The sequence below is a fragment of the Roseicyclus marinus genome, assembly GCF_036322625.1.
GTDB classification, from domain to species: Bacteria; Pseudomonadota; Alphaproteobacteria; order Rhodobacterales; family Rhodobacteraceae; genus Roseicyclus; species Roseicyclus marinus_A.
The window spans coordinates 122,672-178,513 of record NZ_AP027266.1 but is presented as its reverse complement, the minus strand read 5'-3'; the positions used below and the strand labels follow the sequence as shown (position 1 = coordinate 178,513).

53 protein-coding genes, 2 tRNA genes and 1 riboswitch (2 of these 56 only partly in view) are annotated in these 55,842 nt (G+C 67.6%); of the genes, 25 read left to right on the top strand and 30 right to left on the bottom strand.

Annotation, left to right across the window (positions count from 1 at the left end):
* Window positions 1-312 carry the 5' end (the start) of a sulfite exporter TauE/SafE family protein gene (locus AABA51_RS00870; protein WP_338273465.1) on the bottom strand. The gene continues 528 nt to the left of window position 1, outside the view, so 312 of the gene's 840 nt are visible here — the first part of the coding sequence; the start codon lies at window positions 310-312; its stop codon lies beyond the left edge, outside the window.
* A gap of 202 nt (window positions 313-514) precedes the next feature.
* Between AABA51_RS00870 and AABA51_RS00865 the strand changes: the two genes are divergently transcribed.
* A complete protein-coding gene (locus AABA51_RS00865; protein ID WP_338273463.1) occupies window positions 515-2,902 on the top strand; it encodes a DEAD/DEAH box helicase in 2,388 nt (795 codons plus the stop codon).
* A 102-nt stretch (window positions 2,903-3,004) separates the two neighbouring features.
* The gene (locus tag AABA51_RS00860; protein ID WP_338273461.1) at window positions 3,005-4,594 is read left to right on the top strand and encodes an FMN-binding glutamate synthase family protein; all 1,590 of its coding nucleotides are present in this window, start codon (window positions 3,005-3,007) and stop codon (window positions 4,592-4,594) included.
* 18 nt (window positions 4,595-4,612) lie between these two features.
* Here AABA51_RS00860 and AABA51_RS00855 read toward each other — a convergent pair whose 3' ends face one another.
* Genes AABA51_RS00855 through AABA51_RS00835 form a run of 5 tightly spaced genes read right to left on the bottom strand, consistent with a single transcriptional unit; the run spans window position 4,613 to window position 8,891 of the window.
* Window positions 4,613-5,002, bottom strand: coding sequence for a carboxymuconolactone decarboxylase family protein (locus tag AABA51_RS00855; protein ID WP_338276370.1), 390 nt, complete (start codon window positions 5,000-5,002; stop codon window positions 4,613-4,615).
* 20 nt (window positions 5,003-5,022) lie between these two features.
* Window positions 5,023-5,925 (bottom strand): LysR substrate-binding domain-containing protein, encoded by a 903-nt coding sequence (locus AABA51_RS00850; protein ID WP_338273459.1) that lies wholly within the window; start codon window positions 5,923-5,925, stop codon window positions 5,023-5,025.
* Window positions 5,926-5,934: 9 nt separating this feature from the next.
* Window positions 5,935-7,452 carry a tripartite tricarboxylate transporter permease gene (locus AABA51_RS00845; protein ID WP_338273457.1) on the bottom strand — a complete coding sequence of 506 codons (1,518 nt, stop codon included), beginning with the start codon at window positions 7,450-7,452 and terminating at the stop codon, window positions 5,935-5,937.
* Between the two features lie 27 nt (window positions 7,453-7,479).
* Window positions 7,480-7,911 carry a tripartite tricarboxylate transporter TctB family protein gene (locus AABA51_RS00840; protein ID WP_338273456.1) on the bottom strand — a complete coding sequence of 144 codons (432 nt, stop codon included), beginning with the start codon at window positions 7,909-7,911 and terminating at the stop codon, window positions 7,480-7,482.
* A 5-nt stretch (window positions 7,912-7,916) separates the two neighbouring features.
* A complete protein-coding gene (locus tag AABA51_RS00835; protein WP_338273455.1) occupies window positions 7,917-8,891 on the bottom strand; it encodes a Bug family tripartite tricarboxylate transporter substrate binding protein in 975 nt (324 codons plus the stop codon).
* A gap of 372 nt (window positions 8,892-9,263) precedes the next feature.
* On the opposite strand from AABA51_RS00835, the gene AABA51_RS00830 reads away from it, so the two are divergent.
* Together AABA51_RS00830 and AABA51_RS00825 are read left to right on the top strand one after the other, a co-directional pair.
* Window positions 9,264-10,226, top strand: coding sequence for a hydroxymethylglutaryl-CoA lyase (locus AABA51_RS00830; RefSeq protein WP_338273454.1), 963 nt, complete (start codon window positions 9,264-9,266; stop codon window positions 10,224-10,226).
* Window positions 10,223-11,410, top strand: coding sequence for a CaiB/BaiF CoA transferase family protein (locus AABA51_RS00825; RefSeq protein WP_338273453.1), 1,188 nt, complete (start codon window positions 10,223-10,225; stop codon window positions 11,408-11,410). Before AABA51_RS00830 ends, AABA51_RS00825 begins: the two co-directional genes overlap by 4 nt.
* 5 nt (window positions 11,411-11,415) lie before the next feature.
* On the opposite strand, the gene AABA51_RS00820 is transcribed toward AABA51_RS00825, so the two are convergent.
* Window positions 11,416-11,492 (bottom strand) — tRNA-Arg (locus AABA51_RS00820).
* A 159-nt stretch (window positions 11,493-11,651) separates the two neighbouring features.
* Here AABA51_RS00820 and AABA51_RS00815 point away from each other — a divergent pair.
* On the top strand, window positions 11,652-12,632 hold the full coding sequence (locus AABA51_RS00815) for a LacI family DNA-binding transcriptional regulator (protein ID WP_338273452.1): 981 nt from the start codon (window positions 11,652-11,654) through the stop codon (window positions 12,630-12,632).
* A 186-nt stretch (window positions 12,633-12,818) separates the two neighbouring features.
* Here AABA51_RS00815 and AABA51_RS00810 read toward each other — a convergent pair whose 3' ends face one another.
* Window positions 12,819-14,234, bottom strand: a complete 1,416-nt coding sequence (locus tag AABA51_RS00810; RefSeq protein ID WP_338276368.1) for an L-serine ammonia-lyase — start codon at window positions 14,232-14,234, stop codon at window positions 12,819-12,821.
* A gap of 100 nt (window positions 14,235-14,334) precedes the next feature.
* A tRNA-Lys gene (locus AABA51_RS00805) sits at window positions 14,335-14,410 on the bottom strand.
* 98 nt (window positions 14,411-14,508) lie between these two features.
* Here AABA51_RS00805 and dapF point away from each other — a divergent pair.
* The 9 genes from dapF to AABA51_RS00760 all read left to right on the top strand — a co-directional run bounded on the left by dapF (window position 14,509) and on the right by AABA51_RS00760 (window position 21,641).
* Complete coding sequence (dapF, locus tag AABA51_RS00800) at window positions 14,509-15,348, top strand: diaminopimelate epimerase (protein WP_338273451.1); 840 nt, start codon at window positions 14,509-14,511, stop codon at window positions 15,346-15,348.
* Window positions 15,345-16,601 (top strand): tRNA (N(6)-L-threonylcarbamoyladenosine(37)-C(2))-methylthiotransferase MtaB, encoded by a 1,257-nt coding sequence (mtaB, locus tag AABA51_RS00795; protein WP_338273450.1) that lies wholly within the window; start codon window positions 15,345-15,347, stop codon window positions 16,599-16,601. The genes dapF and mtaB overlap by 4 nt, the downstream gene beginning before the upstream one ends.
* A gap of 15 nt (window positions 16,602-16,616) precedes the next feature.
* A complete protein-coding gene (locus tag AABA51_RS00790) occupies window positions 16,617-17,270 on the top strand; it encodes an FMN-binding negative transcriptional regulator (protein ID WP_338273449.1) in 654 nt (217 codons plus the stop codon).
* 32 nt (window positions 17,271-17,302) lie between these two features.
* Window positions 17,303-17,584 carry a hypothetical protein gene (locus AABA51_RS00785; protein ID WP_338273448.1) on the top strand — a complete coding sequence of 94 codons (282 nt, stop codon included), beginning with the start codon at window positions 17,303-17,305 and terminating at the stop codon, window positions 17,582-17,584.
* Window positions 17,581-18,186, top strand: coding sequence for a glutathione S-transferase (locus AABA51_RS00780; RefSeq protein ID WP_338273447.1), 606 nt, complete (start codon window positions 17,581-17,583; stop codon window positions 18,184-18,186). Before AABA51_RS00785 ends, AABA51_RS00780 begins: the two co-directional genes overlap by 4 nt.
* Window positions 18,183-18,611 (top strand): GNAT family N-acetyltransferase, encoded by a 429-nt coding sequence (locus tag AABA51_RS00775; protein WP_338273446.1) that lies wholly within the window; start codon window positions 18,183-18,185, stop codon window positions 18,609-18,611. Before AABA51_RS00780 ends, AABA51_RS00775 begins: the two co-directional genes overlap by 4 nt.
* A 247-nt stretch (window positions 18,612-18,858) precedes the next feature.
* Window positions 18,859-19,434 carry a ubiquinol-cytochrome c reductase iron-sulfur subunit gene (gene petA / locus AABA51_RS00770; protein ID WP_338273445.1) on the top strand — a complete coding sequence of 192 codons (576 nt, stop codon included), beginning with the start codon at window positions 18,859-18,861 and terminating at the stop codon, window positions 19,432-19,434.
* 18 nt (window positions 19,435-19,452) lie between these two features.
* Window positions 19,453-20,808, top strand: a complete 1,356-nt coding sequence (locus tag AABA51_RS00765; protein WP_338273444.1) for a cytochrome b — start codon at window positions 19,453-19,455, stop codon at window positions 20,806-20,808.
* 17 nt (window positions 20,809-20,825) lie between these two features.
* On the top strand, window positions 20,826-21,641 hold the full coding sequence (locus AABA51_RS00760; RefSeq protein ID WP_338273443.1) for a cytochrome c1: 816 nt from the start codon (window positions 20,826-20,828) through the stop codon (window positions 21,639-21,641).
* A gap of 232 nt (window positions 21,642-21,873) precedes the next feature.
* On the opposite strand, the gene AABA51_RS00755 is transcribed toward AABA51_RS00760, so the two are convergent.
* From AABA51_RS00755 to thiB, 3 genes are read right to left on the bottom strand one after another with little or no spacing between them, the layout of a single operon-like run.
* Entirely contained in the window at window positions 21,874-22,563 is a 690-nt protein-coding gene (locus AABA51_RS00755; RefSeq protein ID WP_338273442.1) for an ATP-binding cassette domain-containing protein, read from the bottom strand.
* Window positions 22,547-24,115 carry a thiamine/thiamine pyrophosphate ABC transporter permease ThiP gene (locus tag AABA51_RS00750; protein ID WP_338273441.1) on the bottom strand — a complete coding sequence of 523 codons (1,569 nt, stop codon included), beginning with the start codon at window positions 24,113-24,115 and terminating at the stop codon, window positions 22,547-22,549. The genes AABA51_RS00755 and AABA51_RS00750 overlap by 17 nt, the downstream gene beginning before the upstream one ends.
* Complete coding sequence (gene thiB / locus AABA51_RS00745; RefSeq protein WP_338273440.1) at window positions 24,091-25,077, bottom strand: thiamine ABC transporter substrate binding subunit; 987 nt, start codon at window positions 25,075-25,077, stop codon at window positions 24,091-24,093. Before thiB ends, AABA51_RS00750 begins: the two co-directional genes overlap by 25 nt.
* Before the next feature lie 46 nt (window positions 25,078-25,123).
* Window positions 25,124-25,233: riboswitch (TPP riboswitch) on the bottom strand.
* A gap of 93 nt (window positions 25,234-25,326) precedes the next feature.
* Between thiB and aroC the strand changes: the two genes are divergently transcribed.
* On the top strand, window positions 25,327-26,427 hold the full coding sequence (gene aroC / locus AABA51_RS00740; RefSeq protein WP_338273439.1) for a chorismate synthase: 1,101 nt from the start codon (window positions 25,327-25,329) through the stop codon (window positions 26,425-26,427).
* A gap of 163 nt (window positions 26,428-26,590) precedes the next feature.
* Window positions 26,591-27,304: a hypothetical protein gene (locus tag AABA51_RS00735; protein WP_338273438.1), complete on the top strand. Its 714-nt coding sequence runs from the start codon at window positions 26,591-26,593 to the stop codon at window positions 27,302-27,304.
* A 23-nt stretch (window positions 27,305-27,327) separates the two neighbouring features.
* Here AABA51_RS00735 and AABA51_RS00730 read toward each other — a convergent pair whose 3' ends face one another.
* The 7 genes from AABA51_RS00730 to AABA51_RS00700 form a co-directional block, all read right to left on the bottom strand.
* Window positions 27,328-27,729 carry a thioredoxin family protein gene (locus AABA51_RS00730; protein ID WP_338273437.1) on the bottom strand — a complete coding sequence of 134 codons (402 nt, stop codon included), beginning with the start codon at window positions 27,727-27,729 and terminating at the stop codon, window positions 27,328-27,330.
* 23 nt (window positions 27,730-27,752) lie between these two features.
* Window positions 27,753-28,466: a cytochrome c biogenesis CcdA family protein gene (locus tag AABA51_RS00725; RefSeq protein ID WP_338273436.1), complete on the bottom strand. Its 714-nt coding sequence runs from the start codon at window positions 28,464-28,466 to the stop codon at window positions 27,753-27,755.
* 67 nt (window positions 28,467-28,533) lie between these two features.
* A complete protein-coding gene (locus AABA51_RS00720; RefSeq protein ID WP_338273435.1) occupies window positions 28,534-29,406 on the bottom strand; it encodes a DMT family transporter in 873 nt (290 codons plus the stop codon).
* Window positions 29,407-29,565: 159 nt separating this feature from the next.
* Entirely contained in the window at window positions 29,566-29,856 is a 291-nt protein-coding gene (locus tag AABA51_RS00715) for an HU family DNA-binding protein (RefSeq protein WP_338273434.1), read from the bottom strand.
* Window positions 29,857-29,989: 133 nt separating this feature from the next.
* A complete protein-coding gene (locus AABA51_RS00710; RefSeq protein WP_338273433.1) occupies window positions 29,990-31,474 on the bottom strand; it encodes an AMP nucleosidase in 1,485 nt (494 codons plus the stop codon).
* Window positions 31,475-31,501: 27 nt separating this feature from the next.
* The gene (locus AABA51_RS00705) at window positions 31,502-33,316 is read right to left on the bottom strand and encodes an adenine deaminase (RefSeq protein WP_338273432.1); all 1,815 of its coding nucleotides are present in this window, start codon (window positions 33,314-33,316) and stop codon (window positions 31,502-31,504) included.
* Between the two features lie 56 nt (window positions 33,317-33,372).
* Complete coding sequence (locus AABA51_RS00700; RefSeq protein ID WP_338273431.1) at window positions 33,373-34,080, bottom strand: HAD family hydrolase; 708 nt, start codon at window positions 34,078-34,080, stop codon at window positions 33,373-33,375.
* A 143-nt stretch (window positions 34,081-34,223) separates the two neighbouring features.
* Between AABA51_RS00700 and msrA the strand changes: the two genes are divergently transcribed.
* Window positions 34,224-34,904, top strand: coding sequence for a peptide-methionine (S)-S-oxide reductase MsrA (gene msrA / locus AABA51_RS00695; RefSeq protein WP_338273430.1), 681 nt, complete (start codon window positions 34,224-34,226; stop codon window positions 34,902-34,904).
* Between the two features lie 52 nt (window positions 34,905-34,956).
* Here the strand turns inward: msrA and AABA51_RS00690 are convergent, their stop codons facing one another.
* Window positions 34,957-35,148: a YgaP family membrane protein gene (locus AABA51_RS00690; RefSeq protein ID WP_338273429.1), complete on the bottom strand. Its 192-nt coding sequence runs from the start codon at window positions 35,146-35,148 to the stop codon at window positions 34,957-34,959.
* Between the two features lie 68 nt (window positions 35,149-35,216).
* Entirely contained in the window at window positions 35,217-35,807 is a 591-nt protein-coding gene (locus tag AABA51_RS00685) for a Crp/Fnr family transcriptional regulator (protein ID WP_338273428.1), read from the bottom strand.
* A 102-nt stretch (window positions 35,808-35,909) separates the two neighbouring features.
* Here AABA51_RS00685 and AABA51_RS00680 point away from each other — a divergent pair, with 102 nt between their 5' ends.
* Window positions 35,910-36,242, top strand: a complete 333-nt coding sequence (locus AABA51_RS00680) for a hypothetical protein (RefSeq protein WP_338273427.1) — start codon at window positions 35,910-35,912, stop codon at window positions 36,240-36,242.
* A 21-nt stretch (window positions 36,243-36,263) separates the two neighbouring features.
* On the opposite strand, the gene AABA51_RS00675 is transcribed toward AABA51_RS00680, so the two are convergent.
* Entirely contained in the window at window positions 36,264-37,349 is a 1,086-nt protein-coding gene (locus tag AABA51_RS00675; RefSeq protein ID WP_338273426.1) for a Hint domain-containing protein, read from the bottom strand.
* Window positions 37,346-38,932: a Hint domain-containing protein gene (locus AABA51_RS00670; protein WP_338273425.1), complete on the bottom strand. Its 1,587-nt coding sequence runs from the start codon at window positions 38,930-38,932 to the stop codon at window positions 37,346-37,348. Before AABA51_RS00670 ends, AABA51_RS00675 begins: the two co-directional genes overlap by 4 nt.
* Window positions 38,933-39,221: 289 nt before the next feature.
* On the opposite strand from AABA51_RS00670, the gene dapE reads away from it, so the two are divergent.
* The 3 genes from dapE (at window position 39,222) to AABA51_RS00655 (ending at window position 44,301) form a co-directional block, all read left to right on the top strand.
* The gene (gene dapE, locus AABA51_RS00665) at window positions 39,222-40,373 is read left to right on the top strand and encodes a succinyl-diaminopimelate desuccinylase (protein ID WP_338273424.1); all 1,152 of its coding nucleotides are present in this window, start codon (window positions 39,222-39,224) and stop codon (window positions 40,371-40,373) included.
* Window positions 40,374-40,541: 168 nt separating this feature from the next.
* Window positions 40,542-42,803: a ribonuclease R gene (gene rnr, locus AABA51_RS00660; protein WP_338273423.1), complete on the top strand. Its 2,262-nt coding sequence runs from the start codon at window positions 40,542-40,544 to the stop codon at window positions 42,801-42,803.
* 127 nt (window positions 42,804-42,930) lie between these two features.
* A complete protein-coding gene (locus AABA51_RS00655; RefSeq protein WP_338273422.1) occupies window positions 42,931-44,301 on the top strand; it encodes a lytic murein transglycosylase in 1,371 nt (456 codons plus the stop codon).
* Between the two features lie 159 nt (window positions 44,302-44,460).
* Here the strand turns inward: AABA51_RS00655 and dapD are convergent, their stop codons facing one another.
* Entirely contained in the window at window positions 44,461-45,288 is an 828-nt protein-coding gene (dapD, locus tag AABA51_RS00650; RefSeq protein ID WP_338273421.1) for a 2,3,4,5-tetrahydropyridine-2,6-dicarboxylate N-succinyltransferase, read from the bottom strand.
* Between the two features lie 128 nt (window positions 45,289-45,416).
* Here dapD and AABA51_RS00645 point away from each other — a divergent pair, with 128 nt between their 5' ends.
* Complete coding sequence (locus tag AABA51_RS00645) at window positions 45,417-46,262, top strand: TIGR00730 family Rossman fold protein (protein WP_338276366.1); 846 nt, start codon at window positions 45,417-45,419, stop codon at window positions 46,260-46,262.
* On the opposite strand, the gene mepA is transcribed toward AABA51_RS00645, so the two are convergent.
* From mepA to AABA51_RS00630, 3 genes are read right to left on the bottom strand one after another with little or no spacing between them, the layout of a single operon-like run.
* A complete protein-coding gene (mepA, locus tag AABA51_RS00640; RefSeq protein WP_338273420.1) occupies window positions 46,259-47,155 on the bottom strand; it encodes a penicillin-insensitive murein endopeptidase in 897 nt (298 codons plus the stop codon). The genes AABA51_RS00645 and mepA overlap by 4 nt on opposite strands.
* Complete coding sequence (locus AABA51_RS00635; RefSeq protein ID WP_338273419.1) at window positions 47,152-48,555, bottom strand: MFS transporter; 1,404 nt, start codon at window positions 48,553-48,555, stop codon at window positions 47,152-47,154. The genes mepA and AABA51_RS00635 overlap by 4 nt, the downstream gene beginning before the upstream one ends.
* Window positions 48,556-48,589: 34 nt before the next feature.
* On the bottom strand, window positions 48,590-49,138 hold the full coding sequence (locus tag AABA51_RS00630; RefSeq protein ID WP_338273418.1) for an acyl-CoA thioesterase: 549 nt from the start codon (window positions 49,136-49,138) through the stop codon (window positions 48,590-48,592).
* Window positions 49,139-49,431: 293 nt separating this feature from the next.
* Between AABA51_RS00630 and AABA51_RS00625 the strand changes: the two genes are divergently transcribed.
* From AABA51_RS00625 to AABA51_RS00615, 3 genes are all read left to right on the top strand, one after another.
* The gene (locus AABA51_RS00625; protein ID WP_338273417.1) at window positions 49,432-49,719 is read left to right on the top strand and encodes a YggT family protein; all 288 of its coding nucleotides are present in this window, start codon (window positions 49,432-49,434) and stop codon (window positions 49,717-49,719) included.
* A 78-nt stretch (window positions 49,720-49,797) separates the two neighbouring features.
* The gene (locus AABA51_RS00620; RefSeq protein WP_338273416.1) at window positions 49,798-51,489 is read left to right on the top strand and encodes a DUF6504 family protein; all 1,692 of its coding nucleotides are present in this window, start codon (window positions 49,798-49,800) and stop codon (window positions 51,487-51,489) included.
* A gap of 258 nt (window positions 51,490-51,747) precedes the next feature.
* Window positions 51,748-53,223 carry a calcium-binding protein gene (locus AABA51_RS00615; protein WP_338273415.1) on the top strand — a complete coding sequence of 492 codons (1,476 nt, stop codon included), beginning with the start codon at window positions 51,748-51,750 and terminating at the stop codon, window positions 53,221-53,223.
* 31 nt (window positions 53,224-53,254) lie between these two features.
* Here the strand turns inward: AABA51_RS00615 and AABA51_RS00610 are convergent, their stop codons facing one another.
* The 3 genes from AABA51_RS00610 to dgcN form a co-directional block, all read right to left on the bottom strand.
* A complete protein-coding gene (locus tag AABA51_RS00610; RefSeq protein WP_338273414.1) occupies window positions 53,255-54,109 on the bottom strand; it encodes a D-amino-acid transaminase in 855 nt (284 codons plus the stop codon).
* A 7-nt stretch (window positions 54,110-54,116) separates the two neighbouring features.
* Complete coding sequence (gene dgcA, locus AABA51_RS00605) at window positions 54,117-55,079, bottom strand: N-acetyl-D-Glu racemase DgcA (protein ID WP_338273413.1); 963 nt, start codon at window positions 55,077-55,079, stop codon at window positions 54,117-54,119.
* Window positions 55,080-55,150: 71 nt separating this feature from the next.
* Window positions 55,151-55,842, bottom strand: the 3' portion of a protein-coding gene (gene dgcN, locus AABA51_RS00600) for an N-acetyltransferase DgcN (protein WP_338273412.1). Its footprint extends 310 nt past the window's final position; only the last 692 of its 1,002 coding nucleotides appear in the window; its start codon lies beyond the right edge, outside the window; it ends in the stop codon at window positions 55,151-55,153.

Here is a 55,842-nt window from a genome sequence, read left to right as displayed (position 1 = left end):
AAGGATCACCCCCAACAGCACCGGCACCGCCCAGATGCGCAACATCTCCATGTCGAGCGTGCCATGCTTGCGATGGCCCAGCGCGGAATTGACCGAGACCGGGATGATGACCGCCAGCGACGTGCCCACCGCCAGCGGCATGGCGATCTCGGGCGGATACTCCAGCGCCCGGAAGATCTCGAAGAAGACCGGCACGGAAATCGCGCCGCCCCCCACGCCGAAAAGCCCGGCCAGAAACCCGATGGCGGCCCCCGCGAACACAAGAGCCGCAACGAGCGCCCAAAGAAGCGCCGGATCGTCGAATATTGTCATGGTCAGATCGTCCCGTTCGGGGGCTTGCGCCCGCCCAAGCGCTCCTCTGCCCAAGATCGCGGCCAAGTTCCAGACTCCGCATCGAAGGATAGCACGCCCCATCCCGCCCCAAGCCTGCGCTGGACATGCGGCACGTGATACCCTAGCAGCGCAGACTTTGTCGCGTCACACTGACCCCGACACCCCACGGATACGCCCTGACATGATCCCCACCATCGCCAAAGCCCTTGCCGAACGCGGCTACGACACCCTGACCGAGGTGCAGGAGGCCGTGACAAACCCCGACCTGGCCGAGGCAGATCTGCTGGTCTCCGCCCAGACCGGATCGGGCAAGACCGTGGGCTTTGGCCTCGCGATTGCCAAGACCCTGCTGGGCGATGCCGAGCGGCTGGGGCCGCCGGCAGCTCCGCTGGCGCTCGTGATCGCGCCCACCCGCGAACTGGCGCTCCAGGTGCAGCGCGAACTGGCGTGGCTTTATGCCGAGGCCGGCGCCCGCGTCGTCTCCTGCATCGGCGGCATGGACACGCGCGAGGAACGCCGCGCGCTGGATCGCGGCGCGCATATCGTCGTCGGCACGCCGGGGCGCCTGCGCGACCACATCACGCGAAACAACCTCGACCTGACCGATATCCGCGCCATCGTGCTGGACGAGGCCGACGAGATGCTCGACCTCGGCTTCCGCGAAGACCTCGAATTCATGCTGGGCGAGGCACCGGCCACCCGCCGCACGCTGATGTTCTCGGCCACCGTGCCGCCCGCCATCGCGGAACTGGCCAAGCAATACCAGCGCGACGCGGTGCGCGTGACGACCGTGGTGCGCGGCAGCCAGCATGCCGATATCGCCTACCAGGTGGTGCAGGTCGCAGCCCATGACGTGGAACATGCGATCATCAACCTGCTGCGCTACCACGATGCGCCCACCGCGATCGTTTTCGCCAATACCCGCGCCACGGTCGCGCGTCTGGCCGCACGGCTCGCCAACCGCAGCCTGCCTGTGGTGACGCTCTCGGGGGAACTCAGCCAGGATGAACGAAGCCACGCGCTGCAGGCGATGCGCGACGGGCGCGCGCGGGTCTGCGTTGCGACCGATGTGGCCGCACGCGGCATCGACCTGCCCAAGCTCGACCTGGTGATCCACGCCGACATGCCCACGAACACCGAGGCGCTCTTGCACCGCTCGGGCCGCACCGGCCGCGCCGGGCGCAAGGGGATTTCTGCCATGATCGTCCCCGACAAGGCGACGAACAAGGCGTCCCGCCTCCTGAAATGGGCCAAGATCGAGGCGGAATGGACCTTCGCCCCCACCGCCGAGGATATCCTTGCCCTCGATGAAACCCGCCTTCTGACCGATCCGCTCTGGGATGGGCCGATGACCGAGGGCGAGGCGAGCTTTGCCGCGCGCCTGATGGCCGAACGCTCGCCCGAAGCCATCGCCATGGCCTGCCTGCGCCTCTACCGCGCGGGCTTGTCCGCACCCGAGGAGATCAACGCACCGGGCACCGCCGCCGCCCCGCGCCCCGAACGCGCGCCCTTCGGCCCCTCGGTCTGGTTCGAACTGTCGACCGGCCACGACAAGCGGGCCGAGGCGCGCTGGCTTTTGCCCATGCTCTGCCGGGCGGGCAATCTCGACAAGGCGCATATCGGCAAGATCCGGGTGCAGGCGGCGACGACCTTGGTGGAACTGGCCGAACCGGCCGTTCCCGGTTTCGTCGCCAGCCTCGGGGCCGGCGGCGTGCTGGAGGAGGACGTGACCGCCCGCCAGCTTGATGCCGCCCCCGAATTCGCCAGCCAGCCGCGCGGCCCCCGGCCCGACCGGCCCGAGCGCGGCGAACGCCCGGCGCGCAAGCCCCGGTCCGATGCGCCCCGCGGCGATGGCCCGCGCCCGTCCCGTCCGGCACCGGTCAGGGACCCGGTCGCAGAGCCGGTCCAATCCGCGCCCGCAACCCCCACGCCGGAACCTGCCGCGCCCCGCCAAGCCGAGCGCGCGCCGGAACCCAAGTCGGAGCGTCCCGCCGCACCCGACCGCCCCGCGCGTCAGGATGCCAAACCGCCCTACAAGGGCGAGGGCAAACCGCCCTACAAGGGTGATGCAAAGCCCCCCTACAAGGGCGCGGCCAAACCCGCCTACAAGGGTGAGGGCAAGCCGCCCTACAAGGGCGAGGGGAAACCCGCCTACAAGGGCGAGGGCAAACCCCGCTCCGGTCCCGGCACCGGCCCAAGGGACACGCGCGGCAAGCCCGCGTGGCAGGGCAAGGATGGCGGGCGCGGCCCCGACCGTACGGGGCCGACCGACGGCCCGCGCAAACCGCACGCGACGGAGGGCAAGAAAGAGTGGACCAAGCCCAAGCATGACCATTCCAAACCCGCTGCCGCCGCCCCGACCGGCCCGCGCCCCGGTGCCGCCGACCCATCGCAGCGGATGGAACGCCCCGGGGCCAAGCCGCGCGGCGCATCGCCGGGCGGCAGACCCGGCAAGCCTGGCCCCGGCGGCAAACCCCGCACCGGCGGCCCTGGTGGCAAACCCTTCGGCACCAGCGGCGGCAAGCCCCCGCGCAAGGGCGGCAGCACCCCTCCCCGCCGCAAGGACTGACACGGGCATCGGGCGGGGTCGCTAAACACTTCCCCGCCGCAACCGTTCCCTTCAACGGATCGTGCGCAGCCTTGCCGCATCCGTCATGGGAGGTTGGTGAACATGCGTTTTCTTCCGCTGGTCTTGTGCCTGTGCCTGATCCCTGCGGGTCTGGCCCTGTCGGCCGTGCAACCCTTGTGGGGCGGGGCGATCGCGGCGATGGCCCTTCTGGCTTCGGGCATCGGTCTCCACGACCTGCTGCAACCCCGCCGCGCGGTGCTCAAGAACTACCCGATCTCGGCCCGCCTGCGCTTCGTCTTCGAACATTTCCGCCCCGAGATCCGGCAGTATTTCCTCGAAAGCGATCACGAGGAAACGCCCTTTTCCCGCGAACAGCGCGCGCTGGTCTATCGCCGCGCCAAGGGGATCGAGGGGCTGCGCCCCTTCGGCACGCTCCGCAACGTGAACGAGATCGGGCATGAATGGATCAACCATTCCATGCGCCCCACGCATCTGGACAGCGGCGATTTCCGCATCACCATCGGCGGCCCCGATTGCACGCGTCCCTATGCGTCGTCGGTCCTGAACATCTCGGGCATGTCCTATGGCGCGCTCTCGCCCAATGCGATCGAGGCGCTGAACAAGGGCGCGCGCCTTGGCGGCTTTGCCCATACGACCGGCGAAGGCGGCGTATCGCGCTTTCACCGCCTGCATGGCGGCGATCTGATCTGGCAGATCGGCAGCGGCTATTTCGGCTGCCGCACGCCCGAAGGCCGCTTCTGCCCCGATGCCTTCGCGGCCACCGCCGCCGAGGATCAGGTCAGGATGATCGAGATCAAGCTGTCCCAAGGCGCCAAGCCCGGCCATGGCGGCATCCTGCCCGGCGCCAAGGTCACCGAAGCCATCGCCGAGGCGCGCGGCGTCACCGTCGGCCAGGATTGCGTCAGCCCCGCCGCCCATTCCGAGTTTTCCACCCCGCTCGAGCTTTGCGCCTTCATCGGCCGCCTGCGCGCCCTGTCCGATGGCAAGCCCATCGGCATCAAGCTCTGCGTCGGCCACCCGTGGGAGGTGTTCGCCCTGATCAAGGCGATGCGCCAAACCGGCATCACCCCCGATTTCATCACCATCGACGGGGCCGAGGGCGGCACCGGGGCGGCCCCCGTCGAATTCGCCGACCATCGCGGCGCACCCCTGCGCGAGGGGCTGATGCTGGTCCATAACGTGCTGACGGGCATCGGCCTGCGCGACCGGGTCAAGCTGATCGTCTCGGGCAAGATCATCAGCGCCTTCGACATGTGCCGCCTCTTCGCGCTGGGGGCCGATGGCTGCAACATCGCGCGCGGCTTCATGTTCGCCATCGGCTGCATCCAGGCCCAAGTCTGCCATTCCGGCAAATGCCCCACCGGCGTCGCCTCGCAAGATCCCGGCCGCTACCGGGCGCTGGTCGTGGCCGACAAGTTCCAGCGCGTCGCCAATTACCACCGCAACACCCTGACAGCGCTCAAGGAGGCGGTGGAATCGGCGGGCCTTGCCGCCCCCGCCGACCTCTCGCCGCATCACCTGATGATCCGCGTCTCCAGCCGCGAGGTGCGCTCGGCGGCCAGCCAATACGACTGGCTCGAACCCCGCGCGCTGGTGGATGGCACGGCCACCCATCCCGCCTTCGCCAAGTATTGGGACAAGGCCGATCCGGCCCGCTTCGACATGGCCTGAGGGCGGCGCGCGCGGGCCTCAGATCAGCCCCCGCTCCTCCAGCACCTTGCGCGCGACGCGGAAACATTCATGCGCCTGCGGCACGCCGCAATAAATCGCCACCGCGTGACAGGCGGCGCGGATCTCCTCGACCGTGCAGCCATTGTTCAGCGCGCCCCGGCAATGCAATTCCCATTCATGCATCTTGCCGAGCGCGCCCAGCATCGACAGGTTCATCAGGCTGCGCGTCTTGGCGTCGATCGCATCATCGCCCCAGCCGAACCCCCAGCACCAGGCCGTCATCGCCTCCTGAAAGCCGCGCGTCAGATCATCCGCGCCATCCAGGCTTTTCTGGACATATTCGGCCCCCAGCGTCGCCTTGCGCCGCGCCAACCCCTTCTCGAACAGATCCTCGTCAAAGGTTCCCATCGGCTTTCCCTTCCTCTCGTTCATCCCGCCTGACCGCGCAATGTCGCGATCAGGGCCGCGGTCTGCGGACTGACCGCCGCCAAATCGCGCACTGCCAACAGCAGGTCCCGCGTGGCCCATGGCTCGTCCAGCGGCACCATCGCCAACCGCGTCGCATCCAGATAGGGCTCGACCGCGCCAAAGGGCAGAACCGCGATCCCCAGCCTTGCCTGAACCATGCGCCGCACCCCGTCGAAACTCTGCACCGCCACCTGTGTGCGGATGCGCGCGCCCAATTCCTCGGCCCAGCGTTCGATCCAGGTCTGGATCGAGCTTCCGGCCTGCAGCGCGACAAAAGGCTCGCCCACCACATCCTCCAGCCGCAGCACCCTGTTGCGCGCCAACGGGTGGTCGGCGGGCATGACGACGACCAGCGTGTCGCGCCGATAGGGCAGGATCGACAGGCCAGCGGCGTCGGTCAGCCCCGAGAATATGCCCAGATCGACCCTTCCCGCGCGGACCGCCTCGATCACCTCCACGCTCGTCATCTCGGCCAGGTTCACGGTCAGATCGGGATGCGCCGTCACGAATTCCGCCAGATCCTCGGGCAAAAACTGCGAGATGGCCGAGGAATTTGCCGCCACCCGGATCGCCCCGCGCCGACCCGTGGCATGGGCCCCCATCTCGGCCTCCATCCGGTCGACCGCATCGCGCAAGGCCTCCGCGTGGCGGAGCAGGTCACGCCCCGCCGGTGTCAGCTCCACCCCCCGGCGATGCCGGTTCAAGAGCGGCACACCCACCAGCGCCTCCAGATCCGCGATCCTTTTGCTCACGGCCGAGGGCACCAGCCCATGCAGGCTGGCCGCCTGCGCGATGCTGCCCCCGCTTGCCACGCTGCGAAACAGCGCCAGCGACACGAGATCGTAGCGCGTGCCCCCTGCCACGCCGCCGCCTCAGCCTTCGGTCAGGCGCTCGGCCTTGCTCTGCTTGTGGTCGCGCACCGCCAGCCAGACCGACAGCGCCAAGAAGCCCGCGGTCAGAACATAAAGCGTGATCGAAATCGGGCTCGCGATCAGGATGCCCCAATCCCCCGCCGAGATCGACATCGCCCGGCGCAGCGCCCGTTCCATGTCACCCCCCAGCAAAAGCCCCAGGACCAGCGGCACCAGGCTGATGTCGAGCTTGCGCATGATGTAGCCGATCACCCCGAAAAACACCATCAACTCAAGGTCGAAGATCGAATTCGAGATGCCGTAGACCCCGACAAAGGTGATCGCGGCCACCACCGGCATCAGCGCCCAGGTGGGCGTCATCATCAACCGGGTAAAGATGCCGATCATCGGCAGGTTCAGGATCAGAAGCGCGATATTGGCCAGGTAGAGCGACGCCACCAGACCCCAGACCAGATCGGGCTGACGCTCGAACAACAACGGACCCGGCTGGACGTTGAGCGAGATGAGCATCGCCAGCAGCACCGCCGTCGTCCCCGACCCCGGCACGCCCAAGGACAGCATCGGGATCAGCGCACCGCCCGCCGCCGCGTTGTTCCCCGCCTCCGGGGCGGCCACGCCGCGCGGATCACCCTTGCCGAACGTGCCCTTGGCATTCGATTTCTGCTTTTCGAAGACATAGGCCATGAACGAGCCCAGCGAGGCACCGGCCCCCGGCAACACGCCCGCGACGAAGCCCACGCCCGAGCCCCTCAGCATCGCCCAGCGCGTCGGCCAGATCGCCGACCATTGCGGCAACCAGCGGTCCACCTTGATCGCCTTGGGCCGTTCCTTGGCGGTCTTTTCCAAGAGCAGCAGGATCTCCGAGATCGCGAACAGACCCACCAGCGCGACGATGGGCTGGATCCCGTCATAAAGGTGGAAATTGTCCATCGTGTAGCGCGGCACGCCCGAAATCGGGTCGATGCCCACGGTAGCCAGCATCAACCCGATCAGGGCCGACAACAGCGTCTTGCGCGGATCGACCCCCGCGATGCCGCCGATGGTGGCAAAGGCAAGGATATAGAGCGCGAAATAATCCGCCGGTCCGAAATGGATCGCCGCGCGCGCCAGCACGGGCGCAAACAGCGACAGGCCGATCACCGCGATGGTCGCCCCCACGAACGACGCGACGCCCGAAATCGCCAGCGCATTGGCCGCCTGCCCCTGCACCGCCATCGGATAGCCGTCGAGCGTGGTCATGATCGCCGGCTCGTCGCCCGGAATGTTGAGCAGGATCGACGAAATCCGCCCCCCGTACATGCAGCCGAAATAGACCGCACACAGCAAGATCAGCGACGAGGTGGGATCGAAGCCAAAGGCGAATGTCAGCGGGATCAGCACCGCCACCCCGTTCACCGGCCCCAACCCCGGCAGCGCGCCCAAGAGCGTGCCGACGAAACAGCCCATCAGCAACAGGCCGATGTTGAGCGGCGTCAGCGCGACCAGAAAGCCGTTGCCGATCAGCGAGAGCACTTCCATGGATGGTCCCCCCACGCTGCTCCGGCCTCAGCCGAACAGCGTCCCCAGAAAATCAAGCGGCAATCCCAGCACCTTGTCGAACAGCGCCCACAGGCCGGGGCCGAATACCGCGCCCAGCGCGATGGCTCGCCAGGGCGCGCCCCCCATCACGATGCCGACGATGGCGATCAGCGCCGCCGTTGCGATGGGAAAGCCCAGCTCTTCCATCACCAGCGTGTAGCCGACGAAAGCCGCCAGCGCGACGGCCTGCCGCCACAGACGGTCCCGTCCCGGCCATTCCACCTGTCCGGTCGGAAAGATCACCAGCGAGGCCGACAGGATCATCATCGGAATGCCCACGATCAGCGGAAAGACCGACGGCCCCAGCACGTCGCCAAAGGTGATCTGATACGTCTGCGAGTGCAGCGTATAAAGTGCCGCGATCGCAAAGACCGCGGCACCAAAGAGCCTGACGCTCATTCCTGTCATTGAATGATGCCGATATCGCGCGAGATCTGCTCCATGATCCCCGCCTGATCCCGGACGAAGGCTTCGAATTCGGCACCGCCGCGCCAGATCGGCACCAGACCTGCCGAGGTCGCGGCCGTCTGCCAGTTGTCCGAATTGTAGAGCGTCTCGAGCCGCTCGACCCAGCCGTCATAGGCCGCGTCCGACACCTGGCCGCCGGTGTAAAGCCCGCGCCAGTTGTAGCCGGTCACGTCCACACCCTGCGAAATCGCGGTGGGGATATCCGGGAAAGCCGGGATCGGATCATCCGACAGCGCCGCCAGGACGCGGATATCGCCCGATTCCACGAAGCCCGCGATCTCGCCCATGTCGGTCGACACCACGTCGATCTGGCCGCCCATCATCTGCGTGACCGCATCGGTGCCGCCGTCGAACTGCACCCAGCGGATCGCGCTCAGATCCTCGGTGCCGGTCGCATCGGCCACCATCAACAGGCGGATATGGTCCCAGCCGCCAGCGCCCGACGAACCACCCGTCACGAGCGAGCCCGGATCGGCCGCGATGGCGGCGGTCAGCTCGGCCAGCGACTGGATCGGGCTGTCGTTGTCGACCGCGATCACGCCCACATCGGCACCCAGCATCGCCAGGTAGCGCATGGTTTCCAGCGGCGCGGGGTAACGGCCCTGCGCCATCTGCGTGACGCCGACGGTCGAGGTGGCGACGATCAGGTCCTCGTCATCCGGGCGCTCGGCTGCGACCATGGCAAAGGTCACGGCCCCGACGCCGCCGGGCATGTTGGTGACCTGGACGTTGCCCTCGACAAGACCCAGCTCGCCCAGCACGCGCCCGATCGTGCGGCAGGTGAAATCCCAGCCGCCGCCGGGGTTCGACGGCGCGATGCATTCGGTCGCCGATGCGGGCGCAGCCGTCACGGTCAATGCGGCCGCCAGCACGGCCCCCAGTTTCACGGAAGTCAGTGTACGTACGGTCATAAGGTCCTCTCCTCCCTTGTGCCAAACCGCTTGCAGGGGATTGCATCTGCAAATGTTTTGCAAGCGTGCATGACGGGTGCTCACGCCTGACATCACCATTTTTCATGCCTGAGCCCCGAGGATCGATGGCTAGCCGCAATGCGGCACAACCCTCAATAACCTCCACAAAACCACATGATATCAAGGGTTTGAAAATTCCCACGCGGTGCCCCGACCGCCCCACCCCCGCCTGCCCTTTCTGCAAAAGCAGCATAACAAGACGCCATGAGACCGGAACAGGCGCCGCGCCCCGCCCTTGCCGTGGCCTGCGACAGCGCGCCAATATGCGCCCGCAACCCCGCCCCGGCCCCTGCCGCGCGACAAGGACAGACCATGACCCACGCCGCCTCCCCCCCCGTCCCCGACGGTGCCCATATCACCATCTGCGAGGTCGGCCCCCGCGACGGGTTCCAGATCGAATCCACCTTCATCCCGACCGACAAGAAGATCGCGATCATCAACGCGCTCTTCGCCGCCGGATTGCGCGCGATGCAGGTGACCTCCTTCGTCAGCCCCCGCGCCGTGCCGCAACTCGCCGATGCCGAAGCCGTGCTTGCCGGCATCGACCGGCCAAAGGGGGCGCTGATCACCGCCCTCATCCCCAATCTCAAGGGGGCCGAACGCGCCGCCGCCTGCGGGGTGGATGCGGTCCATACCGTCGTCTCCGCGTCAGAGACCCACAACCGCAAGAACGTGAACCGCCCCATCGACGCCTCGCTCAAGGATTTCGAGGCCGTCTGCGACCTGATGCTGCAAAAGGGGATCATGGTCGAAGGCGGCATCGCCACGGCCTTCGGCTGCCCCTTCGAGGGCGTGGTGCCCCCCGAACAGGTGGCCCGCATCGCCAAACGCTACCAGGATCTCGGCGCGACCGCCGTGGGTCTGGGCGATACCACCGGCATGGCCACCCCCGCCACCGTCCGCGCCGCCGTCCAGGCGATCCGGGCCGAGGCGCCGGGGCTGGGCATCGGCCTCCATTTCCACAACACGCGCGGTGTGGGTCTGGCCTGTGTCATGGCGGGCCTGGCCGAAGGCGTGACCCATTACGACGCCTCCGTGGGCGGCCTGGGCGGCTGCCCCTTTGCTGCCGGGGCCACCGGCAACATCTGCACCGAGGATCTGGTCTATCTCCTGAACGAAAGCGGCTATGACACGGGTGTCGACCTCGACGCGATGATCACGGCCGCGAAACTCGCCCAGGACATCATCGGCCGCGAGCTTCCGGGGCAGGTCATCAAATCCGGCCCGCGCCTGCGCCGCTACGATCCCGGCCTGACCGCCACGGCCGCAGGATGAGCCAGCTTCCCCTGTCCGGCGTGCGGGTGGTCGACCTCACCCGCATCCTGTCCGGTCCCTTCTGCGCCATGATCCTTGGCGATCTCGGGGCCGATGTGATCAAGATCGAGGCCCCGGGCGGCGACCATGTGCGCGGCCAGGGCGAAAAGGTCGACGGCTTCTCCTGGTATTTCGCCAGCTTCAACCGCAACAAGCGGTCCGTCGTCCTCGACCTGCGCAACCCCGAGGGGCTCAAGGTGCTCGAGCGTCTGCTCGCCGATGCCGACATCCTGACCGAGAATTTCCGCCCCGGCGTCCTGTCCGAAATGGGCTTCACGCCCGAACGGCTGGCCGACATCAACCCCCGCCTGATCGTGGTCTCGGTCAATGGCTATGGCTCGACCGGCCCCTATGCCGACCGCCCGGCCTTCGATTTCATCGCGCAGGCCATGTCGGGCTACATGACCACCAATGGTCGCCCCGATACCGGCCCCTTGCGCACCGGCCCGCCGCTCACCGACCTGATCGCGGGGCTCTACGCGGCCCTTGGCGCGGTCGCGGCACTCGCCGGCCGCGACAGGGGCGGGCCCGCGCAACGGGTCGAAGCCTCCATGATGATGTCGATGATGTCGATGATGGCCTATCTATCGGCCAATGCGCTGGTGACGGGCCGCGATGCCGCCCCCACCGGCAATGACCATCCCATCGCATCACCCTATGGCCTGTTCCGCGCGCAGGACGGCGATATCGCCATCGCGCCCTCGACCCTGCCCATCGTCAAACGCCTTCTGGCCGAAATCGGCCTGCCCGATCTTTTGTCCGATCCCCGCTTCGCCACGAACGAGGCCCGGGTCCAGAACCGCGCGGCGCTGAACGCGCTGATCGACGCCGCCCTCGCCCATGACACGCAGGAAAACTGGATCACGCGGCTCAATGGCGCGGGCGTGCCCTGTGGCCGGGTCCAGACCCTGACCGAGGCGCTGGCCGATCCGCAGGTCGCGGCACAGGACATGGTGCTGTCCGTGCCCCATCCCGGCCATGGCACCGTGAAAATGGTGGGCTTCCCGGTGAAGTTCTCTCAAACGCCCTTGCAGGTCCGCCACCCCGCCCCCGATCTGGGCGCCCATACCGATGCCGTCCTGGCCGAGGCGGGCTATGACGCCGCCACCATCGCCAACTTGCGCGACAGGAATGTCATCGGCTGAAAATCTGGCGACCCCGACAGGATTCGAACCTGTAACCTGTCCCTTAGGAGGGGACTGCTCTATCCAGTTGAGCCACGGGGCCACGCCGCCCGCGTTTTCGGCCATTCGCGCCCGTCGGGCAAGGCGCAATTCGCACGCGGCTTGCGGTAGGGCGCGGGGCGACCTAACACTGGTCGCACGGCGACAGCCTCAAAGGACCGGATTTTTGCGCGGACGCAACCCTTTCGACGGAAAACCCCAGATGACGCTCCGCGACGTGGCCGAGGCTGCGGGCGTGTCGGAAATGACCGTCAGCCGCGTGTTGCGCAGCCGGGGCGATGTCTCGGCCCAGACGCGCGAACGCGTCTTCGCCGCCGCCCGCAAGCTCGGCTATGTCCCCAACAAGATCGCGGGCGCGCTGGCCTCCAACCGGGTGAACCTGGTGGGCGTGGTCATCCCGTCGCTCTCGAACATGGTCTTTCCCGACGTTCTGGCCGGCATCGGCGAGGTGCTGGACGAAACGCCGCTGCAACCCGTGATCGGCACCTCGAAATACGACGACGATCTCGAGGAAAAGGTGATCTACGAAATGCTCAGCTGGCGGCCCTCCGGGCTGATCGTGGCGGGGCTCGAACATTCCGATGCCGCCCGCGCGATGATGGCCAATGCGGGCATCCCCGTGGTCGAGGTGATGGATGTCGACGGCGACCCCGTCGCGGCTTGCGTCGGCATCAGCCATCTCGAGGCCGGGCGCCAGATGGCCCGCGAGATTGCCGCGCGCGGCTATCGCAAGATCGGCTATTGCGGCTCCTCCTCGATCAAGGACCACCGCGCGCAGAAACGGCGGCAGGGCTTCGAACAGGGTCTGGCCGAGGCGGGGCTGTCGCTCACCGATGCCTGTCTTTACGCGGGCACGTCCGGCTTCGGCACCGGGCGCGGCATGACCGCCGAGATATTGGGCCGCACGCCCGACCTCGATTTCCTCTACTACAACAGTGACATCAACGCGGCGGGCGGGCTGCTCTATTGCCTCGAAAAGGGCATGGATATTCCGGGCCGGATCGGGCTTGCCGGGTTCAATTCCTTCGAAGTGCTGGACGGCCTGCCGATGCGCATCGCCACGATGGACAGCCAGCGTCACGACATCGGCCGCCGCGCGGCCGAACTGATCGCGGCCAATGCCCTGACGAACGAGGTGGTGACGCTCGCCCCCGTCTTCCTCCCCGGCGACACCGTCCGGTAGGTTGGGCAATCTGCCCACCAGAACGCACCCGGCCAACAAATCCCTAACCGGTCAAGTCCACGGCAACCTTCCGTCAACATCCGCCCCCGGATCTTAACGAAGCCTCAAGGTTTCGCACAAACCATTAAACCCCGTGTAGGGTGCGCCTTCAGGCGCACCGCACGGCCCACAGAACCCACCGCACCCTCAACATTCCGGCAGGTTGACCGCCAATCCGCCAAGGCTCGTTTCCTTGTACTTCGTCGACATGTCGAGACCCGTCTGCCGCATCGCCTCGATGCAATTGTCGAGCGGCATGAAATGCGTGCCATCACCGCGCAACGCCAATGACGCCGCCGAAACCGCCTTGATCGCGCCCAGCCCGTTGCGCTCGATACAGGGCACCTGCACCAAGCCGCCCACCGGGTCGCAGGTCATGCCCAGATGATGCTCCAACGCGATTTCCGCCGCGTTTTCAACCTGTTCATTGGTCCCGCCCAAGGCCGCGCACAGCCCCGCCGCCGCCATGGCGCTGGCCGATCCGACCTCGCCCTGACAGCCCACCTCGGCGCCCGAGATGCTGGCATTGTGCTTGATCAACCCCCCGATGGCCGAGGCCGCCATCAGGAACCGCCGCCGCCCATCTTCCGTCGCACCGATGCAATGGTCACGGTAATAGCGCAGCACCGCAGGCACCACGCCGGCAGCCCCATTGGTGGGCGAGGTGACGACCCGCCCGCCCGCGGCGTTTTCCTCGTTCACGGCCATCGCATAGACCGACAACCAATCGTTCACCGTATGCGGCTGGGCCAGGTTCGAGCCGCGTTCGGCCAGCAATTGCTGGTGGATCGCCCGCGCGCGCCGCTTGACGCGCAACCCGCCGGGCAGCTCGCCCTCCATCCTCAGGCCCCGGTCGATGCAATCGTCCATCGCCTGCCAGACGGCATCGAGCCGCTCTTGCACCTCGCGCGCGGGGTGGCGGGCGGTTTCATTGGCCCATTTCATCTCGGCGATGCTCTTGCCCGACGCGCGCCCCATCGCCAGCATTTCTGCAGCAGACCCAAAGGGATAGGGATATCCCGCCGCCGCCTTTTCGTCATGGAGCGCGCCAGCACCCCCCGGCGTTCCCCCCGCCAATTCCCGCGCGGTCAGGACGAAACCGCCCCCGACGGAATAATAGGTCTCCTCCATGTAGAGGTTCCCGGCCCCGTCGAAGGCGCGCAGCACCATGCCATTGGCATGACCGGGCAGCGGCGGGCCGTAGTCGAAGACCAGGTCGCTTTCGGGATCGAAGCGCAGGGGCGGCAGGCCCGGCGGCGTGACGAGACCCGTCCGGCGCACCTCGGCCTCCAGCGCCTCGGCCCGGTCGGGATCGAGCGTTGCGGGCACGTGGCCCGAAAGGCCAAGGATCACGGCCCGGTCGGTCGCATGCCCCTTGCCGGTAAAGGCAAGCGAGCCATGCAGCGTGCAGCCAAGCGCCGCCAATTCCCCCGCGCCCGGCTCCTTTTCCCGACCCGATCGCAGGTCGGACAAGAATCGCGCCGCAGCCGTCATCGGCCCCATCGTGTGGGACGAGGACGGGCCGACGCCGATCTTGAAGATGTCGAAAACGCTCAGGAACATGGCCCCTTGATAGGCCATCGCACCGGAAACCCCATAGGGAAAACGACAGGCGGCGCATGGTTCGCGACCGGCATCATCATCTTGTTTCACAGGGGATAAATGGTGAGCCCGACAGGATTCGAACCTGTGACCAATTGATTAAAAGTCAACTGCTCTACCAACTGAGCTACGGGCCCACTCAGGGCCGCGTCTCTACGGCGGGGGTTTGGCGGCGTCAAGCCAAAAACCGGGCGGGGGATTTCCTTGCAAGCCGCAGAGGTGTATGTGCCCGCGCATGTCCCAGATGCCGCCCCCTTCCGGCCTGCCCTTTGTGAAAATGCACGGGCTTGGCAATGACTTCGTGGTGATCGACGCGCGCAACACCGATGCCGCCGTCACGCCCGCCTTGGCGCGTGCGCTGGCCGATCGTCACCGGGGCGTGGGCTTTGACCAACTGGCGCAGGTCGAAACGGGGGATGATTCCGATCTGCGGCTGACCTTCTGGAACGCCGATGGCAGCCTGTCCTCGACCTGCGGCAATGCCACGCGCTGCATCGCCGCGCGGGAAATGGCGCGGACTGGCAAGAGCACGCTGACGCTGCGGACCGAACGCGGTCTGTTGCAGGCGCGCGATGCGGGCGGCGGCCTGACCTCGGTCAACATGGGGCAGCCCGTGCTCGACTGGCAGGGCGTGCCGCTCGCCCGCGATGTGGACCTGCTGCACCTGCCGATTCCCGGCGATCCGGTGGCGACCGGCATGGGCAATCCGCATTGCAGCTTTTTCGTCGCCGATGCCGAGGCGGTGGACCTTGCCGCCCGGGGCGCGGAGATGGAACATCACCCGCTCTTTCCCGAACGCACCAACGTGCAGTTCGCCCATGTGATCGGTCCCGACCATCTGCGGATGCGGGTCTGGGAACGGGGCACGGGGATCACGCTGGCCTCCGGCTCGTCATCCTGTGCGGTCGGTGTCGCCGCCGCGCGGCGCGGGCTGACCGGGCGCAAGGTCCAGATCACGCTCGATGGCGGCGATATCTTCATCGACTGGCGTGACGATGGCGTCTGGATGACCGGCCCGACCGCGCTGGTGTTTGAGGGGTATCTGTCGCCCGACTGGCTGGCCGCCATCCCATGAGCGCCGCGCCCGTCTTTCACACGCTCGGCTGTCGGCTCAACGCCTATGAAACCGAAGCCATGCGCGAGATGACCGAGGCTGCGGGCCTTGGCCAGACGGTCGTGGTCAACACCTGCGCCGTGACCGCCGAGGCGGTGCGCAAGGCCCGTCAGGACATCCGCCGCCTGCGCCGCCAGCACCCCGAGGCGACCCTGATCGTCACCGGCTGCGCCGCACAGACGGAGCCCGAAACCTTCGCCCGGATGCCCGAGGTCGACCGCGTCATCGGCAATACCGAAAAGATGCAGCCCGAGACATGGGCCGCCATGGCCGTGGACCTGATCGGAGAAACCGAGCGGGTGCAGGTCGACGACATCATGTCCGTGACCGAAACGGCGGGTCACCTGATCGACGGGTTCGGCACGCGCAGCCGCGCCTATGTGCAGGTCCAGAATGGGTGCGATCATCGCTGCACCTTTTGCATCATCCCCTTTGGTCGCGGCAATTCGCGCAGCGTTCCGGCGGGTGTCGTGGTCGATCAGATCAAGCGGCTGGTCGATCGCGGCTATAACGAGGTGGTGCTGACCGGCGTCGATCTGACCTCCTGGGGCGCGGACCTGCCGGGGGCGCCGCGGCTGGGCGATCTGGTGATGCGCATCTTGCGGCTGGTGCCCGATTTGCCGCGCCTCAGGATCAGTTCGATCGATTCCATCGAAGCCGACGAGAACCTGATGCAGGCCATCGCGACCGAGCCGCGCCTGATGCCCCATCTGCACCTGTCGTTGCAGCATGGCGACGACCTGATCCTGAAACGGATGAAGCGCCGCCACCTGCGCGACGATGCGATCCGGTTCTGCGAGGAGGCGCGGCGGCTGCGCCCCGACATGGTCTTCGGCGCCGACATCATCGCCGGTTTCCCGACCGAGACGGAGGCCGCCTTCGACAATTCGCTGAAGCTGGTCGCGGACTGCGGGCTGACCTGGCTCCATGTCTTTCCCTATTCGCCCCGCCCCGGCACACCCGCCGCGCGGATGCCACAGGTCGCAGGGCCCGCGATCAAGGACCGCGCCGCGCGGCTGCGCGCAGCCGGTGCAGCACAGGTCGCGGCGCATCTGGCCGGACAGGTCGGGCGCGCGCACCTTATCCTGATGGAAAACCCCCGCATGGGCCGAACCGAGCAATTCACCGAAGTCTCCTTTGCCACCGACCACCCCGAAGGCCAGATCGTCACCGCCACGATCACGGGCATCGCGGGCGAACAGCTGACCGCTTGACCGACGGGGAGAGAGATGCACCCGAACCCGGCCTTTCGCTCTGAACCCGAGGCGCTGAACCTCGCCTTTGCCCGCGCGCGCGGTTTCGGCACCTTGTGCGTGAACGGCGATCAGGGGCCGATGCTGGCGCATGTGCCCTTTTGGCTGAACGCGGATGCGACGATGGGCGAGCTGCACCTTGTGCGCTCGAACCCCATCGCGCGGGCGGTGACAGGCCCCGTGCCTGCCGTCATCGCCGTGATGGGTCCCGATGGCTACATTTCGCCCGATTGGTATGGCGACCCGGCGCAGGTGCCGACATGGAATTACATCGCCGTGCATTTGCGCGGGCATCTGCACCCGGCCGATCCCGATGAGATGCGCCGCCACCTCGACCGCGTTTCGGCCCATTTCGAGGATCGCCTTGCCCCCAAGACACCCTGGACCGTCGACAAGATGCCAGAGGAGGCGCTGGCGCGGATGATGCGGGGCATCCTGCCCTTCCGGTTCACGCTGGACGCGGTCGACGGGACGTGGAAGCTCAACCAGAACAAGACCGAAGCGGCCCGGCTTGGCGCTGCCGATGCGGTCGCTTCCTCGCCCATCGGGCACGAGGTCGAGAGGCTGGCCCAGCTCATGCGCGACGGCCCGCCGCCGATGGACAGCGACACGCCCTTCCCCTATCTCTGAGCGCAAGTTCCAGCCGCAAGGGAGGTTGCGCCTTGGCCATTCCGTTCACCCCGATCGCTGCTGCGGCGCTGCGCTATGGCGCGGTCGCGGCGCTCAGCTATGCCGTGGCGCGCCGCGCGCGGCCCCACAGCCTGCACCCCGCCACCGAGGCCGAGATGGACCGGATGCCCGAGGGCGCGCATCTGGGCCATGCGCCGGGGCAGATGAACGCCACCGCCCGCCTTCGGCGCGCCATCCGCCTGGGCGCGACCGGTCCGGGCGTGGAAATCGACCTTGGCGCGCTGGCCCGCCTTCGCCTGCGGAGGCTCGCATGACGCAGGTTCTTCTGGGCTCGCCGCTCTCGCCCTTCGTGCGCAAGGCGCGCGTGGTGATCGCCGAACTGGGCATCACCGATATTCCCTTCGAACAGGTGGCAACCTCGCCCGTGCATGGCGAAGAGCGGATCAACGCCGCCAATCCGCTGGGCAAGATCCCGGCGCTGGTGCGCGACGAGGGGCCGACGCTCTATGACAGCCGGGTCATCACCCGCTACCTCGATGCGACGCGCGGCGGCACCCTCTATCCCGAGGCCCGCCTGTGGGAGGTTCTGACGCTCGAGGCCACCGCCGACGGCATCATGGATGCCGCCGTGGGCATGATCTACGAGGAACGCTATCGCCCCGAAGAGATGCGTTTCGCCCCCTGGGTCGAAGGGCAATGGGGCAAGGTCAGCCGTGGCCTCGACGCGATCGAGGCGCAATGGATGAGCCATCTGGCCGGACCGCTCGACATGGGCCAGATCGCGGTGGGCTGCGCGTTGGGGTATCTCGACCTGCGGCACGGGGCGCGCGACTGGCGCGCGGGGCGTCCGGCGCTGGCGGCATGGTATGCCGCTTTCGCCGCCCGCCCCTCGATGGCCGCCACCGCCCCCGCATGAGGATCGGCCCCGCCACGACGACAGCCGCCCGCGCGGCCTGTTTCGCCGTGCGCCGGGCCGTCTTCATCGAGGAACAGGGCATCCCCGAGGCCGAGGAATGGGACGCGGCGGATGAAACCTGCCTGCACATCCTGGCCGAGGATGATACCGGCCCTCTGGGCACCGCGCGCCTGATCGCGCGGGGTGCCGTGGCCAAGATCGGACGCGTCGCGGTCCTGCCACAGGCCCGTGGCACGGGGCTTGGCCGCAAGATCATGGACCATGCGCTGAACGCGGCGCGCACCGCCGGTTTCGCCGAAGCGATGCTGGAATCGCAGGTCAGCGTCATCGGCTTTTACGAAGGTCTGGGATTCGTCGCCGAGGGGCCGGAATATGACGACGGCTCGGGCATCTTGCACCGGGTGATGCGCCGCCCGCTGCCCTGAACACCGGCAATGCTCAATTCAGGCGAAAGCCCGAGGGCAGGCCGCTCACCCAAGGGCTGAAAACGCGCTCGAAATCGGCGGTTTGGATGCGACATTTCGGCCAAGATGCGCGCGTTTGTCCGCTGGACGCCTATAACGGCAATCCATAGACAGCGGACTATCCGGGTGAAGGGACGACTCCCTTCGCCCTCTCGGGTTTTCAAGGTCCGGCATTCCCCGGACCCAGAACAAGGGGAGACGCGAAACCGTGTCACACGCCGAAGACCATAGCGGTGATCGCCGCGATTTTCTGTACTACGCCACTGCCGGTGTCGGCGCCGTGGCCGTCGGGGCGGCAGTTTGGCCCCTCGTCAACCAGATGAACCCCTCCGCCGACGTGCAGGCGGCAAGCCAGATGCGCGTCGACGTGTCGGGCGTCGATGTCGGCACGCAGCTGACCGTGCTGTTCCTCGGAAAGCCCGTGTTCATCCGCCACCGCACCGAGGAAGAGATCGCCGAGGCGCGCGCCGTTTCGGTCGATGATCTTGTCGATCCCATCGCCCGCAATCGCAATCTCGGCGATGTGCCCGCGACCGACGAAAACCGCACGATGACCGATTTCAACGGCGAGAACACCGGCGAATGGCTGGTCCAGATCGGCGTTTGCACCCATCTGGGCTGCGTGCCGATCGGTGACGGTGCCGGCGATTTCGGCGGCTGGTTCTGCCCCTGCCACGGGTCGCATTACGATGGCGCCGGCCGCATCCGTCGCGGGCCCGCCCCCCAGAACCTTCCCATTCCCGTCGCAGAATTCGTGGATGAAACCACGATCCTGCTCGGCTGACCCGGAGGAAACGCGCTCATGTCCGGAATTCCCCACGATCATTACGAGCCGAAGAGCAACGCCGAAAAGTGGTTGCACCGCAGGCTCCCCATCGTGTCGCTGATGTATGACACGCTGATGATCCCGACCCCCAAGAACCTCAACTGGATGTGGATCTGGGGCATCGTGCTGGTCTTCACGCTGGTTCTCCAGATCGTGACCGGCATCATCCTCGTGATGCACTACACGCCGCATGTCGACCTGGCCTTTGCTTCGGTCGAGCACATCATGCGCAACGTGAACGGGGGATGGGCGATCCGCTACATCCACCAGAACGGCGCGTCGCTGTTCTTCATCGCCGTTTACCTCCACATCTTCCGCGGCCTCTACTACGGCTCCTACAAGGCCCCGCGCGAGGTGACGTGGATCATCGGCATGCTGATCTACCTGTTGATGATGGGCACCGCCTTCATGGGCTACGTTCTGCCCTGGGGTCAGATGTCCTTCTGGGGCGCGACCGTGATCACCGGCCTTTTCGGCGCCATCCCCTTCGTGGGCGAGGCGATCCAGACCTGGCTTCTGGGCGGACCGGCGGTGGACAATGCCACGCTGAACCGCTTCCTGTCGCTGCACTACCTGTTGCCCTTCGTCATCCTGGGCCTCGTGATCGTGCATGTCTGGGCCTTCCACACGACTGGCAACAACAACCCCACGGGTGTTGAAGTTCGCCGCACGTCGAAAAAGGAAGCCGAGGCCGACACCCTGCCCTTCTGGCCCTATTTCGTGATCAAGGACCTGTTCGCGCTTGCCGTGATCCTCGTCGCCTTCTTCGCGATCGTGGGCTTCATGCCCAACTACCTCGGCCACCCCGACAACTACATCGAGGCCAACCCGCTGGTGACGCCCGCGCATATCGTGCCCGAATGGTACTTCCTGCCGTTCTACGCGATCCTGCGCGCCTTCGACGGCGAAGTCTGGCTGGTGATGCTGGTCGACTTCCTGACCGCGGGCATCGTCGACGCCAAGTTCTTCGGCGTGGTGGCGATGTTCGGCGCGATCATCGTGATGGCGCTGGTGCCGTGGCTCGACACCTCTTCGGTGCGTTCGGGCCGCTACCGGCCGATGTTCAAGTGGTGGTTCTGGCTCTTTGTCGTCAACTTCTTCGTCCTGATGTGGGCGGGGGCGATGCCGGCCGAAGGGATCTACCCCTATATCGCGCTGATCGGCTCGGCCTATTGGTTCGCCTATTTCCTCGTGATCCTGCCGCTTCTGGGCGTGATCGAAAAGCCGACGACCCCACCGGCCACGATCGAGGAAGACTTCAAAGCCCACTACGGCAAAGACCACGACGGCCATGGCGGCGTGACCGCCACCGCGCCGACGCCGGCCGAGTGAAAGAAAGGACACTGAGTATGCTCAGGAAACTTGCCCTCAGCTCGGCCACCGCCGCCACGCTCGCCCTCTCTTCGGGGGCGGCGCTGGCAGCCGGTGCGGCGGGCCATGTCGAAGATTACGCCTTCTCCTTCGAAGGCCCCTTCGGCACCTTCGACCAAATCCAGCTCCAGCGCGGGCTGCAGGTCTACACGCAGGTCTGCGCGGCCTGCCACGGCCTGCGCTACGTGCCGATCCGCACCCTCTCGGACGAGGGCGGCCCCGGCTTCACCGAAGAAGAGGTCCGCGCCTACATCGAGCAGAACTTCATCGAGGTCTACGACCCCGAGCTGCAGGATTGGCGCGCCGCCACCCCGAATGACAACTTCCCGGCCAATGATGCGGCCGGGGCCCCCGACCTCAGCCTGATGACCAAGGCGCGCGCGGGTTTCAGCGGCCCCTACGGGCTTGGCCTGAACCCGCTGTTCCGCGGCATGGGCGGTCCCGAATATGTCGCCTCGCTCCTGACCCATTACACCGGGTCCGAGCGCGAGGAATTCGGCTCGGTTCTCTACGGCAACGAAACCTTCCCCGGCGGCTACATCTCGATGGCCCCGCCGCTTTGGGAAGGTGCCGTGGAATACGGTGACGGGACCGAAGCGACCGAGGAACAGATGGCGCTCGACGTGGCGGCCTTCCTGACCTGGGCGGCGGAACCCAAGCTGATGGCGCGCAAGCAGATGGGCTTTACCGCCGTGCTGCTTCTGGGCGTGCTGTCGGTCCTGCTCTACCTGACGAACAAGCGCCTCTGGGCTCCGGTCAAGGCTCGCGCCAAGGGCGCACAGCCCGCCGAGTGATCCTCGTGGCTAGCCAAACAGGAAAACGCGCCCCCCGGGGCGCGTTTTTCGTTTGGCGGGTCGCCCCACCGGTCATGGTGCGCCTAAAGGCGCACCCTACAGCGCACAATCCGTCCCAGTGGGTAGGGTGCGCCTTCAGGCGCACCTTGCGGCCCATCGGTAGGATGCGCCTTCAGGCGCACCGCAACACCCGCCACGTCACCGGCGCCGAACAAACCCCTCACCACGCCCCTCACATCCAGGCGCGCAAGGCCTCTGGCGGCTCCTTCCCCAAATCCGCCATGGCTAAATCCAACACCTTCGCCCCATCCTCCAAGAGCCAGAGCCGGTCGCACAACCGTTCCGCATCGCGCAGGTCGTGGCAGGCCATGATCAGCGTCAGGCCCCGGTCCACGCACAGCTCTCGCACCAGCGCCAGCATCTCGGTCTTCAACCCGGGATCGAGCGCGGCAAAAGGTTCGTCGAGCAGCGCCAGCGGCCGATCCCTCAGCAGCATCCGCGCCAGGGCCACCCGCGCCTGTTGCCCCCCCGACAGGGCCGCAGGTTTGCGCCCACCAAGGCCCGCCAGCCCGACCCGCGCCAAGGCATCCTCCACCCGCGCCCTGTCCGCCTCCGACAGGCGCAGATCGGGCCTAAGCCCCAGCGCGACATTGTCCACGACCGTCAGATGCGGAAACAGGTTCCCATCCTGAAACAGGATCGACACCGGCCGCCCGGCGACCGGGGCGCGGGTGATCTCCTGCCCGTCCCACAGGATACGGCCCCGGTCGGGCCAATCGAACCCCGCGATCAGGGACAGGAGCGTGCTTTTCCCGCTCCCCGATGCGCCCAGAAGCGCCACACGTTCCCCCGCCGCGACATCGCCCGACAGGGCCAGCGTAAAACCATCTTGCGTCAGCCGCAGATCATCGAGCGATAGCATCAAGCCGTCCTCCCCGGTCGAACAGCCAAAACAGCGCCAATGTCAGCGCCATGAGCAGCACCGCCGCACCCTGGGCGTCATCGGTGCGATAGGCCCCCATCAACCGATACATCTCGAGCGGCAGGGTCCCCTGTCCGGGGCTCGAGAACAAGGTGATCACGCCCAGATCGCCCATGGAAAATGCCGCCGCCAGCCCCGCACCAAACCCAAGCGGGCGAGCAAGGCGTGGCAGGATGGCATGGCGCAACCGGGCCATCCCGCTCATTCCCAGGGCTTCGGCCAGACGCCCCTGCCCACCCTCCGCCGCCAGCGCGGCGGGCACAAGCGCGCGCAACAGGAAGGGCAGCGCCACCAGCGCATTCACCAGCCCCGTCACGGGCAGCGCCAGCGCCACCGGGTCGCCCCATGGACGGATCAGCACGAACATCCCCGTCCCGATCACCAGCGATGACACCGCGATGGTCAGGAATGCCAGCCCCTCGACCATCCCGGGCCGGCGGAGCCGCGCCACGAAAAGCGCGATGGGCAAGGCCAGCGCCACCGCCAAACCGGCGGAGGCCAGCGCCAGAACCACGGACCGCAGCGCCGCCTGCCAGACCGACAGGGGCATACCCGCAAGCGCCGGCAGACCCTTCAGCGCCACGGCAAGCAGGGGCAATAGCAGGAACAGGGCGGCCAGCGTGATCGCCAGCGCATCCCGCGCGCGCGCGCCCTGCCCATCCCCCGGCCATGCCAGCGGCGGGCGGTCCAGCCCCGTGCCCAGCTCCCGCCCCCGGATCGCGCCAAAGGCCAGCGCCCCCGCCCCAAGACAGATCGCCACCTGCACCAACCCCAGCGCCGCCGCGCGCCCAAGATCGAAATCGAACCGGAACGCCTGGTAGATCGCCAGTTCCACGGTCGTGGCCCTCGGCCCCCCGCCCAGGATCAACGCCACCGCGAAACTCGTCGTGCAGATGAGAAAGATCAGCAGACCCGCACCGGGCAGAACCGCGCGCAGCAAGGGCCGCTCGAAATGGCGGTGCATGTCGGCCCCGGAAAATCCCAGCGCAATCGCCAGCCGCACCCGTTCCGACGGGATATCCTGCCAGCCCTGCAAGATCAGCCGCACCGCCAGCGGCAGGTTGAGAAAGACATGGGCCAGCACAACGCCCTGCAACCCGTAGACATCGATCCGCCCCAGCCCGATGCCCATGAGCGCCGCGTTGATCCAGCCCGCCCGGCCAAAGACCGCCAAAAGGCCCAGGACCGCCACGATCACCGGCAACAGGAACGGCGCGCCCATCAGCGTCACCAGCATCCGCCGCCCCGCGAAATCCCGCCGCGCCAGCGCGCGCGCTACGGGGATCGCCAGCACGACGCTCAACAGGGCCGACAGCGCCGCCTGCACCAGCGTGAACCGGATCGCCGCAAGATCCGCAGGACCCAGCGCCAGCGGCCAATCGGCCCGCGCCATCACGGCGGCCAAGGGCCCCAGAACGGCCAACGTGACGAGCGCGGCGAAAACCGCGCCCGTCTTGTGCAGCCCGCTCAGCGGCTGAGCGCGGCTTGCCATGTGGCCAATGCCTCGTCACGGACCGCCGCCGCCTCTTCGGGCGACAGAAGGATGGGCCGCGCAGGCGTCAAGAGCGTCTCGAAGCCTTCGGGCAGCGCCTCGGCGGGCAGGGCGGCGGGATACATCCAGTTCGTCGTCGGGATGACCGACTGGAACCCCTCGTCCAGCATGAAGCGCAGGAAATCCCGCGCCAGTTCGGGCTGATCGGTGCCCGCCAGCATCCCCGCCACCTCGACCTGCATGTAATGCCCTTCGTCGAAACCGGCTGCGGCAAAGCCTGCGTCCTCCTCGGCGATCAGGTGATAGGCGGGAGATGTCGTGTAGCTCAGCACCATGTCGGCCTCGCCCTCGAGGAACAGGCCATAGGCCTCGGACCAGCCGGGGGTCACGGTGACGATATTGTCGGCCAATCCTTCCCAGATCGCGGCCGCACCCTCGCCATGCGCGGCCGCTACCCACATCAACAGGCCCAGACCGGGGGTCGAGGACCTTGGGTCCTGGATAACGATGGAGATGTCGGAGGCCGCCAGCGCGGCAAAGGAATTCGGCACATCCTCCAGCCCCGCACGATGGACAAAGGCGAAATAGCCCCAGTCGAAGGGCAGGAATTCGGCGTCGTCCCACGCGACGGGCAGGGTCAGCCCCTCGGGCGTGAGGCCATGGGGCGCGAACAGCCCCGTGTCGCGCGCCGCCGCCGTCAGGTTGGTGTCGAGGCCAAGGACCACATCGGCCTCGGACCTTTCGCCTTCCAGCCTGACCCGCGCCAAAAGCGCCGCGCCATCGCCCGCGCCGACGAATTGCAGGTCGCAGCCGCATGTCGCCTCGAAGGCTTCCTCGATGGCCGGTCCCGGCCCCCATTCGGATACGAAGCTGTCATAGGTATAGACCGTCAGCACCGGGGCCTGCGCGAAAGCGGCCCCTGCGAAAACGCTCAACCCCGCAGCGATGATGGTGTGTTTCATGTCTCACTCCTCCATTGCGACGGGCGAAGTGAAGTGTGGGGTTCGTTCGTGACCCGCAAACCTTCCCTCCGCCGGTCCTAACCGGTTCAGGTTCAACGGGTTCGCGCATCAGCCCGCGCATCTCAGGTCGCATCACGACCACCCCGAGGTGGGCCAACAGCTAGCGCCGCGCCCGCCCGCGTGCAAGCGCCTTGGCATTTGGCGCTTGGGACGCTAGGCCGTGGTCTGAGCAAAAGGGATGCCCGCGCGATGAGCTTCAACAGTTTCGGCCACCTCTTCCGCGTCACCACATGGGGCGAAAGCCATGGACCCGCGCTTGGGGCCACGGTCGACGGCTGCCCGCCGGGCGTTGCCATCGACGCGGCGGCGATCCAGCATTGGCTCGACCGGCGCAAACCGGGGCAGAACAAGTACACGACCCAGCGCCGCGAACCCGACGAGGTGGAAATCCTCTCCGGCGTCTACGAGGGGCAATCGACCGGCACGCCGATCCAGCTGATGATCCGCAACACCGACCAGCGGTCCAAGGATTACGGCGACATCGCCGAGAAATTCCGCCCCGGCCACGCCGATATCACCTATTGGCAGAAATACGGCATCCGCGATCCGCGCGGCGGCGGGCGGTCCAGCGCGCGCGAAACGGCGGCGCGGGTGGCCGCAGGCGGCGTGGCGCGCGCGGCGCTGGCCGATCTGGTTCCGGGGCTTTCGATCACGGGCTACATGGTCCAGATGGGCCCGCACGGCATCGACCGCACCCGCTTTGACGCAGCCGAGATCGAGCGCAATCCCTTCTGGGTGCCCGATGCGACGGCGGCCGCCGAATGGGCCGAATACCTCGATGCCTTGCGCAAATCGGGCGACAGCGTCGGCGCCGTGATCGAGGTCGTGGCGCGCGGCGTGCCTGCGGGCCTTGGCGCACCGATCTATGGCAAACTCGACACCGATCTGGCCGCCGCGATGATGTCCATCAACGCGGTCAAGGGCGTGGAAATCGGCGATGGCATGGCGGCGGCCGCGCTGACCGGCAGCCAGAATGCCGATGAAATCTCCATGGGAGCCAACGGGCCGGTCTATGCCTCGAACCATGCGGGCGGCATCCTTGGCGGCATCTCGACCGGGCAGGACGTGGTGGTGCGCTTCGCGGTCAAGCCGACCTCGTCGATCCTGACCCCGCGCAAGACGATCACCAAATCGGGCGAACCGGTCGAGATCGTGACCAAGGGCCGCCACGACCCTTGCGTCGGCATCCGCGCCGTGCCGGTGGGCGAGGCGATGATGGCCTGCATCCTGCTTGACCACCTGCTGCTCCATCGCGGTCAGGTCGGCGACAGGGGTGGCCGTATCGGCTGAAGACGCGGCAGGATCGGCCCATCCCGAAACAATACCGACCGATGGGCGGGTGTGGTTTCCGGGCTGGAACCCCTGCACCGAAAGCACCCGATCCTTGCCCCGGAATTGCCACAATTCCACCTGACCCCGGACATGTTTGGGGCAAGTCACGGAATGTCTGCATATGGCTGCTGCGCTGCATCGCTACCTTGGCCACGGCTATCGGCGGGTCGATTGGGCCCTGATCCTTGTCGTGATCATGGCACTTGCCTTGTTCATGGCCAGCGTGATCCGCTCGGGCGCGCCTGACGGTGGCACCCAATTCGGCCTGCAGCTCGGCGGGTTGCGCGCATTGTCCGAGACCGAAACGCTGGTCACCTTCGAGCCGGACGGCCCGGTCGATCCCGGCGCATGGGCCGGCGGGCGGCCCAACGCCGATCATGCGGCCCTTGGGTCGGTCTGGCTGGCTGATCCGCCCGATCAACCCCTGACCCGCGTCATCACCCTGCCCGAAGGCAGCGCGCGCGCCCTCCTGTCCTTCGACCTTGTCGTCATGGGCGATTGGTCCGCGCGGGGGCTTGCCGTGTCGATCGATGGCGAAGACGTGCTGCGTCAACCCTTTGGCGCCGCCGATCAGGCCCCGCCGCCCCCCGAAACGATGCGCGGTGACGACCGCATCGCGCTGCGCAGCCGCATCACCGGCCCCCGCATGCTGTCGGGTCCACCGGACCTGTCCGTCCAGCGTCTGCACCTCGATATATCGGTCGTGACCCCCCAAGAGGCGATCACCCTGACCCTTGCGCCACTCGGCACCGACACGGGCGGCGCTGATCCTGCGCCGTCTTGGGCGGTCGACAATCTTGTCGTCGTGGCTGACGGCCCGCCCTACCCGCCCTAGATCGTCGTGGCCGAAGGCCCGCCCTAGGCCAGCCCCAGATCCAGCAGCGCCCGGATCTCCGCCTCCCGCGTGCCGGCGACGATCCGGCCCAGTTCCATATCGCCGCGCAGCAACACCAGCGTGGACCGGCGCGGGATGTTCAGACGCCGCGACAACTCCCCGTCGCCATGCTGATCCCAATCCACCCGGACAAAGCCCATCGCCGCATCATAGGCGGGGTTCGTGGCGCGCAATTCCTCGATCACGCGGGTCTGCGCGCGGCAGGTCGAACACCAGCTGGCCCAGAAATCCACCAGCAGCGTCTCGCCCGCCGCCAACCGTTCATCGACCAGACCGGGCGTATAGTCGACCATCGCCGCCGCCCCGCGCGCAAGGGGCGTCAGGGCCAGCGCGCCCGCCCCGATCAGAAAGCTTCTCTTGTGCATCCCCGACATCTCCCTGAACCAAGTCAAAGCGCGACCGACAGATCCACCAGCCAGACCGGCAATCGGTCCAGAAGCCAGATCTCGGCCATGTGATGCCAGCGCAGCAAGATCGCCACGCCGACGAAAACGAAAACCGCCCCCATCACCGGGCGCGAGGCCAGGGCGAAGCGGCGCAAGCTTTCCATGTGCCGCCGCATCAGCCCGCGCGCCCCATGGCCCAGCGCGATAACCACCGTCCCGATGCCCAGCGCAAAGCCCAGCATGATGCCGAAGGCGCGCAACAGATCCTCGCCCTGCGAGGCAAGCGAGATCGCGCCGCCCAGCGTCGGGCCGACACAGGGGCTCCAGACAGCGCCCAAAAGCAGCCCGCCCAGGAATTGCCCCCTCCAGCCCTCGCGCGGAATGTCCTGCATGCCCTGATCGGCGCGCGCGGCCATGCCCGCCGTGGCCAGCGCGAACCGTGCCTGCGCCTGCGGCAGCAACAGCACCAATCCGAACCCCACCATCAGCACCGCACCCGCGCGGGCCACCATCTCTTCGGTCAGGCCCACCAGATGGCCCGCCGCGATCACCCCGAACCCCAGCGTGACAAAGGCAAGCCCCATTCCGGCAGCCAGCGCCAGCGGACCGAACCGGCTGGCCTGCAAGGCACCGGCCAGCACGATCGGCAAGACCGGCAGGACGCAAGGATTGATCAGCGTCAGCAGGCCCGCACCATATGCGAGAACGAATTCCATGCGTCCTGATGCGCCGCCCGGCGCGCCCTGTCACCCAACATGCGCGTGATCGCTGCGTGAAAGCCGCTCAGGCCGGTTTGGCGCGTGACAGCTGCACCGCCAGGATGCCCGCCGCCACGATGGCCACGCCCAGCGCATCGACCCAGGACAGGCCCTCGCCCAAAAGCACGGCGGCGATGGCCACCCCGAAGACCGGGTTGAGGAAGTGAAAGGTCGCGGCCCGCGTCGCCCCGATCCGGCCCACAAGCCAGAACCAGATCAGCGTTGCCAGCAATCCCGGCATCAGCGTGGTATAGGCAAAGGCCACGACCAGGGGCACCGACCAATCCACCACGATCGTCTCGGTCAGCGCCGCAATCGGGGCCAGCACGGCCGATCCGACCAGCATCTGCAAGCCCACGATCATCAACAGGTTGCCGCCGCCCTGTGCGGCGACCCGCACCGCCAGCGTCGCCACCGTCAGGGCCACCGCCCCGATCAGGCACAGCACGATGCCCAGCGCATCCGCGCCGCCCGACAGGCGTTGCACCATGATCAGCCCGACGCCGAAAAACCCCGCCGCCAGCCCGGCCAGACCCAGCGCAGGCAACCGGTCGCGGAACAGACCCCAGGACGCCGCCGCCACTAACAGCGGCATGGTCGAGGCGATGATGGCGGCCAGCGACGCCTCGATCCATTGCATGGCGACGAAGTTGAGCCCCAGATACAGCGCGTTCTGGCAGATGCCGAAAATGACCACGGCGCGCCACTGCGCCGCCGACAGGCGCATGGATTGGCCCATGGCCAGCGCGATGCCGATGCCGATCCCGCCCGAGATCAGGAACCGCAGCGCCAGCGCGGTGAGGGGCGGGGCCGCCTCCACGATGATCCGGGCCGAGGCAAAGGCCGACGACCAGATCAGGGCAAACAACAGCCCCCCAAGCAGCGCGCGAATGTCCATGAACCGCCTTCCCGTCCCTGCGCGCAGCAAACGCGCAACGCGCGGCGGGGGCAAGCGGATTTGCGGCCTGTCCGGCCCCTGCAAACCCGCCATGCAGAAATGAAAAGGCCGCGGCCCGATCCGGGCGCGGCCTTGTTGAACCCGAGGGGTTCTGTCGGGTCAGCCGTTGACGCTGTCCTTGAGGGCCTTGGCGACGGTGACCTTCACCTGCTTGTCGGCCTCTTTCTTGATCGTCTCGCCGGTGGCGGGGTTGCGCACCATGCGCTCGGGGCGCTCGCGGCAATAGACCTTGCCGATGCCCGGCAGGGTGACGGCGCCGCCGGCGGCGACTTCACGGGTCACGATTGCGGTGACGGCGTCCAGCGCTGCACCCGCGGTCTTCTTGTCTCCGCCCATCTCTTCGGCGATGGCCGCAACGAGCTGGGTTTTGGTCATGGGTTTGTTTGCCATTGGTCTTGTTCTCCTGACGACTGCCCGAGCCCTTGGGCCCGTTGCGCACAAACTAACCGAATATTGTGGGCCCACACAACGCTTCGCATGACGAAAAAGCCCAAAAACATGGCCTAGACGGCATTTTTTGCCCTCAAAGGAAGGCTGTTTCCTCGAAGGACCGCAGCTTGCGGCTGTGCAAACGCTCCAGCGGCATGTCGCGCAGGGTCTCCATCGCGCGAATTCCTATCAAAAGATGACGCGCAACCTGGGTCTTGTAGAAGTCCGAGGCCATGCCGGGCAGCTTCAATTCGCCATGCAGCGGCTTGTCCGACACGCACAAAAGCGTCCCGTAAGGCACCCGGAACCGGAACCCGTTGGCCGCGATCGTGGCGCTTTCCATGTCGAGCGCGATGGCGCGGGACTGCGACAGGCGCTGCACCGGCCCGGTCTGGTCGCGCAATTCCCAGTTGCGGTTATCAAGGCTCGCCACCGTCCCCGTGCGCATGATCCGCTTCAGCTCGAACCCTTCCAGCTCGGTCACATGCGCGACGGCGTTTTCCAGCGCGACCTGGATTTCGGCCAGCGCGGGCACCGGCACCCAGACGGGCAGGTCGTCGTCCAGAACCTTGTCCTCGCGCAGATAGGCATGGGCCAGGACGAAATCGCCCAGACGCTGCGAATTTCGCAAGCCCGCGCAATGGCCCACCATCACCCAGGCATGCGGGCGCAAAACCGCGATATGATCGGTCGCCGTCTTGGCATTCGACGGCCCCACCCCGATGTTGACCAGCGTGATCCCGTTCCCGTCCGCCCGCTTCAGGTGATAGGTCGGCATCTGCGGCATCTTGGGGGGCTGCGCGATGGGGGTGTCAGCCTCCGTGATCTCGACATTTCCGGTCGCGACGAACCCGGTATAGCCGCTGTCGGGATCGGCCAGCATGGCGCGGGCATAGGCCTCGAATTCATCGACATAGAACTGGTAGTTGGTGAACAGGACGTGGTTCTGGAAATGCACCGGATCGGTCGCGGTGTAATGCGCCAGCCGCGCCAGCGAATAATCCACCCTCTGCGCGGTGAAGGGTGCCAGCGGATGCGCCCCATCCTCGTAGGTAAATCCCAGGCCATTGACGATATCGTCATGCGTGGTGGACAGGTCCGGCACGTCAAAGACATCGCGCAGCGTGAAATCGCCCGCGCCTTCCTGCGGCACGGTGACGGCGCTGTCGCCGGCAACGGCGAAATGCACCGGAATGGGCGTCAGCGACGGGCCGATCTCGACCGGCACACCGTGGTTCTTGATCAAGAGACCGATCTGCTGGCGCAGGTAATTGCCGAACAGGTCGGGCCGCGTGACGGTGGTGGCATAAGTGCCGGGTTCCGCCACATGGCCGAAACTCAACCGGCTGTCTGTGACGGCATAGGTGGCCGTCGTGATGCGGATTTCGGGGTAGTAGGCGCGGTAGCGCGTATCGCCGGGCGCACCGTCGCGCAGCGTCTCGGTAAAGCGGGCGCGCAGGAACCCCGTGGCCTCGGTATAGAGCGCCTGAAGATGGGCGACGGCCTCGCCCGCATCGGTAAAGACCTTGGCCTTCTGCCCTTGGTCGGGCGTTGAAATCTTGAGCGACGGCTCAGACATGGACATCCCCTCGGACTTGATCTTTTCTCACGGGCTCGGCGCGACGATCAGGTCGGTCAACTGGAACCGCGTCACATCCACAAGGCCCAGGTCGGAAATCCGCAAGGCCGGGATCACGACCAGCGCCAGCAGCGAATGCTGCATATAGGCATTGTTGAGCGTGCAGCCGCACTCCGCCATGGCCGCGACCATGGCTTGCGCCTTGGCCGCCACCTCGGCCGCGGGGCTGTCCGACATCAGGCCTGCGATGGGCAATTCCACCAGCGCGCGCTCCGTCCCGTCCTTCCAGACGGTCACGCCGCCCCCCACCTCGGCCAGCCGGTTGGCCGCCTGCGCCATCATCGCGCGGTCGGTGCCCACGACGATCATGTGGTGGCTGTCATGCGCCACGGTGGAGGCCATGGCCATTCCCGGCCCATAGCCGAACCCCGACACGAAGCCGTTCACCACCTGCCCCGTGCCGCGATGCCGTTCCACCAGCGCGATCTGGGCGACACCGCCCGCGCCCTCGACGATGCCGCCCGCCACGGGCAGATCGGCCTCCAGCGCCTCGGTCGGGGCCTGGTTTTCCACCACCCCGATCACGCGCACCCGGACCCTGTCAGCGCCTTCGGGCGCGACAATCTCGAAATCCCGCGCGTCCAGCACCCGGCCCAGATGCACCGATCCCCGCGTATCGGCGGGCCAATCCAGATGCGGACAATGGGCAAGGCAGACACCATCCTCCGCCACCTTCACCCCGCGCGCATAAACTTCCTCCACGGGAAGTGCGGCCAGATCCGATGTCACGATCATGTCCGCCCGCCGCCCCGGCGCGATCTGGCCGATCTCCCGCTCCAGACCGAAATGGCTGGCGGTGTTGATCGTGGCCATCTGCAAGGCCACCAGCGGGTCGCAGCCGCAGCCGATCGCATGGCGCACCGCGCGGTTCATGTGCCCCTCGTGGACCAGCGTGCCCGAATGGCAATCATCGGTGCACAGGATCATGTTGCGCGGATCAAGCCCCCGCTCGGTGATCGCGGTGATCTGGCTTTCGATGTCATACCATGCCGATCCCAGCCGGATCATCGACCGCATCCCCTGCCGCATCCGCGCCACCGCATCCGCCTCGCAGGTGCCTTCGTGGTCATCGGCGGGACCGCCCGCGACATAGGCATGGAACGCAGGCCCCAGATCGGGCGAGGCGTAATGCCCGCCCACGGTCTTGCCCGCCTTCTGCGTCTCGGCGATCTCGGCCAGCATCTGCTGGCTGCCCGCCACGACGCCGGGGAAATTCATCATCTCGCCCAGGCCGATGATGCCCGGCCATGTCATGGCCTCCGCCACATCCTCCGGCCCGATCTCGTAACCCGTCGTCTCCAGCCCGGGGGCCGACGGCGCGCAGCTTGGCATCTGGGTCCAGATGTTCACGGGCTGCATCAACGCCTCGTCATGCATCAACCGCACGCCGCGCAGGCCAAAGACATTGGCGATTTCATGGGGGTCGGTGAACATGCTTGTCGTGCCATGCGGGATCACCGCGCGGGCGAATTCGGCGGGCGTCAGCATCCCGCTTTCGATATGCATATGCCCGTCACACAGACCGGGGATCAGGTAGCGCCCGCCCAGTTCGACAACCTCGGTCGCGGGCCCGATGCAATGGTTGGCGTCCGGTCCGACATAGGCAAAGCGCCCATGGCGCACGGCGACCTGCCAGCCCTCCATCACCTCGCGCGTCTGCACCAGCACCACGCGGCCCCCGCGCAGCACCAGATCGGCGGGGGCGCGGCCTGCGGCGGTCGCAACCAGATCGCTGGCCACATCGGCCCAGCTGGGGAAAGGGGGGATGTTTCGCTGTTCCATGGCACAGCATCTCCAATCGCGGGACGCTCTGCAAGCAACCGTTCGGTGACGTGTCGTCAGCCGGTCCGCAACGCCCGCGCCTTCATCGCCTCGTAGATCGGCAACGCCGCCTCCAAGAGCGCGCGCCGCCCCTCCGGCACCTCGGGCAAGGCGCCTTCCGCCCCGGCGAACCCGGTCGACCGGTGCACGGCATTATACCAATGCGCGGCCCAGACGCCGTCATAGGGGCGCGGCCCCTCGGGCCAGCCCAGCATCGCCTCGCTGAACGCCAATCCGATCTCGGCACAGAGCCGCCCCAGCGCGCCGCCCGGATCGGCCCTGATATCGGCACTGTCGATCACCGGCCCCGGCAGGCGTTCCCACAGCGCCATCTGCTGGGGAAAGCCGATATCCTCCAACGTCATCTCCCCCCGCTTCTCGGCATAGCTCGCGATCACGCGGGCCGGATGCCGGATCAGGTGGACATTCACGCAACCCTCCGCCCAATCCAGCGGGAACCCCGCCACCATGTGGTGGGGCATGTGCTTCATGTAGAAATGCGCGCGGCCGTCCGGCACGGGCCCCGCGCATCTTGCGGCAACGCGGGCGGGGTCGGTTTCATGGGCGGCCATGATTTCGGCCGCCATCGGGTGGTCGGCCCCCGTCGCGGCCAGGTAGGGCGCATAGAACGGCTCGTCCCAGACCGCGCAATCGCCGCGTGCGGCAAAGGCATACATCATCGCCGTCGACAGGTTGCGTGGCCCCGACCACATCGCGATCTTCATGTGACCCCTCCCTTTTCCCGGCATAAAGGCCCGCGCCCTTGCCAGACACAAGGGGTCACGCCTGCGTGAGATCACGCAAGCTTGCCTTGCACCCTCCGCACCCCCGCTATCCTCTCGCCTGCACCATCCCGAAAGGAGCCGACATGCCCCGCCTTCCCCTTTCGCCCGTGACCAAGGCGCTGGCCCTGACCGCCGCCCTCCTTGCCGCGCTCGCCACCCAATCGGGCCGCGCCCATGCGCAGGACCTCCGCACCGCCGTGGTCGCAGGCGGCTGTTTCTGGTGCGTGGAGGCCGATTTCGAACGCGTCCCCGGCGTGGTCTCGGTCGTGTCGGGCTTTGCCGGCGGCAGCGTCCCGAATCCCTCCTATCGACAGGTCGTGGCGGGCGGCACCGGCCATCTCGAAGTGGTCCGGATCACCTATGACGCGACGATCCTGCCGCAGGACCGGCTCCTGCACCTGTTCCTGCGCTCCATCGATCCGCTGGATGCGGGCGGGCAATTCTGCGACCGGGGCGAAAACTACACCTCCGCCATTTTCGTCGAAACGCCGCAGGACCGGCAATTGGCCGAGGCCGCGCTGGCACAAGCCTCCCGCGACTTGGGCCAAGAGGTCGTGACACCGGTCCGCGATGCCGCCCCCTTCTACCCGGCCGAAGCCTATCATCAGGATTATTACCTGTCGGACGAGCTGATCCTCACCCGCTTTGGGCCGCGCCGCAAATCCGTGGCCTATGGCCTCTACCGCACGGCCTGTGGCCGCGATGCGCGCGTCGAACAGCTCTGGGGCGCGGATGCGCCCTTCCTCCCCCGCTCCGGGGGGTGAATTGGCCCCGCCCGCCGCCCGATGGGCAGGACGGGCAGGGCCCCGGCCCGGCTCAGGACTTCAGTGCGCAGGTGTTGATCCCGAGCAGGCGGTAGGCAGGGCAATAGCCGACAAGCCCGGTGATCAGCGGCACGACGCCGATCCAGCCCCAGACCGTCTGGGGGCCGATGAACACGAGCGAGATCAGCACAAGGCCCGCGATGATGCGGATGGCGCGATCGATGGTGCCTTCGTTGCGGGGCATGACATGCCTCCTTTCCTGTTGCGATGGAGCCATCATGCCAGAAACCGGCACGGGGCGCGGTGACTCTGTCACCGGTTGTCTGCGGCAATCCGTTCCAGCGCGGCCCGGTCCAGCACCCGCACACCGCCCTTTTCCTGCGCCACAGCACCCCCGCGCGCCATCTCGGCCAGCCGTCGACTGACAAAAGCGCGGCCCGATGCCGTCTCGGCCGCCAGCGCCGCATGGGTCGCGGCAACGAACCCGGCCTCATCGGCCAACCGCAACAGCACACGCGCCAGCCGCGCGTCGAAGCCGGTCAGCGCGACCTCTTCGACCAGCCTTTGGTATTCCCCGAACCGCGCCGCCACCCCGTCAAAGACCAGCGCGCGAAATCCGTCATCCTGAGACAGCCGCGCCCGGAACAGCTCGGCGGGCACCAATTCGCCCTCCACATCCGCCTCCACCACGCCCTCGGCGCTGTAATGCCCACCGCCCACCAGACAGGTGAAGGTCTGCAAACACACGCTTCCCGCCGTCACGCGGTAGAGCACCACCTCCCGCCCGTTCGCCGCCGTCAGGCTCACCCGGATCGTCCCCTTGTCGAGGATCAGGAAACCGGGGCAGGCCGCGCCGGGGTGAAACAGCACATCGCCCGCGCGGGCGGCGAAACGGCGGATCATGGATGGCCCCCTGAGACTTTGACAGGGTCAAGTGTTTCGCGCGCCCCGCGCGCCGTCAACACCGCTTGACAGCCAAGGCCCAGCCGCGCGAGGGAAAGCGCCATGAGCACAGACGCCCCCACACCCCGCAGCCGCGATGTCTACACCCTCGTCGTCGAGGTCGGCCGCAAGGCGGGCGACGGCCTGCCCGACAAGGCCACGGGGGCAGCCCTCCTGTGCTACGCCGCCGGCGTGGACGAGGCCGAAGCCGTGCGCGAAACCGTCGCCGTGCTGAAACAGGCCGATCTCGCACCGCTCGATGTCACCGGCCACGGCACGCGCGCCGAACGGACCGAGGCGGGCGACGACATCGACCCCGAGGAAATCGCCCTGATGGATCGCGCGCTCTCCGAAAATGCGGTGATCGTGGCCCAGATGACGGCCTTCTACGACTGAGGCCACACGGCAGCGGCAGGGTCACCCCAGAACGCGCCGCCCCTTGAACCCGATCAGCGCCTGCGCGCCCGCGCGGTCCAGAACCGGCAGACAGGGCGTCCGGTCGGTCTCCGCCAATTGGCTGGCCACCTTCGCATCGCCCGCCGCGATCACATCGGCCAACAGCGCCGTCTCGATCCCGCAGCGATCCACCATCACGCAGGCATGATCGTCGAGCATCAGGTGATGCACATGGCGCACCGGCTTCCAACGGTCGCGGCGCGCGCCTGCAATCGTGGTCATGTCGCCCGCGCGGACCAGCACCTTTTCGACACCAAAGATGTATTCGACCGCCGGACCCGAGCGCACGACCCGTGTCTCCGGCGTCACCCAGATGTCGCGCGCCAGCCCGAAATAGGGTGCGCGCAACCTGACCGGCGCGCTCCGGCCAAGACACAGGCGCGGGCGCCGCTCGATCCAGCGCAGCGGCATCCGTGCGCCCGTTGCCGTCACCAGCTCGTTGCCAACGCGCAGGCTGTCGACCGCCCGCGCCCCCCCGCGCGTCATCACCACCGCCTGACCGGACATGCCCGGCAGATCGCTCGGCGGCAGACCGAAACCGGCGATGGCCGCCACCTGGCAGACCTGAAGGAACCGCTCGTCGCGCGGCAACAGCTCGTCCAGCCGCGCGGCGACGGCAAGCCCCGTGCGCACCCTGTGACGCTGTGTGCGGTCATGGTTGATGATGTCGAGGATATCCCCCCGCCCCCGCGCGCAACTCCGGTAGCGCAGCGACAGCGTCTCGCCCGTGCGCCCCAGGTCGGGCCCGGTGGTCAGGTCGATCTCGCCATGAACCAGCCGAAACGCCCCCTCCGGCAAACGATAGAGCGCCAGCGCCCGCCCCGGCGCCGCCTGCCCCTGCCACAACCGCACCGGCCCCGAAACCCGCACCGGCGGCACCGTGAATTCCAGGCACAGCGTCATTTCCGCCTGTGGCCCCGGTACCCGGACCCACTCCCCGCGCGCGATGGGCACACCCGCCTCCCAGATCGCGGCCCAGCGCTCGGACGGGCGGATAGGCCCGTCCTGCTCCAGCGCCGCGGACAAGGGGGCGGTGACCTGCATCATGCCACGGCGACGCCCCGCAGAACCCGCGCCTCGTAGGACCGCAGCGATGCCCGTGCCGAGGCCCCGTAGCCCCGATGCGTCTCGGCATCGATCTCGGGGAACAGCTCCAGCACCTCCGCGCGCACATCCTCTTCCATCGCCGACATCACCTGCGGCCCCGGCAGGAAGCTTTCGGTCAGCAATCCCTCCGACCAGATGATCTCGTGCCGGTCGAACAGGAGATGGACATAGCTCACCTCGCCCCCCTCCTGCAGCCTGACCGAACAGCCGTTCACAAGATCGCGGGCCGCCACCAGCACCTCTTCCTCGCCGAACAGCAATTCCGCCATCCAATGCGTCAGAAGCACCCGGTGCTGCTGCGACACGACCAGCCGCCGATGATGTCCGAAAACACCCGCCTCGATCACCACCGGCGCATGCGCGCCCAGCGCCGCAACCCGCCGCTCCCCGATCCAGCGCACCGGCTGCAGCCCGTGATCGCGCGTCTTGACCAGGTCGCCCACCGCCAGCGCCTCGACCGGCACTTCGCCGCGCTCCGTCCTGATCCGCGTGCCATGGGTGAAACAGGGCACCGTCGTCACCGTGACAAAGGCCGTGTCGCTCACGCCTGCCGCCGATTGGGCCGTGTAGCTGAAATTCGTCGTCACCGGCGCGGTCTGGCCCGCCTGCGCCGCCGGGGGCATGATCAAGAGCGTGCCATCGGGCATCAGCACGACCAGCGCCCCGTCCGACAGCGTCACGAAACCGCCCGGGCTGACCGCGATGCCGTTGATATGGGTGACCACGGCCACCCCCACCCCGTCCCCGTCATTGGCCAGAACGTCGAGGATCCCGTAGGTGTTCTGGTTCACCGTGATCGTGTCATCCTGCGCGATGAAGGCGCTCTGCACCGATCCCGCCGCGATCAGCACCGCGCTGTCATAGGACGCGTCGGCCACATCCGCGATCCCGATGGTCAGCGTGTTCACCACGCCCGGATTGACCGGGATCAGCAGCGACAGCGTCACCGTGAACCCGTCCATCTCGGTGTTGTAGGCATCGCCCGTGTTGTTCACGAACAGCGTCGAATTGGCGCTCTGGTTGATCGAATTGATCTGGGTGAAATTCACCACCGGCGAAGTCACGACCTGCCCGTTGATCCAGATCCCCACCGCATCGTTGAAGATCGACCCCGCGAATTCCGGGTATTCCTCCGAGGCAAAGACGAAACTGATCGTCAGCACATCGCCCGTGGGAATGAAACTGGTGGTCAGGATCGCCGCGTCAAACGTCCGTCCCCCGACCAAGCCGTTGAACAGCGGGTTGTCGTTCTGCCCCGTCGTGTTGGTCGAGGTGCTGCCCGACCGGTTGGGATCGCCCGAGGATTGCGTGAAATCCCGCACATAGCCCGTGGACAGGATCACGCCGCTGTCAGAGGGCGCGACACCGGGCGTCACCGCATCGGCATTGCTGTAGATGCCCGAGGACAACCTGTCCCCGGAATAACTCGCGCTCACGACCGTTGCACCGCTTCCGAAAATGGTCTGTGCCATCTGGAACGCGCTGGCGTTCACGTTGATGGGCAATTCCTGGCCGACTGCCATACCGCCTACTCACCTCGTACAGGTGCCGGGTGCATGGGTACGGCGACATAGATCACGTGAACCATCACGCGACGGTCGGCCGCGCCGCCTGTGGCGCGCCTCCCGATCCTTCCTGCCTCGATGCGGCTTGTGCCGCTGCCTGCCCCGGCATTGTTTTCTTTGCAAGAAGGATACCATCCGGCACCCGCCATCGTAACGGCCCGTTCGCCTCCCGCCGCAGCGACACGCCCCATTGTGCCTTCGCCGCCACAGCGCTAGGCAAAGACGACCCCCGGACGGAGCCCAGACCATGCCTACCGATCCCGCACGCCTGACAGCCGATCTCGTCCGCTGCCCCTCCGTCACCCCGACCGAAGGCGGCGCGCTCACCCTCCTGCAGGGGCTTCTGGAACAGGCGGGTTTCGCCTGCACCCGCGTCGACCGGGGCGATACCCCCAATCTCTTCGCCCGCTGGGGCGCCAAAGGGGCTGCGAAAAGCTTCGGCTTCAACGGCCATACCGATGTCGTCCCCGTGGGCGACGAGGCCGCCTGGACCCATCCCCCCTTTTCCGCCCATGAACAGGATGGCTGGCTCTACGGGCGCGGCGCCACCGACATGAAATCGGGCGTCGCGGCCTTTGCCGCCGCCGCGATCGACTTCGTCGCCGCAACGCCCCCCGATGGCGCGATCCTCCTGACCATCACCGGCGACGAGGAGGGGCCGGGCCGCGACGGCACCATCGCCATCCTCGACTGGATGCAGGCCAATGGCGAGGCGATGGATATCTGCATCGTGGGCGAGCCGACCTCGGTCGAGCACATCGGCGACATGGTCAAGATCGGCCGCCGCGGCTCGATGACCGCGCGCTTCACCGTGACCGGCAAACAGGGCCATTCCGCCTATCTGCACAAGGCGCTGAACCCGATGCCCGCGGTGGCCCTGTTGGCGCACCGGCTCTCGACCCACCAACTCGACCAGGGCACCGACCATTTCGATCCCTCGACCATCTCGGTCACCACGATCGACACCGGCAACCCGGCCTCCAACGTCATCCCCGCCCGCAGCCGCATGACGGTGAACATCCGCTTCAACGACCGCCACACGGGCCAGACCCTCACCGACTGGCTCGACGCCGAGGCCACAGCCGTGGCCGAGGCGACGGGAACGACCATCGACATGGACACCCAGGTCTCGGGCGAGGCTTTCCTGACCCCTCCGGGCCCGCTGTCCGATCTCGTGCGCCGCGCCATCGGGCAGGAAACCAACCAATCGCCCACCCTGTCCACCACCGGCGGCACGTCCGATGCCCGCTTCGTCAAGGATCATTGCCCGGTCGTGGAATTCGGCCTCGTCGGCCACCGCATGCACGAGGTCGACGAACGCGTCTGGCTGCAAGACATCCACGACCTCAAACGCATCTACACCCGCATGCTCACCGAATACTTCGCCCCACAGCGTTAACCCCGCATCAAGGTTAACGCGCCCCCCTTCATCTTGGCCAAAAAACTCCCGCCCATTGCCCGACAAGCGGCTTTGCCGCTGAGAGGGGAGGCTCCCGCAGCCGCCACCGGCACGACGCCCCCTGAATTCCCCCATGACGCCCCGCGCGGCCCATGATAGGCCGATCCCATGGCCATGATCCCCACCAAAGACCAGATCCGCAGCTGGATCGCCGAAAACCCCCATGCGACGTCCAAGCGCGACATCGCCAAGGCTTTCGGCATCAAGGGTGCCGACCGCATCGACCTCAAGCGCATCCTCAAGGATCTGGAGGCCGAGGGCCTCGTCGAGAAAAAGGGCAAGACCTACCGCGACCCCGACAAGCTGCCGCCCGTCGCCGTCCTGCAGGTCACCGCCCCCGACGATCTGGGCGATGTCTTCGCCCGCCCGCTCGAATGGCAGGGCGACGGGCCCGAGCCGAAAATCCTCTTTCTCGCCCGCGCCACCGACCCCGCACTCGGGCAGGGCGACCGCATCCTCGCCCGCCTGCAGGAGGTGGATGGCGAGGATCACCACTACGTCGCCCGCCTGATCCGCAAGATCGGCACCAATCCCCTGCGCGTTCTGGGCATCTTCCGCAAAGGCGCCGAGGGCGGGCGCATCCTGCCCATCTCCAAGGGATCGGACCGCGACTGGATGGTGCGCCCCGGTGACACCCATGGCGCGCGCGACGGCGAATTGGTCGAGGCCGAACAGGTCGGCCCCAAGGCCCGCATGGGCAGCCCGCGCGCCCGCATCATCACCCGTCTGGGCGACCCCGGCGCGCCCCGCGCCGTCAGCCTCATCGCCATCGCCGAACACGCCATCCCCGACGCCTTCCCCGATGCCGCCATCGCCGAAGCCGATGCCGCCAAGCCCGCAGGCCTCGACGGCCGCACCGATCTGCGCGACATGCCGCTTGTCACCATCGACCCCGCCGATGCGCGTGACCGCGACGATGCCTGCCTCGCCCATCCCGACACCGACCCGAACAATCCCGGCGGCCATGTGATCTGGGTCGCCATCGCCGATGTCGCCCATTACGTCCGCCCCGGTTCCGCGCTGGATCGCGAGGCCCGCAAACGCGGCAATTCCACCTATTTCCCCGACCGCGTCGTCCCCATGCTGCCCGACCGGCTTTCGGGCGATCTGTGTTCCCTGCACGAGGGCGTGCCGCGCGCCTGCCTTGCCGTGCGCATGGTCATCGACGCCCAAGGCACCAAGATCTCGCACCGCTTCCTGCGCGGCATGATGCGCTCTGTCGCCTCCCTCGAATACCAGCAGGTTCAGGCCGCCCGCGACGGCAATCCCGACGCGAAAACCGCGCCGCTCCTCGCGGATGTGATCCATCCCCTCTACGCCGCCTACGAGGCGCTCGTCGCGGCCCGCCAGCGCCGCCAGCCCCTCGACCTCGACCTGCCCGAACGCCGGATCGAACTGAGCGAGGAGGGGGAAGTGACCTCCGTCGCCTTCAAGGATCGTCTCGACGCCCATCGCCTGATCGAGGAATTCATGGTGCTGGCCAATGTCGCCGCCGCCGAGGACCTGATCGCGAAACGCCAGCCCCTTCTCTTCCGCGTCCACGAGGAACCCGCCCCCGAGAAACTCGAGGCGCTGCGCGAGGTCGCGGCCGCCTCCGGCTTCACGCTGGCCAAGGGCCAGGTCCTCCAGACCAGCCAGCTCAACCGCCTTCTGGCCCAGGCCGAAGGCTCCGATTTCGACGAGCTGATCAACATCACCACGCTGCGCGCCATGCAGCAGGCCTATTACTTCCCCCAGAATTTCGGCCATTTCGGCCTGGCACTCAAGGCTTACGCCCATTTCACCTCGCCGATCCGGCGCTATTCCGACCTGATCGTCCACCGCGCGCTGATCGCGGCCCATGGCTGGGGCACGGATGGCCTCAGCCCTGACGAGGCGGCAGAGCTCGAAGCGACGGCCAAGCACATCTCCGACACCGAACGCCGCTCCATGGCCGCCGAACGCGACACCGCCGACCGCTATCTCGCGGCCTTCCTGTCGGACCGCGTGGGCTCGACCTTCACCGGCCGCATCTCGGGCGTCGCGCGCTTCGGCGCTTTCGTGAAACTGGACGAGACGGGGGCCGATGGCCTGTTGCCGATCCGGTCCCTGGGCCACGAATATTTCCACCACGACGCCGACAGCCAGACCCTGATGGGATCGGAATCCGGCCTGACCATCGGCATCGGCGACCGCGTCACAGTGAAACTGGCCGAAGCGGTGCCGGTGACGGGCGGCCTTGTCCTCGAACTGATCGAGATCGACGGCAAACACACCCCCACCCGCCGCCGCGGCAAACCGGGCCAAAGCCCCCGGCGCAAGGCAGGCCAGGTCGCGAAAAAACGCGCCAGCCTGCGCAAGAAAGCGCCCAGCCGCCGCTCCAAGGGCTGAAATCTCCCCAAAGCGCACCGGCGATCTTAAGCTCATGGTCACCTTCATGGCCTAGGCCGGGCTGTGAGCCTGCCGCTTTTGAGCTATACTCCGCAGAAATCGAGCATCATCGGACACCAGAAAAACCATGCGCCGATCCCGCCTTGCCCTCTTGGCCGCAGCCCTCGGCCTTGCCCTGCCGACGCTCGGCGCGGCGCTGCCGCCCGCCACATCGCTCCGCCCCGAAATGCGGCCCCTGCCCGCCGCGCAGACCCCGCCGCGCGTGGTCACGCTCTCGACGCAGGCAACGCCCCTGGCCGTCCCCCGCTCGATCCGCCCGCAATTGCGCGCGACCCCCACCCTTGCGCGCAGCATGGCCGCGGCGGTCACGCCCGCTGCCGACACCGAATTCTCAGCATGGCTGCAGGGGTTCCAGACCCGCGCCCGCACAGCCGGGATCGCGCAGGCCACGCTTGACCGCGCCTTTGCCGGGGTCACGGTCCAATCCCGCGTGCTGGAGCGTGACCGCAACCAGGCCGAATTCTCCCGCGCGCTCTGGGAATACCTCGACAGCGCCGTCTCCGACACGCGCGTGGCCAACGGGCGGACAGCCTTTGACCGCCACCGCGACGCGCTCGCCCGGATCGAACGCCGCTACGGGGTGGAGGCAGAGGTCGTCGTCGCCATCTGGGGCCTTGAATCCGCCTATGGCGCGATGCGCGGCGACACCGACATCATCGCCGCCATGGCGACGCTCGCCCATGACGGGCGCCGCCGCGATTTCTTCGAGGATCAGCTGATCGCCGCCCTGCGCATCCTGCAGGCAGGCGATGTCGCGCCCCGGCAGATGACCGGGTCCTGGGCCGGCGCGATGGGCCATACGCAGTTCATGCCGACCTCCTATCTCGATCACGCCGTCGATTTCGACGGGGACGGGCGGCGCGATATCTGGTCCGACGATCCCATCGACGCGCTGGCCTCCACCGCCAATTACCTACGCCATTTCGGCTGGACCACCGGCCAACCCTGGGGGATGGAGGTGCGTCTGCCCGAGGGCTTCGATTACAGCCTGACGGGCGAGGGGGTGAAACACCCCGCCGCCTTCTGGAACGCGCGGGGCGTGCGCCTGCCCGACGGGGGCCGCATCCCCGACCATGGCCGCGCCTCGATCCTTCTGCCTGCCGGGCATCGCGGCGTGGCGCTGGTGATCTTCGACAATTTCCACGTGATCGAACGCTACAACCCGGCCGATGCCTATGTGATCGCCGTGGGCCACCTGTCCGACCGGATCACGGGCGGCGCGCCCTTCCGCGCCTCCTGGCCGCGCGAGGATCGCGCGCTCACCCGCGCCGAGCGGGAGGAATTGCAGACCCGCCTCGTCTCGGCCGGGTTCCACCGTTTTGGCGTGGACGGGATCATCGGACCGCAGACCATCGATTCGGTCCGCCGGTTCCAGGCCTCCATCGGCTGGGTGCCCGACGGCTACGCCTCCCTCCGCGTCCTCGAACGCTTGCGGTAGGGTGGGCAATCTGCCCACCACCCCCCCGCCCGCGAAAACGCACCGATTGGCCGTGGTGGGTTGCACCCACCCTACGCCCTACCCTGCGCACGGTGCGCCCGAAGGCGCACCCTACAATTCGCTTGCGTAGGGTGCGCCTTCAGGCGCACCGCGCCCACGTCAATCCCTGAGCAACTCGTTGATCGATGTCTTGGACCGGGTCTTTTCATCCACCCGCTTCACGATCACCGCGCAATAGAGGTTCACACCGTTCTTCGACGGCATCGACCCTGCCACCACGACCGAACCTGCGGGCACTTCGCCATACATGACCTCGCCCGTCTCCCGGTCGACGATCTTGGTCGACTGGCCGATGAACACGCCCATCCCCAGAACGGACCCCTCGCGCACGATCACGCCCTCGACCACCTCGGACCGCGCCCCGATAAAGCAATTGTCCTCGATGATCGTCGGCCCCGCCTGCATCGGCTCCAGCACGCCGCCGATGCCCACGCCGCCTGACAGGTGCACGTTCTTGCCGATCTGCGCGCAGCTGCCGACGGTCGCCCAGGTGTCCACCATCGTGCCGCTGTCGACATAAGCGCCCAGGTTCACGAAGGACGGCATCAACACCACGCCCGGCGCGATATAGGCCGACCGCCGCACGACGCAGTTGGGAACGGCGCGGAATCCCGCCGCCTTCCACTCCGCATCGCCCCAATCCTTGAACTTGCTGTCGACCTTGTCCCACCAGCCGCCGCCCTGCGGGCCGCCCGATTGCTGCGCCATGTCCTTGAGCCGGAATCCCAGCAGAACCGCCTTCTTGGCCCATTGATTGACATGCCAGCGCCCATCGGCCTGCCGCTCGGCCACGCGCAGCGCTCCGGCATCCAGCGCGTTCAGCGTGGCTTCGATGGCCTCGCGCGTCTCGCCCGTGGTGGCGGGCGTGATCTGGTCGCGGGCCTCCCAGGCGGCCTCGATGGCGGTTTCCAGTTGGGCGTTCGACATGGCGGCTCTCTCCTGCGGGATGGGTCGGATGGGTCGTCCGGGGCGGCTATAGCGACCATGCCCCGCGCTGGCAATCCGCGCGGGCGCGCGCTAGGCCATGCAGGCAAAGACCCCGAAAGGACCGGATGATGAAGGACGACCCGCGCAAAGGCCCGTTCCGCCGCGCCAATCAGGATATCGACGCCGCCCGCAAGGTTCCCGACACGCCGCAGGCGCGCTCGTCCGCCTATCGCCTCGCCTTCGCCGATCCCGAATTCCTCCTGCGCGAGGAATTGCGCCCCGTCCGCCTGCAACTCGAACTCCTCAAGCCCGAGCTCGAACTTGACGCGCGCGGCATCCGCTCGACCGTGGTGCTCTTCGGCGGCGCGCGCATCCCCGCCCCCGAAGCCGCCGACAAGGCCCGCAGCGCAGGTCTGCGCGACATGTCCCGCTACTACGACGAGGCGCGGCGTTTCGCCCAGCTGATCACCGAGCGGTCCGTCGCCACCGATTGCACCGAGAATGTCATCGTCACCGGCGGCGGCCCCGGCGTGATGGAGGCCGGCAACCGCGGCGCGGCCGAGGCCGGGGGCTGCTCCATCGGCCTCAACATCGTCCTGCCCCATGAACAGGTCCCCAACGCCTATGTCACGCCGGAGCTCTGCTTCAACTTCCACTATTTCGGCATCCGCAAGATGCATTTCCTCCTGCGCGCCAAGGCCATCGCCGTCTTTCCCGGCGGTTTCGGCACGCTCGACGAATTGTTCGAAAGCCTGACCCTGATCCAGACGGGCCGCATGGAACAGGTGCCCGTCCTCCTCTTCGGACAGGCATTCTGGCGCAATGTCGTGAACTGGGACGCGCTGGCCGAGGCGGGCACGATCTCGCCCGACGACCTCAGCCTCTTCCGCTTCGTGGAAACCGCCGACGAGGCACTCGCCGTCATCGACGGCTGGACCCTCACGGGCAAGCGCGGCACGATCCCGGGGCGCTAACCCCCCAAGAGCGCCGCACATTGCCGGGGCAATTCGCCCAAGGTCAGCGGGCCGCGCGGCGGCGGCGGCTCGTAATCGGGGTCGGGCGGCGGCGGGTTCAGGATATTGGCCGCCCATTGCCGTGCCTCGTCGCAGCCATCGCCGGGCGGCGGCGGGTCCTGGTTCACGCAACCGGGCGACCCCGCCGGACAGCTCAGGCGCACGTGGAAATGGTAATGATGCCCCGCCGCGGGCCGGATGTTGCGCAGCCAGGACCGGTCCCCCGTGGCATTGTCGCACATCCAGACCTTGGCACCGGGAAAGACGAAAATCCGCGCCACCCTCGGGTCCGAGGCCGCAAGCCGCATCACCTCCATATGCGCGGGCGTCCAGCTCTCGCCCACACGCGCGCCCCCCGCCGACCGGGTCGAAATCGACGACAGGCTTTCCCGCTCCGCCGCCGACAGGTCGAACCGCGTGGGCGGCAGCATCCAGATATCCACGTCCAGCCCCGATTGATGGCTCACATGGCCCGACAACATCGGCCCGCCCCTCGGCTGCGACATGTCCCCCACGTAAAGCCCGCGCCACGGCGTCTCCGCCGCCACCCGCGCCGACAGGTCCTGCACGTAATCGACCAGCTCGGGATGGCCCCAGTTCCGGTTCCGGCTGAGCCGCATCGCGGCCCATGTGGGCCCTGTCTCCGCCAGCCGCTCCGCCCCGGCCAGACAGCCCCGCGAATAGCCGCCGATCACCTCCGGCGCGCCGCTGCTCGCCCCCCGCTCGGCCCCGAACAACAGCCGCGCCTCCTGCCCCGACACCGTGGCGTCCAAGGGCGGCAAACCCTCGCGCACGGGCACACACCCGGCCACCAGCGCCAGCGCCACCGCCAGAAGACCCGGCCAGACCCTCATGCCCTCTCCCCCTCGGGCCGGACCCAGACCAGCAATACCAATCCCAGCACGAACAACCCGATCAGCGGCGCCATCCCCAATCGCGCGCTTTCCGTCGCCCATGTCGTCACCCCGATCAGCGCGGGCCCGAGAAACGCCGTGGCTTTCCCCGACAGGGCATAAAGCCCAAAGGCTTCCGTGGGCCGCGCAACCGGCGCATGGCGGCACATCATCGACCGCGACGCCGATTGCAAAACGCCGCCAGCCCCCCCGATGATCGCCCCGCAGATGTAGAAGACCACGTCCGGCACCCCCGACCCTTCGGCAAGCGCGATCCCCCACAGGCTCTCCCGCGACATGCCCAGGATCACCGCGCAAACCACGATCAGCGTCACGATCGCGCCGATGATCACGGGCTTGGGTCCCAACCTGCTGTCGGCCTTCCCCCCCAGCCACGTCGCCAGCGCCGAGGTGACGGCCCCGATGATCCCGAAAATCCCCACCTGCGTCACCGACCAGTTCAGCACCAGCACCGCATAGGTCCCCCCGAACCCGTAAAGCGCGTTCAGCGCATCGCGGTAGAACATCGAGGATCCGAGATAGGCAAACAGGCTCACCCGCCCCGGCAATCCCTTCACCGTCCGCACCAGCTCGCCCAGCGCCGCGCCGAACCGCGCATGGGTCGCGGGCCGCCGTGCCTCGCGCACCCACAGAAAGAACGGGATCATGAACACCACGTACCAGATCGCGATGAAGGGTCCGACGAACCGCGTCCCCTCCCGCGCCTCGGCATCCAGCCCCAGCGCGGGCTCCAGGCCCACGAATGTCCGCCCGCTCTCCCCCTCGGCGAAAAAGATCAGCATGATGAACAGCGCCAGAACCCCGCCCAGGTAGCCCCAGGCGAACCCATTGCCCGACAGCCGCCCGATGGCGCTGTCCTCGCCCAGTTCCGGCAACATGGAATTGGTGAAAATCGTGGTGAATTCCGCCCCGATCAACCCGATGCCAAATGCGATCAAGGCCCCGACCAGGAACGACCCGTCAGGCAGCGTGAACCACAAGGCCGCCGCCCCCAGCACGTAGAACAGCGAAAACAGCACGATCCAGGGCATCCGCCGCCCCGTATTGTCGGCAAATGCCCCCAGGATCGGCGCACAAAGCGCGATGATCACGCCCGCCACCGTCTGGCCCAGCGACCACAGGCTTTGCGCCCGCGCATCCGCCGCCTGTTCGGCCAATCCCTGCGCCATGAAGGCTTCGGTCGCGACAGCCGCGAAATAGGGGCCAAAGATGAAGGTCAGGCCAAGGGTGAAATAGGGCTGGCTCGCCCAGTCAAAGGCCCACCAGCCATGAATGCGCCTGCGCGCGGCACGCAGCGCCTCGGGGGTGGGGATCGCGGGGTCGATGGATACGCTACTCATGGCCTGCAGCATCCGCCATCACCCCCCGGTTTGTCTACGGGTCAGATGCGGGTCCCTGCATCGGCGGCCAGGGCCTGTGCCCATCCGCCTCGGCCCAGGCCGCCACCCATTCCGGCAATCCGGGCGAGGTCTCGGAAACCCCCATCGCGCGCGCCACATCCGCCACCGGGGCCAGCCGCCCCTTTTGCGTCACGCCGGTGCGCAACAGCGCATGGTTGCAACAGGTCTCGCCCCGCCACATGCCCTGCTCGATGTAGAAAAACCGCGCATCCCAGCCCAAAAGCCGTGTCCGCAGCTCGAACCGCTGGAACCCCGTGATCCGCGCCCGGTAGCGCACCGTGGACCCGGCCACGACCAGCCCCCAGCGCTCGCGCTTGAGCACATCCCACAACCCCACCCGGATCGACAGGCCGAACCGCCCGATGTCGTAGAGCGTCAGGATGCGCCCGTTGTTCATTTCCAGGAACCCGTCCAGGTCCACCGGCAGACAGCGCAGGGACAGGCGATGGGTCTGAAACAACCCCAACGCCGGTTTGCGGCGCTCGGACAGGGTGACGGCGGCAAGGCGCAAAAAGGGATACATCCCCCCGCCAAACCCCGGAACGCCGCCCCGGTCAAGCCCGCCGCCACGTCACCAGCACCACGTCACCACCGCCACGTCACCACCGCCACATCACCACCACCAGGCCACCGCCCCACATCCCCGCCCCGCGCACCCTTCCCCTTCATCTTGGCAAGAAAACTCCGGGGGAGGCCGCAGGCCGGGGGCAGAGCCCCCCAAAACAGGTCGAATGCAGAGCCCCCACCCCCGACTTGCGCCAGCCGCCCCGCCCGACTATCTCGACCAAGGACATTCCCACAGGAGCCGACGCGCCGATGACCTCCCTCTTCCAGATCCTCATGCTCCTGATCGACGTGGCCTTCTTCATCGTCATCGCCCATATTATCATGAGCTGGCTGATCAATTTCGGCGTCCTCAACCTCCGCCAACCGCTCGTGGCACAGCTCTGGGACGGGCTGAACCGGATGCTCGAACCGGTCTATGGCCCGCTCCGCCGCCGCCTGCCGATGATGGGCGGCCTCGATCTCGCGCCCTTGATCGTGATCCTCGGCCTCTACGCGGTCGAAATCATCCTGCGCAACAACGTCTCCCTCTTCCTCTGATCCCCTGCGGGACTCGACTCCGCCGCAGCCACGGGCTAGCCTTGGAACAAAACATGAACAAGCTGCCCGCCCCGGATCATGAACCCCGATGCCCCCCGCCCCGCCCGGCCGGTCAACCGCCGCATCCTGTCGCTGTGGTTTCCCCGGCTCGCCGCCGAACGCCTGCTGCGCCATGAACCCGCGCTGGCCGAAGTGCCGCTCGCCGTGGTGGGGGAGGCCGCCAACCAGCGCCGCCTCACCGCGCTGACCCCTGCCGCCAGCGCGCGCGGCCTTCTGCGCGGCCAGCCCCTGGCCGAGGCGCTGACGCTCTGCCCCGATCTCGTCACGCGCCCCGCCGATCCCCCGCGCGAGGCGCAGACGCTGGCAGCCCTCCGCCGCTGGGCCGGTCGCTTCAGCCCCTGGGTCGCCGAAGAAGGAACCGAGGCGCTGATGGTCGACCTGACCGGCTGCGCCCATCTCTTCGGCGGAGAGACGGCGCTGTTCCAACAGGTCCACGACGATTGCGCCGACCTGGGCCTGACGGTGCGCGCGGGCATCGCCGATACCGCAGGGGCCGCCTGGGCGCTGGCCCGCCATGCCGAGGGCGGTGGGATGACGCCCGCCCGCACCGGCGACGCCATCGACCAGGAGGCGCGGGCGACCCGCTCGCGCGCCCAGAAACGGCACTGGGTCCGGGGCGGGCCCGCACCCGCGCCTTCGCCCGGCCCCGGCGCGGCGGACGGAACCCGCATCTCGCCCCCCGGTGCCCTGCGCCAATCGCTCGCCCCCCTGCCCGTCGCGGCGCTGCGCATCGCCCCCGACACGGCAGCGGGCCTCGCCCGGCTGGGGATCCGGCGGATCGGCGATCTGATGGGCATGCCGCGCGCAGGGCTCGCCCGCCGCTTCGGGCAGGATCTCGTGCGTCGCCTCGACCAGGCGCTGGGGGTGGAGCCCGAACCGATCTCGCCCGCCGGTGCGCCGCTGCATTTCGCCACCCGCCTGTCCCTGCCCGAACCGATCGGGCTTCAGGCCGATATCCTCGCCGGTCTCGACCGGCTGCTGCCGCCGCTCTGCGACAAGCTCCGCGCCCGTGGGCGCGGCGCGCGGAGGCTCCGGCTCGACCTGCTGCGCGCCGAAGGCGGCACCGAACGGATCGAGATCGGCCTCGCCCGTCCCACCGACCGCCCCGACAGCCTGCGCCCGCTCTTCGAGCTGAAACTGGGCGATCTGGACGCGGGCTTCGGCTTCGACGTGCTGCGCCTCGTGGCCCCGGTCACCGAACCGCTGCACGCCACCACCCACAAGGGCGGCTGGGCCGTCGCAGCCGAGGCGCGGACGGACCGCACCGACGGGCAGGCGCTCGACGACCTGATCGCCCGGATCGGCGCGCGCGTGGGGCTCGAGCGGATCACCCGCGAACATCCCGCCGACAGCCATATCCCCGAAAAGACCCAATCGACCCAGGCCGCCGCCTACAGCGCGCCCGCGCCCGACTGGCCCGCGCCCATGCGGCCCCGGCCCCTGACGCTCTTCCGCCCCGAACCCGTCACCGCGCCGGCCACGCCCGACCCGCCCGCGCGGTTCCGCTGGCGCGGCCGCGACTTCGAGATCCGGCTCGCCCAGGGCCCCGAACGCATCGCGCCGGAATGGTGGCTCGACGATCCGAACTGGCGCTCGGGCGTGCGCGACTACTGGCGCGTGACGACCACCCAAGGGGCGCGGCTCTGGCTCTTCTTCGCCCATGGCGCGACCCTCTCGGGCGGCTGGTTCGCGCAGGGCGATTTCGCCTGATTCGACCCCGGATCGACCCCCAACCGGCGCCAGATCAGCCCGGTTTACAATTCGTGGACAATCCCGCCATTCGTTAGGAGATTTTTCAAAAAGGCCGGAAAAAACAAAGGTCTTCTTAACCAAAAAATGCCGAAATTTTATCTTTAGTTTGACATTCACCCCCGCCTTGGACACCCACTTTCCCATTGGTTAACAGATGTCGGCCCTGCCCGTCGCAGCGCGCGGCATCGCTCGTGTAACGATGGAATGGGTGTCGCGATGCTGTTCGGAATCTTGCCGCTGGTCCTTGCCGCCGTCGGGTTGAGCTTCATCCTCGGCGATGACGACGACAACGACGACACCACCGAGGCGAGAGATACCGGCGCGATCCGCAACCTGACGCCCAACGACGACCGGCTGATCCTGCGCGATCCGAATGTCACCCAGGTCAATGCCCTCGAAGGCGATGACACGATCGGCTCCTTCAACGCCCGCGATCTGACCATCAACCTCGGCGACGGCGATGACGGCGCGGCGATCCTCAACGGCAATGTCACCGTCAACGGCGGCGCGGGCAATGATACCGTTCTGCTCGAAAGCGGCTCGCTTCTGGCCTTTCTGGGCGAAGGCGACGACGAACTCGAGGTCGACCCGACCGCCCAGAACACCACGGTCGTGGCCTTCGGCGCTGGCGGCAACGACAATCTGCAAGGCGGGCTTGGCGATGACCGCCTGCTCGGCGGCACCGGCGACGACACGCTCAACGGCGGCGGCGGCCACGACAGCCTCGAAGGCGGCTTCGGCGCCGACAGCCTCTTGGGTGGCGGCGGGCTCGACACCCTGATCGGCGGCGACGGCAATGACACGCTGTCAGGCGGGCTTGGCGATGACGAAGTGTTCGGCGGGCTCGGCGGCGACCGCCTGACGGGTGGGGGCGGCAATGACCGCCTGCTCGGCGGGGCCGGCAACGACGAGCTCGACGGCGAGGAAGGCGACGACAGCCTGCGCGGCGGCACCGGGGATGACGTGATCTTCGGGCGCACCGGCTCCGACCTCATCTTCGGCGATGACGGTGACGACCTCCTGAACGGCGGCGCGGGGAATGACTTCCTCGACGGCGGTGACGGCGTCGACACCCTGCTCGGCGGCGCGGAAAACGACCGCCTGCAAGGCGGCGCCGGCAACGACCGCCTGAGCGGCGAAGAGGGGGACGACACGCTGGTCGGCGGGTTCGGCGATGACACCGTCCTGGGCGACGATGGCAATGACATCATCACCGACCTGTTCGGCAATGACAGCCTTGTCGGCGGCGCGGGCAATGACACCATGACCTCGGATGGGGTCGGCGACACGATCTTCGGCTTTGCCGGCAATGACAGCATCACCGCCGTCGCACCCGATGCCACCACCGCGACGGGCTCCGTCATCGACGGGGGCGTCGGCGACGACACGATCATCGGCGACATGAACGCCACGATCACCGGGGGCGAAGGGGCCGATGACATCACGATCAACACCCTGTTCGGCACGCCCGACACGCCCGCACAGATCACCGATTTCGATCCCGCGACCGACCGTTTGGCGCTCGACATCACGGTCGATGGCCAGGGCCTGCCGCAACAGCCCCCGACCCTGACCGTCCGCGCCAGCACCGATCCCGCCGGGGTCGAGGTGCTCTTGGGCGACCAGGTCTATGTCGTTCTGAACGGCGCAACCCTCACGCCCGAGCTTCTGGCCGCGATCCGGCTCGTCTGACGCTGGCCGAACGCGCCGCAGGGGCGGCGGGTTACACCGCCGCCTTGCGCATCTCGTCGAGATAGATCTCGCGCAGCCGTGCCGTCACGCGGCCGGGCGTGCCCGATCCGATGGGCTGCCCATCCATCTCCACCACCGGCATGACGAAAGCCGAGGCCGAGGTGATGAAGGCCTCGTCCGCCGCCTTGGCCTCCTCGATGGTAAAGGGGCGCTCCTCGACCACCATCTGCGCCTCGCGCGCGAACCGCAGCACGGCCGCCCGCGTGATCCCGTGCAGGATCTCGGTGCCCAGATGGCGCGTGACGATGGTGTTGCCCTTGACGATATAGGCGTTGTTCGACGTGCCCTCGGTCACATGGCCATCCTCGACCATCCAGGCGTCATCGGCACCTGCCGCCTTGGCCATCATCTTGCCCATCGACGGGTACAAAAGCTGCACGGTCTTGATGTCGCGGCGGCCCCAGCGCTGATCCTCGATGGAAATCACCTTCATCCCCGTCTTGGCCAGCGGGCTGTCGGCCAATCCGGGCTTGGCCTGGGTGAACAGGACGATCGTGGGCGTGGCCTCCTTGGGATAGGCGAAATCGCGATCCGCCGCCCCCCGCGTGATCTGGAGATAGACCAGACCATCCTCGATCCCGTTCGCCCGCACCAATTCGCGGTGGATCTCCAGCAGTTCGTCCTCTGTCACGGGATTGGCCATCTGCAATTCGTCAAGCGACCGCTGCAACCGTTTGGCATGGCCCGCGAAATCGATCAGCTTGCCGCCCAGAACGCTCGTCACCTCGTAGACGCCATCGGCGAACAGGAAACCGCGGTCAAAGACCGACACCTTCGCCTGATCCTCGGGCAGGTATTCTCCGTTCACATAGACGGTGCGGGTCATCACAGGCTCATCCCCAAAGTTCGGGCCGCGGCGGGTGCACGCCCGCGGCGTCATAATCCAAAGGCACCGCCCGGTCTTCTGCCAGCAAAAGCGGCCCGTCAAGGTCCACGATCGCCACGCCCTGGGCCACCAGCACGGCCGGTGCCATGGCCAGCGAGGATCCCACCATGCAGCCGACCATGACGCCATGGCCCGCCGCCTCGGCCTCGACCCGCAGCGCCAAGGCTTCGGTCAGGCCACCGGTCTTGTCGAGCTTGATGTTGACCATGTCGTATTTGCCCTTGAGCTCCGGCAGGCTGTCACGGTCATGGCAGCTTTCATCGGCGCAGACGGGCAGCGGCCGCGCGATCTCGGCCAGCATGTCATCGGACCCGGCGGGCAGGGGCTGTTCCACCATCTCCACCCCCAGCCGCAAGAGATGCGGGGCAAGATCGGCATAAACCTCCGCGCTCCAGCCCTCGTTCGCATCGACGATGATCCGCGCGTCGGGCGCGCCCGCCCGCACTGCCTCGAGCCGGGGCATGTCATCAGGCGTGCCGAGCTTGATCTTCAGAAGCGGGCGATGGGCCTGTGCTGCGGCGGCCGCGCGCATGGCTTCGGGCGTATCGAGCGACAGCGTATAGGCCGTGACCAGGGGCCCCGGCGCCGCCAATCCGGCCAGCTCCCAAACCCGGCGCCCGGCGCGCTTCGCCTCCCAATCCCACAGCGCGCAATCGACCGCGTTGCGCGCCGCCCCGGCCGGCAGGGCCGCTTGCAGATCGGCGCGACCGATATCCTCGGGCAAAGCCGCGATCTGGGCCGCGACACTCTCGAGCGTCTCGCCGTAGCGCGCATAGGGCACGCATTCGCCGCGCCCCGTCACGCCTTCACGCGTCACGGTCACGGTCAGCACCTGCGCCTCGGTCCGCGAGCCACGGCTGATGGTGAACACCTGCGCCAGCCGGAACCTGTCCCACGTCACCTGCAACATGCTGCCTTCCCCTTCATCTTGGCCGAAAAACTCCCGCCGGAGGCTCCCGAAACCGCCACCGGCACGACGCCTCAGATCGCGTCCAGCGCATCCGCCAGCTTGGCCGCACCCTGCCGGAACGGGTCGCAGGCGGGCAGGCCCAGCCGCTTTTCCGTGGCCTCCAGATAGCTCAAGGCCTCGTCCTCGCCCATGGCGGAGGTGTTGATCGACACGCCCACCACCTGGCAGGCCGGGTTGGCGATCCGCGCGATGGGCAATGCCATGTCGCGCAAGGCCTCGAGCGACGGCAGATCATAGCCCGGCAGGCCACGCATATGCGCCCGCGTGGGTTCGTGGCACAGGATCAGCGCATCGGGCTGGCCACCATGGATGAGCGCCATGGTCACCCCGGAATAGGAGACATGGAACAGGCTGCCCTGCCCCTCGATATGATCCCAGTGATCGGCCTCGTTGTCGGGCGTCAGCCATTCGATGGACCCGGCCATGAAATCCGCGATCACCGCATCCAGCGGCACGCCGTTCCCGGTGACGAGGATCCCGGTCTGCCCCGTCGCGCGGAAGCTCGATTTCAGCCTCCGCGCCTTCATCTCGGCATCGACGGCGAGCGAGGTGTACATCTTGCCGACCGAACAATCCGTCCCGATGGTCAGGCAGCGCTTGCCCGACCGCTTGACGCCATTGGCGATGGGATAGGGCACGCTCGGGACCCGCACATCATGCAGGCTGCGGCCCGTGGCCTGTGCCACGGCCACCAGATCCGCCT

Excerpts from the sequence above, each read along its gene's own strand:
- AABA51_RS00865 (WP_338273463.1), top strand. The coding sequence starts at position 515 with ATGATCCCCACCATCGCCAAAGCCCTTGCCGAACGCGGCTACGACACC.
- AABA51_RS00860 (WP_338273461.1), top strand. The coding sequence starts at position 3,005 with ATGCGTTTTCTTCCGCTGGTCTTGTGCCTGTGCCTGATCCCTGCGGGT.
- AABA51_RS00855 (WP_338276370.1), bottom strand. The coding sequence starts at position 5,002 with ATGGGAACCTTTGACGAGGATCTGTTCGAGAAGGGGTTGGCGCGGCGC.
- AABA51_RS00845 (WP_338273457.1), bottom strand. The coding sequence starts at position 7,452 with ATGGAAGTGCTCTCGCTGATCGGCAACGGCTTTCTGGTCGCGCTGACG.
- AABA51_RS00840 (WP_338273456.1), bottom strand. The coding sequence starts at position 7,911 with ATGAGCGTCAGGCTCTTTGGTGCCGCGGTCTTTGCGATCGCGGCACTT.
- AABA51_RS00835 (WP_338273455.1), bottom strand. The coding sequence starts at position 8,891 with ATGACCGTACGTACACTGACTTCCGTGAAACTGGGGGCCGTGCTGGCG.
- AABA51_RS00830 (WP_338273454.1), top strand. The coding sequence starts at position 9,264 with ATGACCCACGCCGCCTCCCCCCCCGTCCCCGACGGTGCCCATATCACC.
- AABA51_RS00825 (WP_338273453.1), top strand. The coding sequence starts at position 10,223 with ATGAGCCAGCTTCCCCTGTCCGGCGTGCGGGTGGTCGACCTCACCCGC.
- AABA51_RS00815 (WP_338273452.1), top strand. The coding sequence starts at position 11,652 with ATGACGCTCCGCGACGTGGCCGAGGCTGCGGGCGTGTCGGAAATGACC.
- AABA51_RS00810 (WP_338276368.1), bottom strand. The coding sequence starts at position 14,234 with ATGTTCCTGAGCGTTTTCGACATCTTCAAGATCGGCGTCGGCCCGTCC.
- dapF (WP_338273451.1), top strand. The coding sequence starts at position 14,509 with ATGTCCCAGATGCCGCCCCCTTCCGGCCTGCCCTTTGTGAAAATGCAC.
- mtaB (WP_338273450.1), top strand. The coding sequence starts at position 15,345 with ATGAGCGCCGCGCCCGTCTTTCACACGCTCGGCTGTCGGCTCAACGCC.
- AABA51_RS00790 (WP_338273449.1), top strand. The coding sequence starts at position 16,617 with ATGCACCCGAACCCGGCCTTTCGCTCTGAACCCGAGGCGCTGAACCTC.
- AABA51_RS00780 (WP_338273447.1), top strand. The coding sequence starts at position 17,581 with ATGACGCAGGTTCTTCTGGGCTCGCCGCTCTCGCCCTTCGTGCGCAAG.
- AABA51_RS00775 (WP_338273446.1), top strand. The coding sequence starts at position 18,183 with ATGAGGATCGGCCCCGCCACGACGACAGCCGCCCGCGCGGCCTGTTTC.
- AABA51_RS00765 (WP_338273444.1), top strand. The coding sequence starts at position 19,453 with ATGTCCGGAATTCCCCACGATCATTACGAGCCGAAGAGCAACGCCGAA.
- AABA51_RS00760 (WP_338273443.1), top strand. The coding sequence starts at position 20,826 with ATGCTCAGGAAACTTGCCCTCAGCTCGGCCACCGCCGCCACGCTCGCC.
- AABA51_RS00755 (WP_338273442.1), bottom strand. The coding sequence starts at position 22,563 with ATGCTATCGCTCGATGATCTGCGGCTGACGCAAGATGGTTTTACGCTG.
- AABA51_RS00750 (WP_338273441.1), bottom strand. The coding sequence starts at position 24,115 with ATGGCAAGCCGCGCTCAGCCGCTGAGCGGGCTGCACAAGACGGGCGCG.
- thiB (WP_338273440.1), bottom strand. The coding sequence starts at position 25,077 with ATGAAACACACCATCATCGCTGCGGGGTTGAGCGTTTTCGCAGGGGCC.
- aroC (WP_338273439.1), top strand. The coding sequence starts at position 25,327 with ATGAGCTTCAACAGTTTCGGCCACCTCTTCCGCGTCACCACATGGGGC.
- AABA51_RS00735 (WP_338273438.1), top strand. The coding sequence starts at position 26,591 with ATGGCTGCTGCGCTGCATCGCTACCTTGGCCACGGCTATCGGCGGGTC.
- AABA51_RS00730 (WP_338273437.1), bottom strand. The coding sequence starts at position 27,729 with ATGCACAAGAGAAGCTTTCTGATCGGGGCGGGCGCGCTGGCCCTGACG.
- AABA51_RS00725 (WP_338273436.1), bottom strand. The coding sequence starts at position 28,466 with ATGGAATTCGTTCTCGCATATGGTGCGGGCCTGCTGACGCTGATCAAT.
- AABA51_RS00720 (WP_338273435.1), bottom strand. The coding sequence starts at position 29,406 with ATGGACATTCGCGCGCTGCTTGGGGGGCTGTTGTTTGCCCTGATCTGG.
- AABA51_RS00715 (WP_338273434.1), bottom strand. The coding sequence starts at position 29,856 with ATGGCAAACAAACCCATGACCAAAACCCAGCTCGTTGCGGCCATCGCC.
- AABA51_RS00710 (WP_338273433.1), bottom strand. The coding sequence starts at position 31,474 with ATGTCTGAGCCGTCGCTCAAGATTTCAACGCCCGACCAAGGGCAGAAG.
- AABA51_RS00705 (WP_338273432.1), bottom strand. The coding sequence starts at position 33,316 with ATGGAACAGCGAAACATCCCCCCTTTCCCCAGCTGGGCCGATGTGGCC.
- AABA51_RS00700 (WP_338273431.1), bottom strand. The coding sequence starts at position 34,080 with ATGAAGATCGCGATGTGGTCGGGGCCACGCAACCTGTCGACGGCGATG.
- msrA (WP_338273430.1), top strand. The coding sequence starts at position 34,224 with ATGCCCCGCCTTCCCCTTTCGCCCGTGACCAAGGCGCTGGCCCTGACC.
- AABA51_RS00690 (WP_338273429.1), bottom strand. The coding sequence starts at position 35,148 with ATGCCCCGCAACGAAGGCACCATCGATCGCGCCATCCGCATCATCGCG.
- AABA51_RS00685 (WP_338273428.1), bottom strand. The coding sequence starts at position 35,807 with ATGATCCGCCGTTTCGCCGCCCGCGCGGGCGATGTGCTGTTTCACCCC.
- AABA51_RS00680 (WP_338273427.1), top strand. The coding sequence starts at position 35,910 with ATGAGCACAGACGCCCCCACACCCCGCAGCCGCGATGTCTACACCCTC.
- AABA51_RS00675 (WP_338273426.1), bottom strand. The coding sequence starts at position 37,349 with ATGATGCAGGTCACCGCCCCCTTGTCCGCGGCGCTGGAGCAGGACGGG.
- AABA51_RS00670 (WP_338273425.1), bottom strand. The coding sequence starts at position 38,932 with ATGGCAGTCGGCCAGGAATTGCCCATCAACGTGAACGCCAGCGCGTTC.
- dapE (WP_338273424.1), top strand. The coding sequence starts at position 39,222 with ATGCCTACCGATCCCGCACGCCTGACAGCCGATCTCGTCCGCTGCCCC.
- rnr (WP_338273423.1), top strand. The coding sequence starts at position 40,542 with ATGGCCATGATCCCCACCAAAGACCAGATCCGCAGCTGGATCGCCGAA.
- AABA51_RS00655 (WP_338273422.1), top strand. The coding sequence starts at position 42,931 with ATGCGCCGATCCCGCCTTGCCCTCTTGGCCGCAGCCCTCGGCCTTGCC.
- dapD (WP_338273421.1), bottom strand. The coding sequence starts at position 45,288 with ATGTCGAACGCCCAACTGGAAACCGCCATCGAGGCCGCCTGGGAGGCC.
- AABA51_RS00645 (WP_338276366.1), top strand. The coding sequence starts at position 45,417 with ATGAAGGACGACCCGCGCAAAGGCCCGTTCCGCCGCGCCAATCAGGAT.
- mepA (WP_338273420.1), bottom strand. The coding sequence starts at position 47,155 with ATGAGGGTCTGGCCGGGTCTTCTGGCGGTGGCGCTGGCGCTGGTGGCC.
- AABA51_RS00635 (WP_338273419.1), bottom strand. The coding sequence starts at position 48,555 with ATGAGTAGCGTATCCATCGACCCCGCGATCCCCACCCCCGAGGCGCTG.
- AABA51_RS00630 (WP_338273418.1), bottom strand. The coding sequence starts at position 49,138 with ATGTATCCCTTTTTGCGCCTTGCCGCCGTCACCCTGTCCGAGCGCCGC.
- AABA51_RS00625 (WP_338273417.1), top strand. The coding sequence starts at position 49,432 with ATGACCTCCCTCTTCCAGATCCTCATGCTCCTGATCGACGTGGCCTTC.
- AABA51_RS00620 (WP_338273416.1), top strand. The coding sequence starts at position 49,798 with ATGAACCCCGATGCCCCCCGCCCCGCCCGGCCGGTCAACCGCCGCATC.
- AABA51_RS00615 (WP_338273415.1), top strand. The coding sequence starts at position 51,748 with ATGCTGTTCGGAATCTTGCCGCTGGTCCTTGCCGCCGTCGGGTTGAGC.
- AABA51_RS00610 (WP_338273414.1), bottom strand. The coding sequence starts at position 54,109 with ATGACCCGCACCGTCTATGTGAACGGAGAATACCTGCCCGAGGATCAG.
- dgcA (WP_338273413.1), bottom strand. The coding sequence starts at position 55,079 with ATGTTGCAGGTGACGTGGGACAGGTTCCGGCTGGCGCAGGTGTTCACC.